The sequence below is a fragment of the Chitinimonas sp. JJ19 genome (assembly GCF_036961565.1).
Lineage (GTDB): Bacteria > Pseudomonadota > Gammaproteobacteria > Burkholderiales > Chitinimonadaceae > Chitinimonas.
Window position 1 is genome coordinate 286,712 of record NZ_JBAMDD010000003.1, and the last position, 56,732, is coordinate 343,443.

General features: G+C 60.9%; 54 protein-coding genes and 1 pseudogene (2 of these 55 running past the window's edge). 31 read left to right on the plus strand and 24 right to left on the minus strand.

Annotated elements, in window-relative coordinates; genetic code table 11:
- From V7714_RS05720 to V7714_RS05815, 20 genes are all read left to right on the plus strand, one after another.
- Positions 1-1,059, plus strand: partial view of a hypothetical protein gene (locus V7714_RS05720; RefSeq protein ID WP_335708852.1) — the 3' portion only. It extends 9 nt beyond the left edge of the window; only the last 1,059 of its 1,068 coding nucleotides appear in the window; its start codon lies beyond the left edge, outside the window; the stop codon is at positions 1,057-1,059.
- A 70-nt stretch (positions 1,060-1,129) separates the two neighbouring features.
- Positions 1,130-2,434 carry a DegT/DnrJ/EryC1/StrS family aminotransferase gene (locus V7714_RS05725; RefSeq protein WP_335708853.1) on the plus strand — a complete coding sequence of 435 codons (1,305 nt, stop codon included), beginning with the start codon at positions 1,130-1,132 and terminating at the stop codon, positions 2,432-2,434.
- Positions 2,434-2,976: a GNAT family N-acetyltransferase gene (locus tag V7714_RS05730; RefSeq protein ID WP_335708854.1), complete on the plus strand. Its 543-nt coding sequence runs from the start codon at positions 2,434-2,436 to the stop codon at positions 2,974-2,976. The genes V7714_RS05725 and V7714_RS05730 overlap by 1 nt, the downstream gene beginning before the upstream one ends.
- A gap of 13 nt (positions 2,977-2,989) precedes the next feature.
- The gene (locus V7714_RS05735) at positions 2,990-3,514 is read left to right on the plus strand and encodes a hypothetical protein (RefSeq protein ID WP_335708855.1); all 525 of its coding nucleotides are present in this window, start codon (positions 2,990-2,992) and stop codon (positions 3,512-3,514) included.
- Positions 3,507-8,261 carry a glycosyltransferase gene (locus V7714_RS05740; protein WP_335708856.1) on the plus strand — a complete coding sequence of 1,585 codons (4,755 nt, stop codon included), beginning with the start codon at positions 3,507-3,509 and terminating at the stop codon, positions 8,259-8,261. Before V7714_RS05735 ends, V7714_RS05740 begins: the two co-directional genes overlap by 8 nt.
- 109 nt (positions 8,262-8,370) lie before the next feature.
- On the plus strand, positions 8,371-10,023 hold the full coding sequence (locus V7714_RS05745; RefSeq protein ID WP_335708857.1) for a CTP synthase: 1,653 nt from the start codon (positions 8,371-8,373) through the stop codon (positions 10,021-10,023).
- Positions 10,024-10,105: 82 nt separating this feature from the next.
- The gene (gene kdsA, locus V7714_RS05750) at positions 10,106-10,957 is read left to right on the plus strand and encodes a 3-deoxy-8-phosphooctulonate synthase (RefSeq protein WP_335708858.1); all 852 of its coding nucleotides are present in this window, start codon (positions 10,106-10,108) and stop codon (positions 10,955-10,957) included.
- Between the two features lie 158 nt (positions 10,958-11,115).
- Positions 11,116-12,411, plus strand: coding sequence for a phosphopyruvate hydratase (gene eno / locus V7714_RS05755; protein WP_335708859.1), 1,296 nt, complete (start codon positions 11,116-11,118; stop codon positions 12,409-12,411).
- A 100-nt stretch (positions 12,412-12,511) separates the two neighbouring features.
- Positions 12,512-12,961, plus strand: coding sequence for a cell division protein FtsB (gene ftsB / locus V7714_RS05760; protein ID WP_335708860.1), 450 nt, complete (start codon positions 12,512-12,514; stop codon positions 12,959-12,961).
- Positions 12,962-12,987: 26 nt separating this feature from the next.
- Positions 12,988-14,796, plus strand: coding sequence for an excinuclease ABC subunit UvrC (gene uvrC / locus V7714_RS05765; RefSeq protein WP_335708861.1), 1,809 nt, complete (start codon positions 12,988-12,990; stop codon positions 14,794-14,796).
- A gap of 37 nt (positions 14,797-14,833) precedes the next feature.
- Positions 14,834-15,406: a CDP-diacylglycerol--glycerol-3-phosphate 3-phosphatidyltransferase gene (gene pgsA / locus V7714_RS05770; RefSeq protein ID WP_335708862.1), complete on the plus strand. Its 573-nt coding sequence runs from the start codon at positions 14,834-14,836 to the stop codon at positions 15,404-15,406.
- A gap of 171 nt (positions 15,407-15,577) precedes the next feature.
- Positions 15,578-16,984 (plus strand): 3-isopropylmalate dehydratase large subunit, encoded by a 1,407-nt coding sequence (leuC, locus tag V7714_RS05775; protein WP_335708863.1) that lies wholly within the window; start codon positions 15,578-15,580, stop codon positions 16,982-16,984.
- Positions 16,985-17,026: 42 nt separating this feature from the next.
- Positions 17,027-17,155, plus strand: a complete 129-nt coding sequence (locus V7714_RS05780) for an entericidin A/B family lipoprotein (RefSeq protein ID WP_284196035.1) — start codon at positions 17,027-17,029, stop codon at positions 17,153-17,155.
- Between the two features lie 44 nt (positions 17,156-17,199).
- Positions 17,200-17,838 carry a 3-isopropylmalate dehydratase small subunit gene (leuD, locus tag V7714_RS05785; protein WP_335708864.1) on the plus strand — a complete coding sequence of 213 codons (639 nt, stop codon included), beginning with the start codon at positions 17,200-17,202 and terminating at the stop codon, positions 17,836-17,838.
- Positions 17,839-17,846: 8 nt separating this feature from the next.
- The gene (locus V7714_RS05790; protein ID WP_335708865.1) at positions 17,847-18,161 is read left to right on the plus strand and encodes a hypothetical protein; all 315 of its coding nucleotides are present in this window, start codon (positions 17,847-17,849) and stop codon (positions 18,159-18,161) included.
- A 15-nt stretch (positions 18,162-18,176) separates the two neighbouring features.
- Positions 18,177-18,668 (plus strand): hypothetical protein, encoded by a 492-nt coding sequence (locus tag V7714_RS05795; protein ID WP_335708866.1) that lies wholly within the window; start codon positions 18,177-18,179, stop codon positions 18,666-18,668.
- 125 nt (positions 18,669-18,793) lie between these two features.
- Positions 18,794-19,861, plus strand: a complete 1,068-nt coding sequence (gene leuB, locus V7714_RS05800) for a 3-isopropylmalate dehydrogenase (protein ID WP_284196031.1) — start codon at positions 18,794-18,796, stop codon at positions 19,859-19,861.
- Between the two features lie 240 nt (positions 19,862-20,101).
- Positions 20,102-21,211, plus strand: coding sequence for an aspartate-semialdehyde dehydrogenase (asd, locus tag V7714_RS05805; RefSeq protein ID WP_335708867.1), 1,110 nt, complete (start codon positions 20,102-20,104; stop codon positions 21,209-21,211).
- Positions 21,212-21,288: 77 nt separating this feature from the next.
- Positions 21,289-23,592, plus strand: a complete 2,304-nt coding sequence (locus tag V7714_RS05810; RefSeq protein WP_335708868.1) for a Tex family protein — start codon at positions 21,289-21,291, stop codon at positions 23,590-23,592.
- Positions 23,593-23,901: 309 nt separating this feature from the next.
- Positions 23,902-25,620: a diguanylate cyclase gene (locus V7714_RS05815; protein ID WP_335708869.1), complete on the plus strand. Its 1,719-nt coding sequence runs from the start codon at positions 23,902-23,904 to the stop codon at positions 25,618-25,620.
- 335 nt (positions 25,621-25,955) lie between these two features.
- Here the strand turns inward: V7714_RS05815 and V7714_RS05820 are convergent, their stop codons facing one another.
- The 3 genes from V7714_RS05820 to V7714_RS05830 form a co-directional block, all read right to left on the minus strand.
- Positions 25,956-26,420: a hypothetical protein gene (locus V7714_RS05820; RefSeq protein WP_335708870.1), complete on the minus strand. Its 465-nt coding sequence runs from the start codon at positions 26,418-26,420 to the stop codon at positions 25,956-25,958.
- Positions 26,421-26,805: 385 nt separating this feature from the next.
- Positions 26,806-27,318, minus strand: coding sequence for a hypothetical protein (locus V7714_RS05825; RefSeq protein ID WP_335708871.1), 513 nt, complete (start codon positions 27,316-27,318; stop codon positions 26,806-26,808).
- 115 nt (positions 27,319-27,433) lie between these two features.
- On the minus strand, positions 27,434-27,856 hold the full coding sequence (locus V7714_RS05830) for a hypothetical protein (RefSeq protein WP_335708872.1): 423 nt from the start codon (positions 27,854-27,856) through the stop codon (positions 27,434-27,436).
- 168 nt (positions 27,857-28,024) lie between these two features.
- Here V7714_RS05830 and V7714_RS05835 point away from each other — a divergent pair, with 168 nt between their 5' ends.
- The 9 genes and pseudogenes from V7714_RS05835 to V7714_RS05875 all read left to right on the plus strand — a co-directional run bounded on the left by V7714_RS05835 (position 28,025) and on the right by V7714_RS05875 (position 38,448).
- Entirely contained in the window at positions 28,025-28,543 is a 519-nt protein-coding gene (locus V7714_RS05835) for a hemerythrin domain-containing protein (RefSeq protein ID WP_335708873.1), read from the plus strand.
- Positions 28,540-29,736, plus strand: a complete 1,197-nt coding sequence (locus tag V7714_RS05840; protein WP_335708874.1) for an NnrS family protein — start codon at positions 28,540-28,542, stop codon at positions 29,734-29,736. The genes V7714_RS05835 and V7714_RS05840 overlap by 4 nt, the downstream gene beginning before the upstream one ends.
- A gap of 382 nt (positions 29,737-30,118) precedes the next feature.
- Positions 30,119-32,284 (plus strand): annotated as a pseudogene (locus V7714_RS05845) (ribonucleoside triphosphate reductase).
- Positions 32,247-32,999, plus strand: coding sequence for an anaerobic ribonucleoside-triphosphate reductase activating protein (locus tag V7714_RS05850; protein ID WP_335708875.1), 753 nt, complete (start codon positions 32,247-32,249; stop codon positions 32,997-32,999). The pseudogene V7714_RS05845 and the gene V7714_RS05850 overlap by 38 nt, the downstream one beginning before the upstream one ends.
- A gap of 104 nt (positions 33,000-33,103) precedes the next feature.
- A complete protein-coding gene (locus tag V7714_RS05855; protein ID WP_284198015.1) occupies positions 33,104-33,781 on the plus strand; it encodes a Crp/Fnr family transcriptional regulator in 678 nt (225 codons plus the stop codon).
- Positions 33,782-33,942: 161 nt separating this feature from the next.
- A complete protein-coding gene (locus V7714_RS05860) occupies positions 33,943-35,109 on the plus strand; it encodes an NAD(P)H-dependent flavin oxidoreductase (RefSeq protein ID WP_335708911.1) in 1,167 nt (388 codons plus the stop codon).
- 86 nt (positions 35,110-35,195) lie between these two features.
- Positions 35,196-35,510 carry a DUF2249 domain-containing protein gene (locus V7714_RS05865; protein WP_335708876.1) on the plus strand — a complete coding sequence of 105 codons (315 nt, stop codon included), beginning with the start codon at positions 35,196-35,198 and terminating at the stop codon, positions 35,508-35,510.
- A 12-nt stretch (positions 35,511-35,522) separates the two neighbouring features.
- On the plus strand, positions 35,523-36,857 hold the full coding sequence (locus tag V7714_RS05870) for an aldehyde dehydrogenase family protein (protein WP_335708877.1): 1,335 nt from the start codon (positions 35,523-35,525) through the stop codon (positions 36,855-36,857).
- 205 nt (positions 36,858-37,062) lie between these two features.
- The gene (locus V7714_RS05875) at positions 37,063-38,448 is read left to right on the plus strand and encodes an FAD-binding oxidoreductase (RefSeq protein WP_335708878.1); all 1,386 of its coding nucleotides are present in this window, start codon (positions 37,063-37,065) and stop codon (positions 38,446-38,448) included.
- A 27-nt stretch (positions 38,449-38,475) separates the two neighbouring features.
- Here the strand turns inward: V7714_RS05875 and V7714_RS05880 are convergent, their stop codons facing one another.
- The 10 genes from V7714_RS05880 to V7714_RS05925 form a co-directional block, all read right to left on the minus strand.
- Positions 38,476-39,840, minus strand: coding sequence for a 4Fe-4S binding protein (locus V7714_RS05880; protein WP_335708879.1), 1,365 nt, complete (start codon positions 39,838-39,840; stop codon positions 38,476-38,478).
- The gene (locus tag V7714_RS05885) at positions 39,830-40,627 is read right to left on the minus strand and encodes an FTR1 family iron permease (RefSeq protein WP_335708880.1); all 798 of its coding nucleotides are present in this window, start codon (positions 40,625-40,627) and stop codon (positions 39,830-39,832) included. The genes V7714_RS05880 and V7714_RS05885 overlap by 11 nt, the downstream gene beginning before the upstream one ends.
- Positions 40,628-40,633: 6 nt before the next feature.
- Positions 40,634-40,975 carry a cupredoxin domain-containing protein gene (locus V7714_RS05890; RefSeq protein ID WP_335708881.1) on the minus strand — a complete coding sequence of 114 codons (342 nt, stop codon included), beginning with the start codon at positions 40,973-40,975 and terminating at the stop codon, positions 40,634-40,636.
- Between the two features lie 159 nt (positions 40,976-41,134).
- Entirely contained in the window at positions 41,135-41,677 is a 543-nt protein-coding gene (locus tag V7714_RS05895; RefSeq protein ID WP_335708882.1) for an iron transporter, read from the minus strand.
- A gap of 126 nt (positions 41,678-41,803) precedes the next feature.
- The gene (locus V7714_RS05900; RefSeq protein WP_335708883.1) at positions 41,804-42,238 is read right to left on the minus strand and encodes a putative zinc-binding protein; all 435 of its coding nucleotides are present in this window, start codon (positions 42,236-42,238) and stop codon (positions 41,804-41,806) included.
- Positions 42,239-42,249: 11 nt separating this feature from the next.
- Positions 42,250-42,678 carry a ubiquinone anaerobic biosynthesis accessory factor UbiT gene (ubiT, locus tag V7714_RS05905; RefSeq protein ID WP_335708884.1) on the minus strand — a complete coding sequence of 143 codons (429 nt, stop codon included), beginning with the start codon at positions 42,676-42,678 and terminating at the stop codon, positions 42,250-42,252.
- A complete protein-coding gene (locus V7714_RS05910) occupies positions 42,675-43,568 on the minus strand; it encodes a U32 family peptidase (RefSeq protein WP_335708885.1) in 894 nt (297 codons plus the stop codon). The genes ubiT and V7714_RS05910 overlap by 4 nt, the downstream gene beginning before the upstream one ends.
- Positions 43,559-44,575: a ubiquinone anaerobic biosynthesis protein UbiU gene (ubiU, locus tag V7714_RS05915; RefSeq protein ID WP_335708886.1), complete on the minus strand. Its 1,017-nt coding sequence runs from the start codon at positions 44,573-44,575 to the stop codon at positions 43,559-43,561. Before ubiU ends, V7714_RS05910 begins: the two co-directional genes overlap by 10 nt.
- A gap of 45 nt (positions 44,576-44,620) precedes the next feature.
- On the minus strand, positions 44,621-45,877 hold the full coding sequence (locus tag V7714_RS05920) for a hypothetical protein (RefSeq protein WP_335708887.1): 1,257 nt from the start codon (positions 45,875-45,877) through the stop codon (positions 44,621-44,623).
- Positions 45,874-46,314, minus strand: a complete 441-nt coding sequence (locus V7714_RS05925) for a hemerythrin domain-containing protein (RefSeq protein WP_335708888.1) — start codon at positions 46,312-46,314, stop codon at positions 45,874-45,876. The genes V7714_RS05920 and V7714_RS05925 overlap by 4 nt, the downstream gene beginning before the upstream one ends.
- A 223-nt stretch (positions 46,315-46,537) precedes the next feature.
- Between V7714_RS05925 and V7714_RS05930 the strand changes: the two genes are divergently transcribed.
- Complete coding sequence (locus V7714_RS05930; RefSeq protein ID WP_335708889.1) at positions 46,538-47,143, plus strand: YitT family protein; 606 nt, start codon at positions 46,538-46,540, stop codon at positions 47,141-47,143.
- Positions 47,144-47,209: 66 nt separating this feature from the next.
- Here V7714_RS05930 and V7714_RS05935 read toward each other — a convergent pair whose 3' ends face one another.
- Both V7714_RS05935 and V7714_RS05940 read right to left on the minus strand, forming a co-directional pair.
- On the minus strand, positions 47,210-47,875 hold the full coding sequence (locus tag V7714_RS05935) for a response regulator (protein ID WP_335708890.1): 666 nt from the start codon (positions 47,873-47,875) through the stop codon (positions 47,210-47,212).
- Positions 47,876-47,896: 21 nt separating this feature from the next.
- Positions 47,897-49,834 (minus strand): type IV pili methyl-accepting chemotaxis transducer N-terminal domain-containing protein, encoded by a 1,938-nt coding sequence (locus V7714_RS05940; RefSeq protein ID WP_335708891.1) that lies wholly within the window; start codon positions 49,832-49,834, stop codon positions 47,897-47,899.
- 103 nt (positions 49,835-49,937) lie between these two features.
- On the opposite strand from V7714_RS05940, the gene V7714_RS05945 reads away from it, so the two are divergent.
- Positions 49,938-50,321, plus strand: a complete 384-nt coding sequence (locus V7714_RS05945; protein WP_335708892.1) for a SirB2 family protein — start codon at positions 49,938-49,940, stop codon at positions 50,319-50,321.
- A 107-nt stretch (positions 50,322-50,428) separates the two neighbouring features.
- On the opposite strand, the gene moaD is transcribed toward V7714_RS05945, so the two are convergent.
- From moaD to narJ, 9 genes are all read right to left on the minus strand, one after another.
- A complete protein-coding gene (moaD, locus tag V7714_RS05950; RefSeq protein ID WP_335708893.1) occupies positions 50,429-50,686 on the minus strand; it encodes a molybdopterin converting factor subunit 1 in 258 nt (85 codons plus the stop codon).
- 10 nt (positions 50,687-50,696) lie between these two features.
- On the minus strand, positions 50,697-51,902 hold the full coding sequence (locus V7714_RS05955) for a molybdopterin molybdotransferase MoeA (protein ID WP_335708894.1): 1,206 nt from the start codon (positions 51,900-51,902) through the stop codon (positions 50,697-50,699).
- Positions 51,889-52,395 carry a molybdopterin-guanine dinucleotide biosynthesis protein B gene (gene mobB / locus V7714_RS05960; protein WP_335708895.1) on the minus strand — a complete coding sequence of 169 codons (507 nt, stop codon included), beginning with the start codon at positions 52,393-52,395 and terminating at the stop codon, positions 51,889-51,891. Before mobB ends, V7714_RS05955 begins: the two co-directional genes overlap by 14 nt.
- Complete coding sequence (locus V7714_RS05965) at positions 52,392-53,051, minus strand: carbonic anhydrase (protein WP_335708896.1); 660 nt, start codon at positions 53,049-53,051, stop codon at positions 52,392-52,394. The genes mobB and V7714_RS05965 overlap by 4 nt, the downstream gene beginning before the upstream one ends.
- 1 nt (position 53,052) lies before the next feature.
- On the minus strand, positions 53,053-54,051 hold the full coding sequence (gene moaA / locus V7714_RS05970; protein WP_335708897.1) for a GTP 3',8-cyclase MoaA: 999 nt from the start codon (positions 54,049-54,051) through the stop codon (positions 53,053-53,055).
- Positions 54,052-54,348: 297 nt separating this feature from the next.
- Positions 54,349-54,759: a ribonucleotide reductase subunit alpha gene (locus V7714_RS05975; protein WP_335708898.1), complete on the minus strand. Its 411-nt coding sequence runs from the start codon at positions 54,757-54,759 to the stop codon at positions 54,349-54,351.
- Positions 54,760-55,034: 275 nt separating this feature from the next.
- Positions 55,035-55,781: a peptidylprolyl isomerase gene (locus V7714_RS05980; RefSeq protein ID WP_335708899.1), complete on the minus strand. Its 747-nt coding sequence runs from the start codon at positions 55,779-55,781 to the stop codon at positions 55,035-55,037.
- A 160-nt stretch (positions 55,782-55,941) separates the two neighbouring features.
- Positions 55,942-56,625, minus strand: a complete 684-nt coding sequence (gene narI / locus V7714_RS05985; RefSeq protein ID WP_335708900.1) for a respiratory nitrate reductase subunit gamma — start codon at positions 56,623-56,625, stop codon at positions 55,942-55,944.
- Between the two features lie 19 nt (positions 56,626-56,644).
- Positions 56,645-56,732, minus strand: the end of a protein-coding gene (gene narJ / locus V7714_RS05990) for a nitrate reductase molybdenum cofactor assembly chaperone (RefSeq protein WP_335708901.1). It continues 557 nt past the right edge of the window; 88 of the gene's 645 nt are visible here — the last part of the coding sequence; its start codon lies off the right edge, out of view — the gene reads right to left on this strand; its stop codon occupies positions 56,645-56,647.

The window sequence follows — 56,732 nt, forward strand, 5'->3', positions numbered from 1 at the left end:
CCCCTGATTTTGGCGGTAGCCGGTGACCCGGGCGGTGCCAATGCCCTGGCGCCGGCATTGGCGTGGCTGAGACAGCAGGGGTGCCGCATTCATGCTGCGGGGTATAGGCAGGCACCCGCCTTGTGGGCAGCATTGGGCTGGCAGGTGGAGCCGCTGCCCGAGCACGGTTTCGATGCGGCAGCCTGGCTGGCCCGGCATAGGGCCGCTCTCTTGCTGACGGCAACCTCGGCCAATGGTGTGGATCTGGAGCGGTTGCTGTGGCAGCAAGCCCGAGTCGATGGGTTGACCAGCCTGGCCCTGCTGGATTTCTGGTCCAACTACCCGCTGCGCTTCCAATCTGGCCAGGACTGGAGCTGGCCAGACCACCTCGCCGTGATGGATGCGGGAAGTGCCACTGAGCTTCGCACCTTGGGGGCGCCCCAGATACACATCACCGGCCAACCCGCGCTGGATGCCTTGCCGGCGTTGCTGCAGGCGTTTACCCCTGCTAGGCGACAAGCCCTGCGTGATGATCAGCAGACAGGACAATCCCGGGCGCTTTTGTTTGTCTCACAGCCACTGGCGGCGCTCTACGGTAGCGAGGCTGCGGCACGCCGGGCCGTCGGTTACTGCGAAGCCGATGTCTGGGCGGACCTGGTGGCTGCGATACCGACACTGATAAGGCCCACACAGGTTTGGGTTAGACCCCACCCGCGTGAGTGCGTGCCTGACTGGCGCTCGCGCCTTGCGCCCCATGCCTGGGCCAAACTGGCCGAAGGTGACAATGGGCGGGATTGGGTGCTGGCCGCCGATGGCGTGCTGGGCATGAATTCCATGTTGCTGCAGGAGGCCTGCCTGCTGGGCAAGCCGGTATTGAGCTATCAACCTGGCCTGATGGGGACGGATGTGCTGCCCGCCAACCGGCAGGGCTGGAGTACGGCGGTAAGCAGCCGTGCTGGCTTTGCCACGCAGTTGGCTGGCTGGCTGGACACGCTGCCCCCCTCCTTGGCGCCGTTGCCGGATGGACAGGCTACCGAGCGTCTGGGTAAGCTGGTACTGGAATTGCTTGTGCGAGTGTAGGTAGCCATAAGGGTATGCCGGGGGCGTCGTCCGAGCCTACTCAACAAATAGCCAAAGACAGGGCAGGTACATGCAAAACAGACTCGCGTTGCTGGGTGGCGAGCCGGTGCGCCATGAGGCGCCCCCCACCTATCGCACCTTGGGCGATGAAGAGCGCAGCGCCGTCAACGCGGTGCTCGATAGCGGCGTGCTGTCGCAGTTCCTGGGAACTTGGTCGCCTGATTTCTTTGGCGGGCCAAGGGTGCAGGCGCTGGAGCGCGCCTGGGAGCAGTATTTCCAGGTCAAGTACGCCGTCAGTCTCAACTCTGCGACTTCAGGCCTGTTTGCCGCTGTTGGTGCCGCAGGTGTCGGGCCTGGTGACGAGGTTATCGTGTCGGCCTACACCATGAGCGCCTCCGCCGTGGCGGCCGTGGTGTATGGTGGCATACCGGTATTTGCCGATATCGATCCGCAGACCTTCTGCCTGACGCCCGAGACCATCCGGCCGCTCATCACACCCCGTACCCGCGCCATCATCGTGGTCGACCTGTTCGGCTACCCTGCCGATATCGCCGCCATCAAGGCGCTGGCAAAGCCGCTAGGCATTACCGTGATTGAGGACAATGCCCAAGGGCCAGGCGCCAGCCGTAATGGCAGGCTGGCAGGTGGTGAGGCAGACATGACTGTCTTCAGCCTCAACTATCACAAGACCATCCATAGCGGCGAAGGCGGTGTGGTGACCACCCAGGACGCCAGGCTGGCAGAGCGGCTGCAACTGATACGCAATCATGCCGAGGTGGTGGTACAGCAGAAGTCGCCTGATATCGCGCCCGAGGACCTGGTCAACCTGATCGGTTTCAATTACCGCATGACCGAGATCGAGGCCGCCATTGCGGCCGAGCAGCTCAAGAAGCTGCCGCAGTTGCTCAAGCGCAGACAGGACAATGCCGCCACCCTGATACGCGAACTGGCAGACCTGCCTGGGCTGACCATGCCGCGCGTGGAGACGGGCATCGCACACGGCTGGTATGTGTTCCCCATGCACTATGCGGCTGCCGCAACCGGCGTGCCGCGCGCCCGTGTTGCCGCGGCCATGCGGGCCGAAGGTTTTCCAATTGGCGAGGGTTACGTCAAACCTATCTACTGGCAGCCTATGTACCGCAAAGGCATCGCCATGGGGCCTGAGGGTTTTCCATTCTCGCTGGCCAGGGCAGAGGGACGCTTGCCTGACTATCACGAGGTGCTCTGCCCGGTAACGGAACGGATGCATATCAGTGAACTGCTGACCGGTGACCTGGTACATGCCGGATGGACGGATGGCGATCTGGCACAGCTGATAGCGGCCTTCCGCAAGGTGTTCGGACAACTAGACAGCCTCAAGGAAGAGGGGGCGTGATGGCATCGCTGTTACAAGGCAGTCGGCTGGATTTGCGCGCCTTGTGCGACGCCGATGCGGACGGCCCTTACCCTGGCTGGCTGAACGACCCCCTGGTCTGCGCCGGCAATAGCCATGGCGTCTGGCCCTACAGCCGTGAAATGGCGCGTGATTTCATCGCCCGTAGCCGGCAAACCCGCGATGCGCTGACCTTGGCCATGGTGGTACGTGACGATGGCCGTCATATCGGCAATATCAGCCTGCAAGCCCTGCATGCAGGCAACCGCAGTGCCGAGTTTGCCGTGTTGCTGGGTGATCGCACGGCCTGGGGCCAGGGTTATGGCCTGGAGGCTGCCAGACTGATCGTGGCCCATGGCTTTGACAACCTCAACCTGCATCGCATTCATTGCGGCACCTTTGCCGACAACCAAGCCATGCTGGCGCTTGCCCGCAAGCTGGGCATGCAGCAGGAAGGCCTACGGCGCCAGGCTGTCTACAAGCGTGGCGCCTGGCTGGATGTGGTGGAATTTGGCCTGCTGCGTGACGAGTTTGTGCGCACCTGATGGAGCAGTGAATATGGAATTCGCGATACGGCAGTGGCTGCCGCCTGGTACGCAGGGCTTTGCCCAATTGGCTGATACGCCCGGCCGCTGGCGTCCGCTCTGGTTGCGCTGGCTGTCATGGCGTAGCGAGGACGCCCATTTTGCTTCCTTTCTCGACGACCTGGAAAGCTGGCTGGTTCAGGAACCGCCGCGTGACTGGCAGAAGCGGTTGGACAACCACCTGGGCCATTTCCGTAACCGCTATTTTCTTTTTCTGTGCTGGGCTGATGGCTGCAGCGCCAACCCGCGCAGCGATGCGGAACTGCCCGATATCAGCTGGTTGGGCGACATCCCCCGGCATGATCTGTTGCGTTGGCGTAGGCAGCAGGTATTGGACCAACTGGCACTGAAGTCCACGCTGGACTGGCACCAGCAAGCTGGCTTGGGCCAGGCGTTGACCTATCGGGGGGTGAATCTGGCACCTGCCTATGATTACTACCTCTTGCCCGATCTGCTCAAGGAGCACTATCGCGCCTTCAAGGAAACCGCGCATGACTGAGCCCAAGCAAGCAGGCCGTGCTGCCCTGATCTGGCTGGTGTGGGACAAAAATGCCGCCGTGCTCGACCATTATCTGGCTGGGCGTGAACCCCATGTAATCGTCACGGTGGCGCAGTTCGCCACCTTGCAGTTGCGCGAGGTGCTCAACAAGCATGGTGCCGCCATTCATATCCTGGCCGAGGAGATTCCCCACGCAGGCATACTGGCCGGTCGGCGCATGCGCGATGAGGCCTTTGGGCCGGAGCAGGCTCGGCAATGGGCGGCTTTTGAGGCCGGGCACGCGGCTTATCTGCATCAACCTGGCATCGCAGCCGCGCTGGAAGCCCAGGCCAGCGATGCCATGCTGGCCTGGCTGCAGCAATTGGTGCGTGAGCTGGATGCAGTGGCGGCGCAGTACCCGGTTGGCTTGCTGGTGGTCAACGAGGACTACATGGCCATGACCAAGACGGCCGTGCTGTGGGCCAAGGCGCGGGGCGTGCCCAGTCTGCATCTGGAGCACAACCCGTCTACCTTCTTCCCTTTTGGCATGCACCAGCAGCAGAACGCCGACTGGATGGCCATCTCTGGTCCGATTGCCCGTGAAGATTACGAATGCGGTGGCTACGCTCCGGATCGCCTGATTGAAACCGGCTTGCCACAGTTTGACCGCCTGCATGCCGAGCGCGGACAGCGTGCCGAGCATCGGCGCCTACTCTGCGAATCCCTGGGTATTGCGGTCAGTGACAAGCCTATCGTCCTGTTTGCCACAACTTGGTCGGCCCCGCATTCGGCCAGCATGCGGCAAGACCTGTACGCCTGGAGCGTGTCGGCATTTTTCAGGGCAATCAAACAGATACGTGGACGTTATCACTGCGTTATCAAGGATAGGCCAGCTACCGGCAGCCACAGCGCTGATGCGCTGGCCGATATTGCGGCCCGCCACGGCGTGGATCACCAGCACTGGACCTATAGCAATGCCGAGCCGGTACAGGCATTGCTTGCGGCAGACCTGGTGGTGGCGGTGAACTCCGGCCTGCTGGTGGAAGCCATCATGGCAGGGGTGCCTGCCATCAACCTGCTGACCGACTCGGCTGCGCTCTATGGGCCGGGCCTGCCGGCAGAGGCAGGTGTGGTGGTCAGCCCGCCAGCGGAGCTGGCAGACAACATTAGCCGATTGCTGGATCAGCCGGGCTGGCGCAGCGGGAAGCTGGCCGCTATGGCGGCCTTTGCACCCCGCTTGAATGCGGCTGCCGATGGCCAGGCCACCCAGCGGGTGGCCGAGCTGATGGGACGGCTTTGGCGCGTTACGCAGGCGGAGCCGGTGACGGATGCCCGAGATTTGCTGCAACAGCCCTGGCAACGACAATTCGAGCAGCATAGCCCGGCCAGCCTACAGTCGCGTGACGCACTAAGACAGCAATGGGCGGCCGATGCCCAGGTGGTTGCAACAGCCATTGAGTTTGTTGGCGGCGACTGGCGCGGTAGGGATGTCTGCGCGGAAGCGCAGCGCGCAGGGCAGGTGCTGACCATACGGCTGGACAGCCTGGGGCGTGCCGCCTGGGCCTTGAATCACGAGCCTTTCGGCTCTTGGCATGAGGGTGTGCCTGGTGATCTGCCCTTGCAAGCGGGCACGGTTGATTTGCTGTTGTTTGGCGACCAATTTGCCCGCCTGCTCAACCCCTGGGGCTGGCTCAAGCAATTGCGTCCCTTGCTGACACCCAAGGCTCGATTGCATCTGAGCGTGCCCAATGCACGCAACGTGCTGCTGTTGGCAGAGCTGGCTGAAGGCCGATGGCCGGTGGATGAACCAGACCAACTGGCCGCACCACGGCCCTGGACCCGCAAGGAGCTGGCGAGACTGCTGCACAGCATGGATTTGTGTCTGGCAACGGTGGCCTATCAGGCTGATGCGCGCTTGCAGGATGAGGCCAGCAAGGCCGAGACCGATACCGAGGCACGTGATGTGGGGTTGGGGCGCTTCAGCCTCAGCAATGCCACACCGCAGGAGCGGCGTGAGCTGACGGCCAAGACCTTGATGGTGATTGCTGCGCCTAGCGCATCGGACCGCGATCTGGTCGACTACCGCCGCACGACGGCCAGCACGGAAGAAGATGGGTACGAGCTTTGGTTAAAGCGCCATGCGCTCAGCGATATCGAGGCCAAGCTGTTCGAGTCGCATATGGCCAGTTGGCCATCTCATCCCTGCGTGGAGATTTTCCTCTATGCCCTGGGCGACTGCGAAAAGCGCTTGGTACGCAGCATACAGTCGCTGTCTGCCCAGCTGTATTACAACGTGATCATCACCGTACTGTCGGACCGCGACGCGCCAGGGGGCCTGCCGTTGGGCGAGCGCTTCCGCTGGGGGCGTATCAGCGGCGAGCCGGTGGCAGCCTGCAATATGGCGGCATCTGCTTCTACGGCTGATTGGATATGTACGCTGGACGCAGGCGACGAGCTGGCAGCCCACGCCTTGCTGTTTGCCATGGAGGCCAGCCATCGCCATGCTGCCTGGCAGGTGCTCTACACAGACGAGGACCGCCTGGGCGTGGAAGGTCACTACAGCCATCCGCAGTTCAAGCCGGATATCAATCTGGACTTGCTGCGAGCCCAGCCCTATATCGGGGGGCTGTTGCTGGTGCGGGCCCAGGCATACAAGGAACTGGGCGGTTTCAATGCCTCGCTGGCGGGTGTGGAGGAATCTGACCTGGTGTTGCGAGCATTCGAGCGTTTGGGCGCGCCGGCCATAGGCCACCTGGCTGACGTGCTATATCACCGGGCAGAGGACGGCGGCCATGTCCGGGCGGACTCCGAGGTCTTGATAGCGCGTGCGCGGGAAGCCCTGCAGCAGCATATAGACCGTTGCCAGTTGCCCGCCAGCATACGCCCTGGCTACTTCCCCGGTAGTTTCAGGCTGGACTACGCCGCCCCGGCGGACGTACTGGTGTCTTTGCTATTGCCGGTACGCGACCAATTTGACAAGGTGCAGCGAGCGGTGGAGTCACTGGTCAGCCAGACCAGCCATGCCAACTATGAGCTGCTGATACTGGATAATGGATCGCAAGATCCGGCCATGGTGGCTTGGCTGAATGAACTGGATGCGCTGGACGATCCGCGGCTCAAGGTCTTTACCTCGCCGGACCTGCAGTCGTTGCCGGTGCTGTATCACGCTTTGGCGGATGCCAGCCAGGGCGAGATCCTAGTCATGCTGCAGCCAGATATCGCCGTGCTGGATGCCGATTGGTTGAGCCAGCTGACTGGCCTTGCGTTGCGGCAGGAGATAGGTGCGGTGGCGCCGCGTCTGTTTGACAGCCAGGGCAAGGTCAGGGAAACAGCCAGGGTGCTGGGCTATAACGGCCCGGCCGAGCCGGCCTATACCCAGGTTGCGCTGGATTTTGCCGGCTACATGGGCCGTGCCCACCTGCCGCAGAATGTTTCCGCATTGCGGGGCGGCTGCATTGCGATACGGCGCAGTGTGTTTTATGCGGTGGGGGGCTTCAACACCGCACAATACAGCCAGGACGCCGAGTTGGAGCTGTGTCTGCGCCTGGCGCAGCAGGGCCTGCAGTCTTTGTGGACACCGTTTGTCAATCTGATTTGCGACGGCAATGCGGCAGCCGTGTTCGCGGCGGGCGCGGAACAAAAAAACGCCGAGCAGGAGGCCCTGTACCGGGACTGGTTACCGCAGCTGGCACGCGACCCGAATTACAACTCCAACCTGCTGCTGGAGGTGGAGCCGTTCCATATGCACCCCAGCGTCAATTTGGTGTGGGATACCTTGCCCTGGCGGCCACTCAAGCGAGTGGTGGTGTTGCCGGCAGATCGCATGGGTTGCGGCAACTATCGGCTGATCATGCCGGCCCGTACGGCTACCCGCCACGGCAAGCTATGGGGTCGCATACATCAGCAGCATTTCAGCGTGACTGACCTGGAGCGCATCGAGCTGGATGGCCTGGTGTTCCAGCGCCAGACATCCGATGAGCAGCTCTCCATCCTGGAGACCTACAGCAAGTTTGCGCGGCCATTGTTGATTTATGAGATCGACGATCTGATTACCCATGTGCCGACCAAGAGCGTGCACAAGGCGCAAATCCCCAAGGACATTGCCGCCCGGTTCGGGCGAGGGGTGCGCCTGGCAGACCGCTTTGTGGTATCAACCGAGCCGCTGCAGGAGGCGTATCGCGATATGTGCGACGACATCCGGGTGGTGAAGAATCGGCTGGAGGCGCCCGTGTGGGGCAATCTGACCTCATTGCGTCGACAGGGTCGCAAGCCCAGGGTGGGGTGGGCTGGCGGGGTAGGGCATACGGGGGATCTGGAGTTGATAGTCTCGGTGGTAAAGGAGCTGGCCAGCGAGGTGGACTGGATATTCTTTGGCCTGTGCCCTGATGCCGTCCGTCCCTTTGTGGCCGAGGTGCATGGGGGGGTGCCGTTTGAGCACTATCCGGCCAAGCTGGCCAGCCTGAACCTAGATCTGGCGCTGGCGCCGCTGGAGATGAATCCCTTCAATGAGGCCAAGTCCAATCTACGTTTGCTGGAATACGGCATTCTCGGTTGGCCGGTCATTTGCACCGATATCGTGCCCTACCAGGGCGGGTTCCCGGTAACCCGGCTGAAGAACCGCCATGCGGACTGGATCAAGGCCATACGCGAGCATTTGTCTGATATGGACGAGTTGGCACGACGCGGCGATGCCCTGCGCCAGCACATACTGGATGAATGGATGCTGGAGGATCATCTGGATGAATGGGTGGCCGCCTGGACGCGCTGAGCCTTGGCGCAATTAATTATCGGTAAAACCAAGGAATTACGTTCATCCGGATTGAGGGGGAGGGGGCGATCGGAGTAGAATACGGAATTACCACTGTGCGTTTTCAGCCATGACCAAGTTCATCTTCGTTACCGGCGGCGTTGTCTCCTCTCTGGGGAAAGGCATCGCCGCCGCGTCGCTTGCGGCTATCCTCGAATCACGTGGCCTGAAGGTCACGATGATGAAGCTCGATCCCTATATCAACGTGGATCCGGGCACCATGTCCCCCATGCAGCACGGTGAAGTCTTCGTTACCGAAGACGGTGCCGAGACCGACCTTGATCTCGGCCACTACGAGCGCTTCATCCACGCCAAGATGAAGAAGTCCAACAACTTCACCACCGGCCAGATTTATGAGTCGGTGATCAAGCGTGAGCGCCGTGGCGACTATCTGGGCAAAACTGTTCAGGTCATCCCACACATCACCGATGAAATCCGCCTGTTCATTGATCAAGGTGCAGGCGATGCTGAGCTGGCCGTGATCGAAGTTGGTGGTACGGTGGGCGATATCGAATCCCTGCCGTTCCTGGAAGCCATCCGTCAGATGGGCGTTATCCTGGGGCGTGAGAACACCTGTTTCGTCCATCTCTCCTACGTGCCCTATATAGCGGCTGCTGGCGAGATCAAGACCAAGCCAACCCAGCATAGCGTCAAGGAGCTGCGTGAGATCGGCATACAGCCGGATGTGCTGATCTGCCGTGCAGACCGCATGGTGCCGGAAGAAGAAAAACGCAAGATCGCCTTGTTCACCAATGTGTCCGAGAAGGCCGTGGTGTCCTGCCCGGACATGGACAGCATCTACAAGATTCCGCGCGTACTGAGCGAGCAGGGCATAGACGACATCATCGCCAAGCAGTTGCAGCTGGATCTGCCCAAAGCCGACCTGGCCTTGTGGGATCGTATCGTCAATGCGATCGATAATCCCAAGCAGACCGTCAACATCGCCATGGTCGGCAAGTATGTGGACCTGACCGAGAGCTATAAGTCGCTGATCGAGGCACTTAAGCACGCCGGCATCCATACCGAGAGCGAAGTGAAGATCCACTATGTGGACTCGGAAGAGCTTGAGGGCGGCAATCTGGATCAGATCAAGAACATGGATGCGATCCTGGTGCCTGGCGGCTTTGGCAAGCGTGGCGTGGAGGGCAAGATACGTGCAGTGCAGTATGCCCGTGAGAACAACGTGCCTTATCTGGGCATCTGCCTGGGCATGCAGCTGGCGCTGATCGAGTATGCCCGCCACAAGGCGGACATGCCTGATGCCAACTCCACCGAATTCACGCTGGAAACGCCGTTCCCGGTGGTGGCGCTGATAGACGAGTGGGTCAACCACGATGGCAAGGTGGAAGTTCGTGACGAGAATTCCAATATGGGCGGCACCATGCGCCTGGGCAGCCAGGAATGCGATCTGGAAGCCGGCTCGCTTGCCGCAACCGTCTATGGCGCAGTCCGCATCGTCGAGCGCCATCGCCATCGCTATGAAGTGAACAACCACTACCTGCCGCGCCTCGAGGCCGCAGGGTTGAAGGTCAGTGGTCGTTCCACTGACCCCAACCACCTGTGCGAGACCATAGAGCTACCCGGTCATCGTTGGTTCTTTGGTTGCCAGTTCCACCCGGAATTCACCTCGACGCCACGAGATGGTCATCCCATGTTCAAGGCTTATGTGGAGGCAGCAATCGCTTACGCCCGTGAGCATGGCCGTGAAGGCCTGAGCTGCTGATCAACCCCGTGAGGGGTGGGGTGTGGTGGGTGGGACACTATCCCGCGCCGCGCCTCACGCCTCACCCCTACCGGAGTAGTCCATGCAACTTTGCGGCTTCGAAATCGGACTGGACAAGCCTTTCTTTCTGATAGCGGGCCCCTGCGTGATCGAGGGGGAGCAGTTCTCCCTGGATACGGCAGGCACGCTCAAGGAAATCACCAGCGAACTGGGCATCCCCTTTATCTATAAGTCCAGCTTCGACAAGGCCAATCGCTCCAGCGGCAAGTCCTTCCGTGGCACCGGCATGGATGAAGGCCTGCGTATTCTGGCCAAGGTGCGCGAGCAGATAGGCGTGCCTGTGCTGACCGACATCCATGAGATCGACCAGATCCAGCCTGTCGCGGATGTAGTGGATGTCTTGCAGACGCCTGCGTTTCTCTGCCGCCAGACTGATTTTATCCGTGCCTGCGCGCAGAGCGGCAAACCGGTGAACATCAAGAAGGGCCAGTTTCTGGCACCGGGCGACATGAAGAATGTCATGGACAAGGCCCGTGAAGCTGCACGTGACGCCGGCCTGCCCGAGGACAATTTCATGGCATGCGAGCGTGGTGTCAGCTTTGGCTACAACAACTTGGTCTCGGACATGCGCAGCTTGGCCATCATGCGTGATACCGGGTGCCCGGTGGTGTTCGATGCCACCCACTCGGTACAGTTGCCTGGCGGGCAGGGCGACAAATCAGGTGGCCAGCGTGAGTTCGTGCCGGTACTGGCGCGTGCGGCGGTGGCTGTCGGTATTTCGGGCCTGTTCATGGAAACCCACCCCAACCCGGCTTGCGCCATGTCTGACGGCCCCAATGCCTGGCCGCTGCCACGCATGAAGGAGTTGCTGGCGGTGCTCAAGGAACTGGATGGTCTGGTCAAGCGCCAGCCGCTGCACGAGAACACCTTGTAGGTCGGGTAGCTTCCCACCACACAGGTGGTCGGGGTGCATGCTGTGTTGCCAACTGTGCCGGCTTACAGAATCGTAAGCCGGTATGGCTTGATTACAGACGGCTTGTTCGGCCAAGATCACCTGAATCGAATTCCCCAAATCGCATCAAGGAAACACCGATGAGTGCAATCGTAGAAGTCATCGCCCGCGAAATCCTCGACTCGCGCGGTAATCCGACTGTTGAAGCTGATGTGCTGCTGGAAAGCGGCGTCATGGGCCGTGCTGCCGTGCCGAGCGGCGCCTCTACCGGCGAGCGTGAAGCGCTTGAGCTGCGTGACGGCGACAAGAGCCGCTATCTGGGCAAGGGCGTACTGAAGGCTGTTGAGCATATCAACACCGAGATCTGCGAAGCCATCATCGGCCTGGATGCGTCAGAGCAGGCCTTTATCGACCGCACCATGCTGGAGCTGGATGGCACCGAGGACAAGGGGCGCCTGGGCGCCAACGCCATCCTGGCCGTTTCGATGGCAGTGGCCAAGGCGGCAGCCGAAGAAGCCGGCCTGCCCTTGTACCGCTATGTTGGCGGTTCTGGCCCCATGGCACTGCCTGTGCCCATGATGAACGTCATCAACGGCGGCGAGCACGCCAACAACAGCCTGGATTTCCAGGAGTTGATGATAGTCCCGGTGGGCGCACCGACATTCCGTGAAGCCATGCGTTATGGCGCCGAGGTGTTCCATACCCTCAAGAAGATACTGCACGACAAGCATCTGCCTACGCAGGTAGGTGATGAGGGCGGTTTTGCCCCCGATGTGGCCAATGCCGAGGAGGCGCTGGACATGATACGTGCCGCCGTTGAAAAGGCTGGCTATGTATTCGGCAAGGATATCTGTATTGCACTGGACTGCGCCGCATCGGAATTTTACGACAAGGCCACGGGCAAGTATGTCTTCAAGAAGAGCGACAAGCGCGAGTTGAGCTCGTCCCAGATGGTTGATTACCTGGAAAGCCTGGTCAACAACTACCCCATCCTGTCGATTGAAGACGGCATGGGCGAGCGCGACTGGGACGGCTGGAAGCTGCTGACAGACCGCCTGGGTGACCGGGTACAACTAGTGGGCGATGATCTGTTCGTGACCAATGCCAAGATACTGGCCCAGGGCATAGAGCGTGGCATCTGCAATTCCATCCTGATCAAGGTCAACCAGATCGGCTCGCTGACAGAAACCCTGCAGGCTGTAGACCTGGCCAAGCGCCATCGCTATACCTCGGTGATGTCGCATCGCTCGGGTGAAACCGAAGACAGCACCATTGCGGACCTGGCGGTTGCCACCAACTGCATGCAGATCAAGACCGGCTCGCTCAGCCGCTCGGATCGCATGGCCAAGTACAACCAGTTGCTGCGCATCGAAGAGGAACTCGGTGATGCTGCCTACTACCCAGGCCGTGCAGCGTTTTACCAGATCAAGAAGTAAGCATTCCGCTTGGCTTTGACGCGGTAATACTGAACAGGGATGCAGATGCATCCCTGTTTTGTTTTGCTGCATCGGCCCATCCCACCTTACAATCGCGCCCATGCGTATTCTTGCCGTGATCCTTGCTACCTGTATTGTCCTGCTCCAGTGGCCACTCTGGATAGGCAAGGGCTCATGGTTGAAGGTTTGGCAGATAGAAACCCAGTTGGCCGAGCAGAAGCAGCAGAACACCAAGCTGCAGTCGCGCAACGATGCCATGAATGCGGAAGTGCGTGACCTGAAGACAGGCACGGACGCCATAGAGGAGCGTGCGCGCAATGAGCTGGGCATGGTGCGTCAGGATGAGGTGTTCTTCCAGATACTGGACAGCAAGCCGCTGCCCATAGCAACCACGCCAGTGCAGCCACCGGTTACCCCGCCTGCCGAACCGGCGGCAGCGCCACCCGAGGATGACCCGGAGGCAGCCCCCCAGGCCAGCACGCCCGCACCTGCGCCGGCCCCTACGGCAGTGGCGCCGGCTTCGGCGCCTGTTCCCGCCAGCCCGCAATAACCGCATTCTGCGCTAATACGGCGGCCATGTCGGCATTCGACCCCAAGCCCATTCTTTCCTCGCTGCCAGGCTTGCCGGGCGTGTATCGCTTTCTGTCGGCCAAGGGCGATGTGCTTTATGTCGGCAAGGCCATAGACCTCAAGCGGCGGGTATCGAGCTATTTCCAGAAAAACGATCAATCCCCCCGCATCAAGCTGATGCTGACCCAGGTGGCTGATATACAGACCACGGTGGTTCGCTCGGAAGGGGAGGCGCTGATACTGGAAAACAATCTGATCAAGGCGCTGGCGCCGCGCTACAACATTCTGTTCCGCGACGACAAGAGCTACCCCTATCTGGTATTGACCGGGCACGCCTATCCGCGCCTGGCCTACTACCGTGGTGCGCTGGATAAGCAGAATCAGTATTTCGGGCCCTTTCCCAGCGGTTACGCGGTGCGCGAAAGCATCCAGTTGCTGCAGAAGGTATTCAAGCTGCGCACCTGCGAAGACAGCGTGTTCGAGCACCGTGCCCGACCCTGCCTGTTGTTTCAGATCAAGCGCTGCAGCGGTCCCTGTACTGGCGAGATATCCGCCGAGGACTACAAGCGCGATCTCAGCCACGCGGCGCAGTTTCTGCAGGGTAAGACGCACGATCTGCTCAACGCCCTGGACGAGAAGATGCGCGATGCCGCAGCGGCTTGGCAGTTTGAGTCTGCTGCTGCCTACCGCGACCAGATACAGAGCTTGGCCAAGGTGCAGGAAAAGCAGTTCGTCTCCAGCAATGCCAGCGAGACGGATGTGGATATTGTGGCGTGCGCGGCCGAGGAGGGCATGGTCTGTGTAAACCTGGTTATGGTGCGCGGCGGCCGCCATGTCGGTGACAAGTCACTGTTCCCCAGCCATGGCGAGGACTATGAGGTGCAAGGCGCGCTGGAAGCGTTTCTGGCACAGCATTATCTGGACCGTAGCATCCCACCCGTCATCGTCTGTAACGGCACGGATGAGTTCGGCACACTGGCCGAGCTGCTTGCCGCCCAGGCCGGCCGCAAGATCGCGCTGGTGACCAATCCCATCGCGGAGCGCCGGGTGTGGCTGGAGATGGCACTCAAGAATGCCAGGTTGGCCATCAGCCAGCGCTTGTCGCTTGAATCCACCCAACTGGGCCGTATACAGGCCCTGCAGGAGGCGCTGAACCTGCCGGACAGCGCACAGCGTATTGAGTGCTTTGACATCAGCCACACCATGGGTGAGGCAACGGTGGCATCCTGCGTGGTGTATGACAAGCTGGGTATGCAGCCCAAGGAGTACCGTCACTACAACATCAACGGCATCACGCCCGGTGATGATTACGCCGCCATGCGCCAGGTACTGACCCGCCGGTATGAGAAGATTGCTGCTGGCGAAGGGGTGGCCCCCGATGTGATATTGATAGACGGTGGCAAGGGGCAGATATCGGTCGCGGTGGAGGTGATCGAGGAGGTGGGGCTGCAGGATGCCTTGCTGGTGGGTGTGGCCAAAGGCGAAACGCGCAAGCCTGGCCTGGAGCAGCTGGTCATTCCGTCGACTGGCCAGGTGCTGCATCTACCCCGTGATTCCGCCGCCTTACACCTGATACAGACCATACGCGACGAGGCACACCGCTTCGCCATTACAGGTCATCGTGCCCGCAGAGGCAAGGCAAGGGTATCATCCAGTCTGGAGGAGATAGACGGCATAGGCGCCAAGCGCCGCCAGAAGCTGCTGACGCGCTTTGGCGGGCTGCAGGGCGTCAAAGCTGCCAGTGTGGACGAGCTGTGCCAGGTTGAAGGCATCAATCGCGCACTCGCTGAAAAAATCTACCAAGCACTACACTGACATTACAACCACTACTTCCATCGGCTTAGCTGGCTTCATGCCCCTCAATCTTCCCAATCTGCTCACCTGGGCGCGGATACTGATGATCCCGCTCATACTCGGCGTGTATTACCTACCCGACGCCTGGCTTTCCCCTCTAGGTAAGAACCTTTGCGGGGCCGCCTTGTTCATGCTGGCCGGTATTACCGACTGGTTTGATGGCTATCTGGCGCGCAAATGGAACCAGCTGTCCGCTTTTGGCGCCTTTCTGGACCCGGTGGCCGACAAGCTGATGGTGGCGGCTGCGCTGATATTGCTGGTGCAGCTGGATCGCGCCGAGGCCTGGCTGGCGGCCATCATCATCGGCCGGGAAATCACCATCTCGGCATTACGGGAGTGGATGGCCCAGCTGGGCTCCAGCAAGAGCGTGGCAGTTTCCTTGGTCGGCAAGTTCAAAACAGCGGCACAGATGGTGGCCATCACCGTGTTGCTGCTGCACGAGAACTTCATACCCGGCATTCCGACCCAACAGCTGGGCACTGTCTGCCTGGTGATTGCCGCCTTGCTGACACTGTGGTCCATGGGTTACTACCTGCGCATGGCCTGGCCTCAGCTCAGCGGTAAATCCTGACCCCTGGCATCGCTCAAACCGCGTCAAATGGAGCTTTTGCTCCACCTGCCGGGTTTGATGCCTGGATGACCGGCTTGCTTCGTCATTTGCATATTCCCCGCCCCCGGTTGCCGGTGCGCGCTGCTGCGTGATAAGTTCGACATCCCCCGACGCAACCCGGTTGTAAAGACTATGGCGCAAACCCTATACGACAAGCTGTGGCATAGCCATGTAGTGCACGAGGAAGCCGATGGCACCGTGCTGCTCTACATTGATCGCCACCTGGTTCACGAAGTCACCAGCCCCCAGGCATTCGAAGGCCTTAAGTTGGCTGGCCGTAAACCGTGGCGTATCTCTTCCATCGTCGCCACAGCGGATCACAATACGCCGACAGATCACTGGGACGAGGGCATCAAGGATCCCATCTCGCGCCAGCAGGTTGAGACGCTGGACGCCAATATCCGGGAGGTCGGCGCGCTCGCATATTTTCCGTTCAAGGATCAACGCCAGGGCATAGTCCATGTGGTGGGACCGGAAAATGGTGCCACGCTACCGGGCATGACTGTGGTTTGCGGCGACTCGCACACTTCCACCCATGGCGCATTCGGCTGTCTGGCGCACGGCATCGGCACGTCCGAGGTCGAGCATGTCATGGCAACCCAGACGCTGACCGCCAAGAAATCCAAGGCCATGCTGGTGCGCGTGGACGGCCAGTTGGGCCGTGGCGTCACCGCCAAGGATATTGCCCTGGCAGTGATAGGCCGTATCGGCACAGCCGGCGGCACAGGCTATGCCATCGAATTTGGCGGTGCTGCTATCCGCGCCCTGAGCATGGAAGGTCGCATGACGCTCTGCAATATGGCCATTGAGGCCGGTGCCAGGGCTGGCATGGTGGCCGTGGACCAGATCACCATCGACTATTTGCAGGGTCGTCCGTTCTCGCCCAAGGGTGAGGTGTGGGATCAGGCTGTGGCGCACTGGCGTACGCTGGTGTCGGACGAGGGGGCCAGCTTTGACGCGGTGGTCGAACTCGATGCGGGCAGCATTGCACCGCAGGTTACTTGGGGTACGTCGCCTGAGATGGTGGTGACGGTGGCAGACCGTGTACCTGACCCCGCCAACGAGACTGATCCTACCCGCAAGAGCGGCATGGAGCGGGCGCTGGCTTATATGGGCTTGCAGGCCAATACACCGATCAGCGAGATTCCGGTCGACAAGGTGTTTATCGGCTCCTGCACCAATAGCCGGATCGAGGATTTGCGAGCCGCTGCGGCGGTTGCGCGCGGCCACAAGAAGGCGGCCAATGTGAAAGCCGTGCTGGTCGTGCCGGGCTCGGGCCTGGTCAAGGCGCAGGCAGAGGCCGAGGGCCTGGATAAAGTCTTTGTCGAGGCAGGTTTTGAATGGCGCGAGCCCGGTTGCTCGATGTGCTTGGCCATGAATGCCGACAGGCTGGAGCCGGGTGAGCGCTGCGCCTCGACCTCCAACCGTAATTTCGAGGGTAGGCAGGGGCAGGGTGGGCGCACGCATCTGGTCAGCCCCGAAATGGCGGCAGCCGCGGCAATTGCGGGTCATTTTGTCGACGTCAGAACTTTTGCCTGACCGTAGCGGACGAAACACCATAGCAAACCTGGAGAACAGACCATGAAACGATTTGCTTTCCTTGCCCTGGCCCTGATCGCTGCAATGCAACTGACAGCCTGCAATACCATGCAGGGGTTGGGTAAAGATATCAAGAAGGGTGGCGAAGCCATCGAGAGGGCTGCCAACTAAGGCCGCTGCCTGGCCCGCAAGGGCCTTCGTCACCGAGAGAGAACATGCAAGCTTTTACCACACTGCAAGGCCTGGTCTGCCCGCTGGACAGGGCCAACGTCGATACCGACGCCATCATTCCCAAGCAGTTCCTCAAATCCATCAAGCGCTCGGGCTTTGGCCCCAACCTGTTTGATGAATGGCGGTATCTGGACCATGGCGAACCGGGCATGGACAACAGCAAGCGGGCGGTGAACCCCGAATTCGTGCTTAACTTCCCGCGCTATCTGGGTGCGCAGGTGCTGCTGGCCCGTGAGAACTTCGGTTGCGGCAGCTCGCGCGAACATGCCCCCTGGGCGCTGGACGACCATGGCTTCCGGGTTGTGATCGCACCTTCGTTTGCCGATATCTTCTTCAACAACTGCTACAAGAATGGCCTGCTACCCATCGTACTGCCGGCCGAGGTGGTGGATCAGTTGTTCCAGGAGACCGCGGCCAGCGAAGGCTACCGCCTGACGGTCGATCTGGCTGCGCAAACTGTGACCACGCCAGCCGGCCAATCTTTCGGTTTCGATGTCACCGCGCACCGCAAGCATTGCCTGCTGAATGGCCTGGATGAAATCGGCCTGACCCTGAATCACGCCGACAAGATCAAGGCATTTGAAGCCCAGCGCCGCGTAGAGCAGCCCTGGCTGTTCTCCTGAGACCGGGTATGTCCCAGGGTTCTGCCACTAGTCGCTTGCGAGCCGTTCTGCTGGGCCGGCTGCAGCGACATGGCGGGCTGACCTTTGTGCTGATGGGGCTGTGTTTCCTGGGCTTCGGCGCCAGTTCGTTCAATCTGGTCGTCCTGCTGCGCGCCAATCTGGAGTTGTTCTGGGAGCACGGTTGGCAAGTGGTGGGCGATGGCGCCTTGCAGCAGTTGCTGGAACTGATAGCGCTGTCCTATCTGGCGCTGGCTTGCTGGATAGGATTCAAGTGTTGCGAAAAATTGCTGGTAGATCGCCTGACCAGCGAGCCCAAGCCGTAGTACAGGAGGATAACGATGCTGCCGGCCAATCAGACACAGCTGGACCAGATACGGGCGGATTGCCATGCACTGGTTCGCCGCCGGGCGCGACTCTCTGCCGGTGCGGCCGTCATTCCCGTGCCGGGCATGGACATGGTGGCCGACGTCATGGTGTTCTCCGAGCTACTGGAAAACATCAGCGCGCGCTTTGGCTTGTCGCACACCCAGATAGGGCAGCTGGACCCCGCTACCCGCAAGTATGTGATGTTGGCCGCCGGCCGCCTGGGCAGTGAGCTGATAGGCAGGCTGGTGACCAAGCAGTTGGCCAAGCTGCTGCTGGCCAAAGTGGGCACCAAGTTGCTGGGCAAGACACTGGTGCGCTTTGTACCCCTGGCAGGCCAGGCGGTGGCAGCCACCATCAGCTACCGCGTGGTCGCCCGCCTGGGGGATAACCATATTGAAGATTGCTACCGCGTTGCGCAAGGTTACCTGGCGCAAGAGGGTGCGCTGGTAGCACAACAGCCATGAACGATTGCGAGCGCTTGGCGAACCGATGCCTGCAATCGGCCGCCGTTGCCCCTTAACTGAAAACTGAGCTTTGCCAGCGCTTGCATTACGGCCTGGCCCATCCATCTGCTACGAAAGTTGAACCCATGAAAATCGCCATACTCCCCGGTGACGGCATCGGCCCTGAAATCGTTGCGCAGGCAGTACGTGTACTGGAAAAACTCAAGGCCGACGGCCTGGCTGTGGAGACGGTGACCGTGCCACTGGGGGGCGCTGCCTACGACCAGTATGGCGAGCCCTACCCAGAAGCGACACGCGATGTCGTCCGCACTGCCGATGCCATCCTCTTGGGCGCCGTGGGTGGCCCACAGTACGACACCTTGCCGCGCGATAAGCGCCCGGAGCGTGGTTTGCTGGCTATCCGCAAGGATCTGGGCCTGTTTGGCAACCTGCGCCCCGCCATGCTGTACCCGGAACTGGCCGGTGCCTCTACCCTCAAGCCAGAAGTGGTGGCAGGGCTGGATATCATGATCGTGCGCGAGCTGACGGGGGATATCTATTTTGGCCAACCGCGCGGCATTCATGTCAACGACGCGGGCGAGCGCGAGGGCTTCAATACCATGCGCTACAGCGAGTCGGAAATACGCCGTATCGCCAAGGTGGCGTTCGAGATTGCCCAAAAGCGCAACAAGAAGCTCTGCTCGGTGGACAAGGCCAATGTGCTGGAATGCACCGAATTCTGGAAGGAAATCGTCATCGACGTGGCCAAGCAATATCCAGATGTTGAACTCAGCCATATGTATGTCGACAACGCGGCCATGCAACTGGTGCGCAACCCCAAGCAGTTTGATGTGATCGTCACCGGCAATATCTTTGGCGACATACTCAGTGACGAAGCCTCCATGCTGACTGGGTCCATCGGCATGTTGCCAAGTGCCTCGCTGGATGCCAACAACAAGGGCCTGTACGAGCCTTGCCATGGTTCGGCGCCTGATATTGCCGGCAAGAATGTCGCCAACCCGCTCGCCACCATACTGAGCCTGGCCATGATGATGCGTTATACCTTTGCGCGTGAAGATATCGCCAAGCGTATCGAGACCGCTGTGCAGACCGTGCTGCGCCAGGGCTATCGTACGGCGGACATCTATGAAGCCGGCACGCAGAAGGTGAGCTGCTCGGGCATGGGCGACGCGGTGGTGGCTGCGCTGGCATAAGCAGAAACCATAAGAACTATAAGCGGATAGTGGATTCCGCTATGGCAACAAGGTCAGGAGAATCCACCCCACTGCACCAGCCCACAAAATGGCTGCGCTTGCGGTAAACTCCTGATTCCTCAGCTCTGAGGCTTTGGCGGTGCAATGCAGATCAACCCGTAGGGTTGTGTCGCTGCTGCCAAGTATTGCCGATCCAGGCGATGAGGCATCACAAACAATCTGGATCATAGGAATACCATCATGTTGAAAGTCGGTTTGGTTGGTTGGCGCGGTATGGTTGGTTCCGTGCTTATGCAACGCATGCGCGAGGAGGGCGACTTCGCCCTGATCGATCCCGTGTTCTTCACCACCTCCAATGTAGGTGGGGCAGGGCCGGACGTAGGACGTGGCGCAGCGCCCTTGAAGGACGCCAAGTCTGTGGCCGAGTTGAAAGCCATGGACGTCATCATTACTTGCCAGGGTGGGGATTACACCACCGAGTTGCATCCCCAGTTGCGCGCTGCAGGCTGGAATGGTTTCTGGATAGACGCTGCCAGCACGCTGCGGATGGAAGATGACGCTGTGATCGTGCTTGATCCGGTCAATCTGGACCAGATCAAGGCATCCATCTCCCGTGGCGGCCGCGATTTCATCGGCGGCAACTGCACGAATTCCATCCTGCTGATGGGCTTGGGCGGTCTGTTCAAGGCAGGCCTGGTGGACTGGGTGTCGTCCATGACCTACCAGGCCGCATCGGGTGCAGGTGCGCAGAACATGCGCGAACTGCTCAATCAGATGGGCAAGGTCAATGCCTCTGTCGCCCACCTGCTGGATGACCCCTCGTCTGCCATTCTGGAGATAGATCAGCGCGTGGCCGAAACCATGCGCAGCGACGCTTTCCCGACCGAACACTTTGGTGCACCGCTGGCCGGCAGCCTGATTCCCTGGATAGACAAGCAGCTGGACAACGGTCAATCCAAGGAGGAATGGAAGGGCCTGGCTGAGGTCAACAAGATACTGGGCACCAGTTCGCCCATACCTGTGGATGGCCTGTGTGTACGCATAGGTGCCATGCGCTGCCATAGCCTGGCATTGACGCTGAAGCTGAATCGCGACCTGCCACTGGCCGAGATCGAAAGCCTGATCAAGGGCAGCAACCAGTGGGTCCGGTTTGTGCCGAATGACCGTGCCACCACGGTGCGGGAACTCACACCGACTGCCGTGACCGGTAAGCTGGATATCGCAGTTGGCCGGGTGCGCAAGCTCAATATGGGCCCGGACTATGTCAGCGCCTTTGTCTGTGGTGACCAACTGCTGTGGGGCGCTGCCGAGCCGCTGCGCCGTACCTTGCGTATCCTGCTGGACAAGTAATCCATTACGCATCAAAACCTTGCGGCCCGGTTGGAAACAGCCGGGCTGTGTCTTTCCTGTATCCCTGCCTAGACGCCATGCTGCCTTCCATCGAACACCGTATTGCCCAGGAACTCAACTGCCGCCCGGCCCAGGTTGCCGCCACCATGGCGCTGCTGGACGAAGGCGCCACCGTGCCGTTTATTGCCCGCTATCGCAAGGAAGCCACCGGCGGGCTGGACGATACCCAGTTGCGCCATCTGGATGAGCGGTTGCGCTATTTGCGCGAACTGGAAGATCGGCGCACCGCCGTGATCGCCTCGGTGCAGGAGCAGGGCAAGCTGACGGACGAGCTGCAAACTGCCTTGCTGACGGCAGACAACAAGCAGCGGCTGGAAGACCTGTACCTGCCTTACAAACCCAAGCGCCGCACCCGTGCGCAGATCGCCCGTGAGGCCGGGTTGGCGCCGTTGGCCGAGCTGCTGCTGGCTGAGCCTGGCCGCCAGCCGGAAGCCGAGGCCGCAAGCTTTGTCAGCGCGGAAAAGGGCGTGGCCGACAGCAAGGCGGCCCTGGATGGTGCTCGCCATATCCTGATCGAGCAATTTGCCGAGGATGCCGCACTGCTGCACGAGCTACGCGAGCTGCTGTGGCAACGCGCCGAGCTGGTCGCCAGCCTGGCAGATGAGAGCAAGCGCGAAGCGGGCGCCAAGTACGCCGATTACTTTGATCACCGTGAGCCCCTGCACCGCGCACCTTCACACCGGGTGCTGGCCGTATTGCGGGGCCGCAACGAAGGCATGCTGAACTTCACGCTGGCGCTGCCCGAAGATGCCGAGCTGCCTGCAGGCAAGCCGGGGGCTGGCGAAACCCGCATTGCCGCACGCTTCAATATCCGTGATGCCGGCCGCCCCGCCGACCGCTGGTTGATGGATACCGTGCGCCTGGCCTGGCGTGCCAAGATATTCCTGACGCTCGAAGTGGAGCTGACCAATCGGATACGTGAAAGCGCCGAGACCGAGGCCATCAAGATATTCGCCAGCAATCTCAAAGACCTGCTGCTGGCCGCGCCCGCAGGGCCGCGCGCCACGCTGGGTCTGGACCCTGGCTTGCGTACCGGGGTAAAGGTGGCCGTGACCGACAAGACCGGCAAGGTGGTCGCCACCGATACCATCTACCCCCATGTGCCGCGTAACGACTGGGATGGCAGCCTGCATCGCCTGAATCGCCTGGTGACACAGCATGGCGTGGAATTGATAGCCATCGGCAACGGTACCGCCAGCCGCGAAACCGACAAGCTGGCCGCCGACCTAATCAAGCAACTGCCAGAGCGCAAACTGCAGAAGATAGTGGTTTCCGAAGCCGGCGCCTCGGTCTATTCCGCCTCGGAATTGGCTGCGCGCGAGTTCCCCGACCTGGATGTCAGCCTGCGTGGCGCGGTCTCCATTGCCCGTCGCCTGCAGGACCCGCTGGCTGAGCTGGTCAAGATCGACCCCAAGGCCATTGGGGTAGGGCAGTACCAGCATGACGTCAACCAGGGCGAACTGGCGCGTACGCTGGATGCGGTGGTGGAAGACTGCGTAAATGCAGTGGGCGTAGACGTCAATACCGCCTCCAGCGCCTTGCTGGCGCGGGTCTCCGGTCTTAGCGCCACCCTGGCCAGCAATATCGTGGCTCACCGCGATGCCCATGGCGCATTCAGCGACCGAATGGCACTGAAGGCCGTACCTCGGCTGGGCGAAAAGACTTTCGAACTGGCTGCTGGCTTCTTGCGCATCATGAATGGCAGCAACCCACTGGATGCCAGTGCGGTGCACCCAGAAGCCTACCCGGTGGTGGAAAAAATCATCGTCAAAACCCGTCGTGAAGTGAAATCGCTACTGGGTGACAGCGGCCTGCTCAAGCAATTGAACGCAGCCGAGTTCACCGACGAGCGCTTCGGCTTGCCCACCGTGCGCGACATCCTTAACGAACTGGACAAGCCGGGCCGCGATCCCCGCCCCGAGTTCAAGACCGCAACCTTTCAGGACGGCGTGGAAGACATCAAGGACCTGCTGCCTGGCATGGTGCTCGAAGGCGTAGTCAGCAATGTGGCGGCCTTTGGTGCCTTTGTCGATATCGGCGTGCACCAGGACGGCCTGGTACATGTGTCGGCACTGGCCAGCAAGTTTGTCAAAGACCCGCGCGATGTGGTTAAAGCCGGCGACGTGGTCAAAGTCAAAGTGGTAGAGGTGGACGTCAAACGCCAGCGCATTGCCCTTACCATGCGCCTGGACGACCCGATCGAAGGCGGCAGCCCCACGCGCAGCGCCAACCCAACACCCCCAAGGCATGATCGCCAAGCCAAGCCCCAGCAGAGCGGTAACACCGCCATGGCAGCAGCTTTTGCCGCCCTAAAGAAATAGACGGCGAAATAAACGGTGAAATAGACGACGAAGCAAGCTGCACCGGCAGCTGCGCAAATTTTGCGCAACCCGATTCGGGTACTGATGCGACGGGGTTTTTCGTGATTTAGACCGGGCTTATCCACAGCAGATGTGGATAAGCCCGATGCTGCTATTCTGTATGGGGAAGGGCAGGTGAGGGCGCCAGGATTGAAGCATGGCTGCTCCTGCTTATCGCTGAGTAGGCATTGCCGTCCGTGACAGACCGCCGGAACCAGGCCAGCAAGCTCTACGCAAAGTCTTTGGCGCAATCTAGGGATATTGATCGTTATGGAATCAAGCACCCGTTACCGACTGCTCCAGGCGGGCTTCGTGCTGGCTTTGCTGTTGCTCGCGCTTACCGCGCTGGTGCCTATGCTATCCGCCAACTGGGTCAACGCCGCAGCAAGCGAGCGTGAAGAGATCGTCAGCCAGCTAGAAGACATGCAGGTCATGCTGTCAGGCCTCAAGGACGCAGAGACCGGCACACGCGGTTATCTGCTGACCGGCCGCGAGGAGTACCTGCAGCCCTACTACCAGGGGACCGAACGCTCCAGTGAACTGCAAGTCCAGCTTGATCGACAGTTTGCTGACGACGCGATACTGGCACCTCGGATGCGCGATCTGCGCAACCTGGTCAAGGCCTTGCGTGAATATCAGTCACGCATGATCACCAGCCGACAGCGCAGCAGTGCCGCCGACAGCCCGGCGTTTCACGATATCTCCCAGGGCAAGCTCAATATGGACCGTATCCGCGTCACGGTCGCTGAGGCGAGTGCCATACTCAGCGTTCGCCAGGCAAGTATTGCAGCAGAGCAGCACAGCCGCGAGCGATTGGTCAGCTTGGCCGTCCTCCTGATTACCAGCCTGGATGGTGCATTGTTCGCCACTTTGCTGTGGCAGTTGTTCCGGGCCATGCGCGAGCGCTTGGCAGTCACGCAAGAGCTGCAGGCACTGAGCGACCGCGCTCAATCGACAGCGGACAATCTGGAAGAGCACAACTACCAGATGGCGATTCTGTCGCGCATGTCGAGTGCGCTACAGGTCTGCGTCGACAGCGGAGAGTTCTTCGGCGTGGTTGGCAAGTATGCGCACCAGTTGTTTCCAGAACATGCCGGCGCCATCTACGTGTACCACCCCTCACGTGACCTGTTGGAACGCATGGTCAGCTGGCTGTCACCGGCAAGCGATACCCAGCTGTTCGAGCCCCTGCAATGCTGGGCCATACGCCGCGGACAAATCCACGAAGTGTCCGACTGCAGTAAGGCGCCGGTCTGCCAGCATCTGCAACAGGATGTTACCGGTGCCTATCTGTGTCTGCCGCTGATGGCGGGTGGCGAGCCTGTAGGCATTCTCTACCTTGAAGCGCCGGCCGAAGGAGGGGAGCCGTTCTCCACAGGGTTACGCCAGCTGGCAAACGCCCTGGCCGAGCAGGTTGCGCTAGCGGTGACGAATATGAACCTGCGGGAAAACCTGCGGCGGCAATCCATAGTCGATGCCCTCACAGGGCTCTACAATCGACGCTTCCTCGACGAGACGCTGCAGCGCGAGCTGATACGGGCCAATCGCCTTGGCACGCCACTGAGCGTGGTGATGCTGGATGTGGACCACTTCAAACGCTTCAATGACACCCACGGGCATGAGGCTGGTGATCTGGTATTGCGCCATATTGCCCAGTTTATGCAGAAGTCACTACGTGGCAGCGACCTTGCTTGCCGATTCGGCGGCGAGGAATTCACCCTGATCATGCCGGAAACCACGCCTGAGAACGCCCAAGCCAAGTGCGAGGAGCTACGTGAGCAAGTCTCCCTGCTAACCATCCGACTCGGCGGCAAACCACTACCAGCTGTCACCATCTCCATGGGCATCGCCAGCACACCCCAGCATGGCGAACGAGCCGAGGAACTTATCCAGGCCGCAGACGCTGCTTTGTATCAAGCCAAGCACCACGGTCGCAATCGGGTTGAGGTCGCTGGGGGTGAGGGTGCAATAGCGCGCACCAGTGCGTAGCATGCTAATACTTACTCAGGCGGAAGTGGATGTGCGGCCAGGATGGCCAATAGTTCGTCTGCAGCATCTGATGTTCGCCATACATAACGAGCGCCAATATTACTTCGCATAATGTTTATTATGTAAAGTTACGGCGAGTAGTAAGTTGGCCTCTTGAGATCGTTGGGCTACTCGCGGCACCGACGCCTTCCTATGCTTCCCCCCCCCTTCATGTCACCTGAAGCGCTTCAATCGGATAGGTGTCCAGCAGGTTCTGCAGTGGGCCAGCCCCCCCCCTGCGCTGGAGGGGCGTAGCTGGCACTGTGATGGCATGACGCCATCAGGCGACTTGGAAGTTAGAAGCCGACTGCTTGCTTGAATGGAATCACAGGGTCGGGATGCAGGCGTGTTACTACCGCGCCATTGACGTCGAACCAGACCATGATATAGGCAAAGCTACCTACGGCTTTCCAGACGTACACCACATGGTTGCTTCCGCGCTGCGTGGAGGCTGGATCATTCTTGCAGCCCATGATCTGGCTGATCTGGGCGGCCGTCATGCCTACAGCAATGGTGTCGAATTTGGTCTTGGTGAAATTGCTTGCGGTGCAGGTTTCGGTAACGGGCGAATTGGCCGGGTACGAGCCGCCTATGCTGTGTATCGTGCCGACCGTGATCACAACGTTGGTGTAGACAGTATCACCCACTTGCACCGAATCCACCGTCAGGCGGTTGGTGGCCGGGTCGTAGGTATCCGCCAAGGCCAAGCTGCTTGTCATCAGTGCGGCCAGCGCCAATATGCTGCGTTTGATTAGCTTCATTACTTACCCCTCTCAGGTATTGGTTGTTTTAATTGATTGGTTTGCAATCAGCATCGGCCTGCTTTCATATCGGCAACGTATCCGGAGTCACATAACCATATGATTATTCGGCGATAAATAAGCCAATCAACCAGATCGCCATGATAGCAACACCCTTGATGCATTCCGATGTCATTCCTCGACTGCAGGAGCCGTAATAATCACATTGCCCGGCACGCCTGATCGCGTTAGCGGGTGCTCTGCCTGACTGGGCGCCGTCAGTCAGACATGTACGCCAGCACGCACCGCTGCCGCAGTCGCGGCGCAATGAAATGGCCGGACAACGCTAGCATTTATCATGCGTTGTCGGCCGGCATATGATGAATGGAGAGAATGGGAACGCTATTTAAAAATCAAAGCGGTTCGTAATATAGCCGCTGTAATGCCAGCGTTCGGCGGCGCAGTTCTCGTCGCCGATATACACTTTAAAGTAGTTACCCACGGGGGCGCTAAGAATATAGGCCTTACCTATACAGCCGTTGCATACCAGTACACCATTACGGAAGATATCCCAGACACCGGAGATGTAGTCGGCGTGGCTGCTGCTGATGCTGACCAGATTGAAGTCGTAAGTGAGATTCGGGTTGGCTTGGGCTGTGATATGCATATGGCCATAGCGGGTTTTGCTGTTCCAGGTGGTGGCCATATTGCCCCTGATCGGCGAAAAGCTGCCCAGGGTTGGGTCTGTCAGCGCCAGGGGTTTTTCTGACCACACGCTGTGCGTTGCCGCTTGAGCGCCCGCACACAAGATAAAGCCAGCGGCAACTGCCAGGCTGGCCCTGATGATTGCATACATTTTGCTTCCTTTCTGTGAGAAGAGTAACGTCAAGGCTGCGAAAAAATTGTACCGCTGCGTCATCTGGAGGGAATCCTCCGTTTGAAGGATGTCCGCCTCATGGCGCATCGCGGTTCTGTCGGCAACCGCGTTGCGGCGCCCTTCTCATGCCCATTGCTGCATCACATGGTATTTGTACCTAGGGTGTCGCCTGACTGTAGCCCGCCATACGCACGCCAAGCCAGGCCATAGGCAAATAGGCAAGCAATAGGTCGAGCGCAATAAACCGGGCTGGCGCGGGGATCATGAAGCTGGCCGCCACGCCGCCGCAGAGGAACACCGCACCGATGGCCAGGCCGATGGGCACTTTATGGCTGGCTGCGACCAGGCAGGCGACGAGTGCACCGGCGAACGTGCCGACTGCATGAGCCAGGAAAGGCATGATGAAGTGCTGTGGCCCGAAAAGATGTATCGCCCTGCTCAGGCTTTCGGCATTGTTTACATCCACACCGGCAGGCGGTGGAATAAGCGACGGGCTGAGCATGATGAGCGCAGAGTTGACCGCGCCGCCTATCAATATCCCGGCGATGACGGCAAAGGTGTTACGCAGCAGCTTGTGCATGAGGTGATTCCTCCGTTTGCCCACTTGTGGAAGTGCCCTGGTAGCTTAGCGCCTGTGCCCTACCCTGGCGGGCTTTTGCGTGACCTGCCGTTTCCTTGATCGCTATCAGTTCGCTTCTATGTGATGGCTGCCACAATGCAGGCATTCCATCTCATCAGCAGGCTTGCCATGCTAAATCTCGGAAACAGCGCTGCGCCTGGATTTGACGAACCCATTGCTTTGCTGATTGCCTGCCACGACAAGGTGCGGCGGTTTGCAGCGCTCAGCCTGCGGCTGGATCAGCATTTGCAGCAGAAGGGGCTGGATAGCGAGGCGGCCGGTGCCGCCAGCAATATCCTGCGCTACTTCGACGTCGCCGCACCGTTGCACCATGCCGATGAAGAAGAGGACTTGTTCCCTGCCCTGCGGCAACTGGACGATGCCGGGCTGAATACGGCCATGGCGAAGCTGGAGGCCGAACACGAGGAACTGGCTGCACTGTGGCGTGCGGTACGACCCTGGCTGGAGACCGTTGCCCAGCAAGGCCTGCCGGTTAGGCCGGTAGAGTTGGATGCGTTTGCCCAGCGCTACCCTGCGCATGCACAGCGGGAGGAAGACGAGATTTACCCTGCAGCCACCCGACTAGGCGCCCAGATACTGGCACAGATGGGTGAACGGATGCGTGCCCGGCGGGAGTATGCGGTATGAGCATGACTGTATTTACTGTCACGGCACAGCCGTCGTCCTGGCGTCGTCTGTTGCAAGTGCCGCATCGGCTCTATTTCAGCGCTGGCGTGCTGGCCATGCTGGGCTTGGCTGCCTGGTGGATGCTGCGCCTGCTGGTGCCAGGCAATGAGGGCTACCCTGCCATGCTGGTGCATGCACTGCTGATGCCCTTGGGTATTTTTCCGTTATTCATGCTGGGTTTTATCTTTACTGCCGGGCCGCGCTGGTTGAATGTCGAGCCGGTGGGTGGCCATGCGCCTGTTGCCATGGCTTACTTGTTTGGCCTGCTACTGGCGCTGCTGGGTTTTGCCCGGGGCGGGAGTTGGCCTGCCGCCGGCTTGCTGTTGATGCAGTTGAGCTGGAGCATTGCCACCTTGCGCTGGCTGCAATGCATCAACAAGAGCGCCGCACAGGACAAGCGCCATGCGGTACGTTTGTTCTGGGCCATGGCAGCTGGGGCAATGGCCTTGATGCTGGCATTGCTGTGGGTGCGCTCAGGCGAGGGGGTATTGTGGTGGTGGTGTCGGCAACTTAGCCTGTGGGGCTTTCTGCTGCCTGTGTTCTTGACTGTTTCGCACCGGATGATTCCCTTCTTCACCCAGTCGGTGCTGCCTGAACGTGCGCCATGGCGGCCCAGTTACCTGTTGGATGGGTGGCTGCTGCTGTGCCTGGCGCTGGTGCCTGCCGGCCTGTTGGGCTGGCCACTGCTTGAGGCGGCGCTGGCACTGGGCCTGTCGGCCAGCCTGGCCTATACCAGTTGGCGCTGGGGTTTGTGGGCCAGCCTGGACAATCGCCTACTGGCCATGCTGCATCTTTCGTTTGCCTGGCTGGCGCCGGCCTTGCTGTTACAGGGCCTGGCCGCCTTGGGCGTGCCTGTGGGGGCGGCGCCCGCCCATGCGCTCGGTATGGGTTTCTGCTGCACCATGCTGGTGGGGTTTGTCACGCGTGTCAGCCTGGGTCATAGCGGCCAGCAGTTGCAGGCAGACAATCTCTATTGGGCCATCTACCTGGGCCTGCATGCGGTGGCGTTGCTGCGGGTGCTGGTGGCGGTGCTAGCCTGGCCTGCTGCCTGGTTACACCTGGCCTCGGCTAGCTGGCTCTTGCTGATGTTGGCATGGGCTTGTCGGGTCTTGCCTATCTACTGGCGCGCCAGGGCTGACGGCAAGCCAGGCTAAGCGCCTGTGATGCGTCGACGCATGGATGGGCGGCGATGGCGGCAATCGGTTGGGTAGGTGCCAGGGCAATCCTGGCGCTAGGCCCCAACGCAGCCCGACTACCAGGATTCTTTCCTGACGGAGTCTGCACGCTGCCCTTGCGGGGCGCCGTCATTGCACCTCATCGAGCTCCATAAACATAGATTGTTCCGTAGTTGCGCTACGTCCACAGCGCTACTTCTTGCCGGCCCTGCGGGGCCGGTTTTTTTGGCTGAAGGGCCGGAGGCTTGATCCTGGTCAAGTGTTTCAAATAAGCAGGGCAATACCCTGCAAAAACACAATATCTAGTGCCAAACTGGCCGCATGACTACTAGATGGAGTGTTTATGTCGATCCTGCAGGTAATGAAGCGTGATGGCCGGCTTGTTGAGTTCGATGAGCGCAAGATTGCCGCTGCCATTGCAGCAGCGGGGCAGGCAACCGGCGAGTTCGACAAGGCAGTGGCAGATCTGCTTTGCCGGCATGTCTGTCAGAACCTGGCTGGGCAGCCCTGCCCTTCTATCGAGGCCATACAGAATACGGTAGAGGAGGCGCTGGTGGCTTCTGGCTGCTGGCGCACTGCCCGTGCCTATATAGTCTACCGCGAACAGCATGCACGCCTGCGTTCCTTGCAACATACGCTGGTGGATGTTGAAAGTGCCATGGAAGAGTATCTGGATCAGCGCGACTGGCGGGTCAATGCCAATGCCAACCAGGGCTATAGCCTGGGTGGGCTGATACTCAATGTTGCCGGCAAGGTGACAGCCAACTACTGGCTTAACCATGTCTATAGCCCCGAGGCGGGCCGCGCCCACCGTGAAGGGGATTTGCACATACACGATCTCGATATGCTGAGCGGCTACTGCGCCGGCTGGTCTTTGCGGCAGTTGCTGACCGAGGGTTTCAACGGCGTACCCGGCAAGGTAGAGGCCACGCCACCCAAGCATATGTCGGCAGCCATAGGCCAGATTGTCAATTTCCTGGGTACGCTGCAAAACGAATGGGCTGGGGCACAAGCATTCTCCAGCTTCGATACCTATATGGCGCCCTTTATCCGGCGCGACAATATGCACTACGGCGAGGTGAAGCAGGCCATGCAGGAGCTGGTCTACAACCTCAATGTACCGAGTCGCTGGGGCACCCAGACGCCGTTTACCAACCTGACTTTCGACTGGACCTGCCCGGCCGACCTGCGTGAGCAGATACCCTATGTAGGCGGCGAGGAAATGCCGTTCAGCTATGGCGATCTGCAGGCTGAGATGGACATGATCAATCGGGCCTATATCGAGGTGATGATGGCCGGTGATGCAAAGGGGCGAGCCTTTACCTTCCCCATACCTACCTACAACATCACCCCGGATTTCGATTGGGATCACCCCAATACCGCCTTGTTGTTCGAGATGACAGCCAAGTACGGCCTGCCCTACTTCCAGAACTTCCTGAACTCGGATCTGGAACCGCACATGGTGCGCTCCATGTGCTGCCGGCTGCAGTTGGATTTGCGGGAGCTGCTGAAGCGGGGCAACGGGCTGTTCGGCTCGGCCGAGCAGACGGGATCAGTCGGCGTTGTCACCGTCAACTGCGCTCGACTGGGCTACCTGCACGCCGGCGATGAGCGCAGCCTGCTGCTGGCGCTGGATAGGCTGCTGGAACTGGGCCGCGACGTGCTGGAGGTAAAGCGCAAGGTGGTGCAGCGCTATATAGATCAGGGCCTGTATCCCTACACCAAGCGCTATCTGGGCACGCTGCGCAATCACTTCAGCACGCTGGGGGTGAATGGCATCAATGAGATGATCCGCAACTTCAGCCATGATGCCTATGACATCACGTCGCCACAGGGCCACGGCATGGCGCTGCAATTGCTGGACCATGTACGCAGCCGCATGACCGAGTTTCAGGAAGAAACGGGCCATCTGTACAACCTGGAGGCCACGCCGGCCGAGGGCACCACCTACCGCTTTGCGCGAGAGGACAAGAAGCGCTGGCCGCAGATACGGCAGGCGGGCACGGCAGAGCAGCCGTACTACACCAACTCTAGCCAACTCCCGGTCGGTTATACCGATGACCCATTTACCGCGCTGGCCATGCAGGAGGCACTGCAAAGCCGCTACACCGGCGGTACGGTCTTGCATCTCTACATGAATGAGGCGGTATCGAGCGCAGAGGCTTGCAAGCGCCTGGTGCAGCGGTCCCTGGCGCAGTTCCGCCTACCGTATGTGACGGTCACCCCTACCTTTTCCATTTGCCCCAAGCATGGCTACCTCAGCGGCCATCATGAATTTTGTCCCAAGTGCGATGCAGCCTTGCTGGCACGCACAGAAGCCTGCTGTACCTGATCCATCACCCAAGGAGAACACATGAACAACGCAGTCGCAGAACGCAACCAAACCGCCCTGGACGAGCAGCAGCGTACTCGTTGCGAAGTCTGGACCCGTGTAATGGGCTATCACCGTCCGGTCAGCTCGTTCAATACCGGCAAGCAAGGGGAGTTCAATGAACGCCGCTTCTTCACCGAACAAAAACCTGGATAAGGCCATCAGCCTGTTCCATCAGGTGGCTCCCGGGCCGGCGCTGGTCGGCCCGGAGGAGCCCGCCGTGGCAGGACTGGTGCCCTTCTCCAGCGTAGATTGGCCGGGGCATCTCAGTGCCGTGGTATTTATCGGCGGTTGCCCCTGGCGATGCGGCTATTGCCATAACCCGCACCTGCAGAGCCGGCGTGCCCAATATCACTGGCCGGCACTCTGCAGTTGGCTGGAAACCCGCCGCGGCTTGCTGGATGCCGTGGTGTTTTCAGGGGGCGAACCCCTATCGGAACGTATGCTGCCGCAGATGATCGCGGCAGTCAGGGCCATGGGGTTCAAGGTAGCCTTGCATACGGCAGGTATTTACCCGAGCCGGCTGGCGGAGATACTGCCCGATCTGAACTGGGTGGGGTTGGATATTAAGACCCACGCCAAGGGCCATGATGCGCTGACCGGTCGTGAGCGCAGCCATGCGCCGACGGCGGCCAGCCTTGAGTTGATGCTGGAGTCGGGCGTCCCCTTCGAGTGCCGCACCACCTGGAGCCCCGCTTGGTTGAGTGAGGCAGAACTGCTGGCCCTGGCGCAGGATCTGGCAGCGCGTGGCGTGGTGCAATATGCAGTGCAGAACTACCGCGTCAAACCCGATATTGCGCCGACAGCCTGGCTGAGTACGGCTGCCAGACAGCAATTGCAGAGTTGGTTTCGCTGCTTCGAGTACCGCTGACATGTGACTAGCCTGTCCAATCAGACTAGCTCTTCTGGCGGATTCCGACGGATACCCTGCGGGCTTAGCATGGGGGCATTCTCACCGGCTTGAACAGGTACATCATGGCCATCAAACTCGACATCGAAGCCCTGCTGGCGCATCTGCCCCTGTTCCGTAGCCTGGACAAGACGCAGTTGGTGCTGATGGCCCAAGCCAGCCAGGAAGTACGGGTCGCCAAGCATGGCTTTGTGTTTCATCGCGGGGATGCGGCCAGTGGGCTGTATGTGGTTGCCGTGGGCGGCATCAAGCTGGCTATACCGTCAGCCAATGGGCAGGAGAAAGTCATTGAATTCTTCAGCCCCGGTCAGGCCTTTGGCGAGGCGGTCATGTTTCTGGACAAGCCCTATATGGTGCAGGCCCAGGCGCTGGAGGACACACTGCTGCTGTGGATAGACAAGCAGGACATCTATGCTGCCATCGACAGAGACCCATCCTTTGCCCGGCGCATGCTGGCCGGTCTGTCGCTACGCCTGCATGCGCTGGTGCAGGATATCGAGACCGTCAACCTGCAGAACGCCTCGCAGCGGGTTATCAGTTACTTGCTCAAGCAGCCCCGTGAAGGGGAGCATGTGCAGTTCCCATTCAACAAGAATGTGATTGCCTCCAAGCTGGGGCTCACACCCGAGACACTGTCACGCCTGCTGCATCAGCTCAACAGCAAGGGCTATATTGCGGTCGATGGGCGGGATGTGCATATCCTGGATGTGCCGGGGATGGAGGCGCAGCTCTACGGACGTTAATGGCCCGCCCATGCGGGCCTCTGTTTTGCCAAAAATAAAAGCAAGCGATTGATTGGTAACGATTTATTCGATGATGCCACCACGTCCACTTGATCAAGCTCAAGGCAGTAGGTGTGCGCACAGCATAGGCTGGCGCCACTACTCAACCGGGGCAATCAATGATGTGGTTCAACTCATTCAAGCTGGCAGACCGCGAACTGCTACCCATTGTGCAAGGCGGCATGGGGGTGGGCATCTCAGCTCATCGCCTGGCCGGTGCCGTGGCGGCGCAGAATGCGCTGGGCACCATAGCCAGCGTGGATCTACGCCATCACCATCCCGATCTGCTGGCGGCGACACATCGTTGTCGTGATCATGCGCTTATTGATCAGGCCAACCTGACTGCGCTGGACAGGGAGATACAGGCGGCACGCAGGCTGGCACAAGGCAAGGGCGCCATTGCAGTCAATGTCATGAAGGCAGTACGAGAGCACCCAGCTTTGGTCAGGCAGGCTTGCGAAAGCGGCGCTGATGCCATCGTGATGGGCGCTGGCTTGCCGCTGGACCTGCCCGAAATGACCGCCGACTATCCCAAGGTAGCCTTGATCCCCATCCTGTCTGACGCCCGTGGCGTGGGCATCGTGCTGAAAAAATGGCTGAAGAAAGGCCGGCGGGCCGATGCAGTGGTCATAGAGCACCCGGGATACGCCGGCGGCCACCTGGGTGCGGCAAAGCTGGCCGAACTGCGCGACCAGCGCTTTGATTTCGAGCGGGTGCTGGCTGAATGCCATGCGCTGTTTCAATCCCTGGCTCTGGGCAAGGAGACCCCCAGGCTGATTGTGGCAGGTGGCGTGGATAGCCACGAGAAGGTACGGCGCTGGCTGTCGAGTGGTGCCGATGCGGTACAGCTGGGCACGGCCTTTGCCGTAAGCGAGGAAGGCGATGCCCATCTGAACTTCAAGCAGACATTGGCTGATGCTGATCCGGCTGAGCTGGTGGAATTTGTCAGTGTTGCCGGCCTGCCCGCACGGGCCGTGGCCACGCCCTGGCTCAAGCAGTATCTGCGCCGAGAAGCCAGCCTGCAGGCAAGCGCCCGCGCCGATGCACGGCGCTGTACCCAGCGCATGGACTGCCTGAGTCAATGCGGTTTGCGTGATGGCATCAGTCGCATAGGCCAGTTCTGCATCGACCTCAAGCTAGCCGCTGCGGTGCGTGGCGAGGTCGACAAAGGTCTGTTTTTCAGGGGGGCCAGCAAGCTGCCCTTTGGGCGGGCCATCCGACCGGTCAGCGAGTTGATCGACTACCTGCTGCATGGGCGTTATCCGGCTGCCATCGGCCAGCCGGCCTGAATACGGTTTGCTTGTCCTTGCTCAAGGCGGCGGCCAGTGTCGCTCATTACCATCAGCGCATCCCTAACCACTCAATGGAGACCATCATGTCCGGCATCGTCTGCGAGCAGACTTTTCTATTCGACGCACGTGGCGTCGCCAAGCGCTTCCGCCACGCCGCCATCTTTGGTGCGCTGGAAGCCTTGCGCGAAGGCGAAACCATGCGCTTCGTCAATGACCACGACCCCCTGCCCTTGCTACAGCAAATAGGCCAACGCTACCGGGATCAGGTACGTGTCCATTATGTCGATCATGATGCAGGTCATGTCGTCATCGACTTTTCGGTTCATCCGGCCGAGCAGCAACGCTCGGAAGGTGGCTGTGGCAGTAGTGGTGGCGGTTGCGGCTGCAGCGGGGCGTAGCGGGCAGTGCCCATGACAGAACACCACTTTGTTTCGTGCGACCCGCGTACTGGCGAGATTTTTGGCGAGCGCCCGCATTGGTCCATGGGCCGGCTGCAGGATGCGCTTGCGCTCGCCACCGCAGCCAGCCAGCGTTGGATGCATACCGACGCCACACAGCGCAGTGAACGACTGCTGGCGTTGGCCGAGGCATTGGAACGCGCCTTGCCCTCGCTGGCGCCCAGCATCAGCCGGGAAATGGGCAAAGGCTTGCTGGCGGCCGAGGATGAAGTCGTCCGCGCTGCCAAGTGGTGCCGCTTTATGGCACAACAGGCACCAGGGTGGCTGGCAGACGAGCACAACGACACTGGCCAGATACTGCGCAGACCACTCGGGGTAGTATTGGCAGTGACCCCCTGGAACTACCCTGTGTGGCAGATGCTGCGCCCTTTGGCCGCAGCCCTGGCTGCCGGCAATGCGGTGCTGATCAAGCCGGCCTGCAATGTTGCGCAGACCAGCGCGCTGGTAGAGGCGCTATGCCGTGACGTGCTGCCGGTCGGCCTGATGCAATGCCTGTGGGTGGATGAACTGGGCACCCATGCGGCACTGGCCAGCCTAGACGTGGCGATGCTGGTGTGCACCGGAAGCGAAAACACCGGGCGGCAGTTGGGTGCCCTGGCGGGCCACCATCTCAAGCCCGCCGTGTTGGAGCTGGGCGGTAACAATGCTTTTATCGTGCTGGATGATGCCGATATCGACACTGCAGCCGGCGCCGCTGCCGAAAGCCGCTGCGTGAATGCCGGGCAAGCCTGCACAGCCGCCAAGCGTTTCATCGTCCACCAAGCCGTGGCGGCTGCCTTTACCTCAGCCTTGGTCGAGGCGATGGCGTCGTATCGCTGCGGTGTTGCACTACCCCCCTTGGCCCGCGCTGATTTGCGCCACAAGCTCGGCCTGCAGGTCGATGCCAGCCTGGCGGCTGGTGCCCGCTGTCTGTCAGGCGGGCAAGCGGTGAATGGGCGCGGCTACTATTATCCCGCCACCGTGCTTGCCGATGCCAGGCCCGGCATGCCGGCGTTTGACGAAGAGCTGTTTGGCCCAGTTGCCGCGATCACTGTGGCGGAATCGGACGCCGCAGCAGTGCAGTTGGCTAATGCTGCGCGGCAGCAGCTGGCTGCCAGCATCTGGAGTGCCGATAGGCACCGTGCACAATATCTGGCACGCCAGCTCAAGGCCGGCACCGTGTGCTTCAACCGCCGCCCCAGCAGCCGGTTTGAGCTACCATTTACCGGTAGTGATGCATCGGGCTACGGCAGCACGCTGGGGCGTGATGGTTTGCTGACATTTACCCGTCCGGTAGGCTGGATGTAAGCCTGCTATGGACTTGCGTCATGGATGGGTGACGACAGACGAGGCCGGCGCCAGGAAAACCCAGGTGCTGGGCGCTTGTACAGCCTGGAACAGCAGACCCGCCCCTGACGTATTCCACCCCGCCCTCACTGCCACGATGGAAGTCCACCTTGCCGGTGCGTGGAGGGGGCCTCGCTGACGTGATCATTCTATTGAGATACTGCCAATGAACCATCCCTTGCTGGTCGAGCTGGCAAGCCTGCTGCCACCGGCCAACCTGATACTGAATGCAGACAGGTTGGCACCACGCCTGCTGGATGCGCGCAAGCGCCTGCGCGGGCAGACCCTGGGCATGGCCTTGCCCAGCAGTGTCGAAGAAGCTGCCATGATCATCACCCGATGTCGGGCGCATGGGGTATCCATCGTTCCACAGGGTGGGAATACCAGCCTGGTCGGTGGCGCCACACCCATGAGCGAAACCAGCCTGCTGTTGGGTTGCGATCGTCTGAAACGGATACGCCAGATAGACCCAGTCGGTTACACCCTGACTGCAGAGGCTGGCTGTGTGCTGGACGACATTCGTGATGCCGCCCAGACCGAAGACCGGCTCTTCCCGCTCTGGCTGGGCTCATCGGGCAGCGCCTGCCTGGGCGGGCTGATCGGCACCAATGCTGGCGGCTTGCAGGTACAACGCTATGGCAATACCCGTGAGCTGGTGCTCGGCATAGAGGCCGTGCTGCCAGATGGGCAGATTTTCCGTGGTCTGCATCCGTTGCGTAAGCGGAATGCCGGTTACGATCTGAAACAGCTCTTTATCGGCGCCGAGGGCACGCTGGGGTTTGTGACGGCGGCAACGCTCAGGCTTTTTCCGCAGGAGCGTGGTCAGGCAGTCGCCATGGTGGCGCTGGACCATGCCGAGCAGGTCCTGGCACTGTTCGATCGGACCAAAGCTGCTGTTGGTGAGGTACTGACGGCCTTTGAGATGATGGACAGCGAGGCCATGACACTGATGGCCAGGCATTTCCCAGTCCTGCAACAGCCGTTTGCCGCTCCACCCCCCTACTCCGTACTGATTGCGCTGAGTGGCAGCCAGAGCGATAGTGTGTTGGCCGAGCGCATGATGGACCTGCTGCTAGCCAGCGGCGGCGAGAATGCCGTACTGGCCCAAGATGGCAGCCAGGCCAAGGCCCTGTGGGCGCTGCGTGAGCATATACCAGCGGCGCAGACCCGCCAGGGGCCGTCAATCAAGCACGACCTGGCATTGCCCATCAGCGCGATACCCGCCTTCATTGCCGAGGCCGCCAGCCTGCTGAAGCAGTGGCTGCCACAGGTGCGCCCGGTGGTGTTTGGCCATGTGGGTGATGGCAACCTGCACTACAACCTGGGCCTGCTGCCAGGGGCAGAGACAGACCAGATAGAGGCAGAAGCCAATGGCCTGCTATTTGACCTGGTTGCGCACTATGGTGGCGATATCAGCGCTGAACACGGCATAGGCCGGCTGCGTATTGCTGCCGCTGATGCGCGCCACGACCCGGTGGAAAGGGCTCTGATGCGTCAGGTCAAGGCCATGCTGGACCCGGCCAGCCTGTTCAATCCCGGCGTATTGTTCTAACACCTGGCGGCAGGTTCTGCTTCCCTATCAGGGTTGCAGGAACTGCCACCAGCACAGCACGATGGCCGCCCATGCAGGCACGGCCAGCAGCATGGCCTGTCCACGGGGTAATGCCTCCGCGCCAGCGGTTTGCAGCCAGAATAGTCGCAGGCTCCATAGCAGGCCCAGCCCCAGCAATGCCAGCTGTGCCACGCCCTTCCATGGCAGCATCAGCCCCATGCCGCGCAGTAATGAGAAGCTGGTGGCTGACAGCCCCAGAATCAAACCCACACCTGCCAGCGGCGTGAGGCAATAGGCCAGTTGCAGGCGTCTGCTGCGCCAATCAGCTTGCAGCGCGCGGGCCGACAAGCCCAGCCAGAACCAGAGCCAGCTCCCCAGCAGGCTGCCGACCAGCGCGATATAGCCCACAATCATGGCGCCATCCAGCCAGCAAAAACTGTCGTTCAGGCTGGGGTAATGCGTCAGCAGCCACCAGGGCACATTATCATCCAGCAGGAACAGACCGGTTTCATGGTCGATCAGCCAGCCCGCCGCAGCCTGCTTGGCCATGACAAAGGTGCTGGTGGCACTCCACTGAAAGGCGCCGATGGCTACTCCTATCATGCCGTACAGCAGCAATAGCACCTCCCAGGGCTGCGCCTGATCGGGCCGCAACTGGGCTATCTCCCGGTTAACGGGCCGGCAGGCCAGTTGCACTGCGTCACGCTGGCCGGCGCAGCGGCCGCACTGATGGCATAAGCTGGCCCCCTCCATGCGGCGTATATCGATTAGGGGGGCACAATTGATGGGAATGGTCTTGCGTGTTGGGCTGGACTCCCAAGCCTGCCGATCTACTGCGTAATGCAAGGGGGCCAAGCGCGCCAGCAGGCCGAACACGCCGCTGACAGGGCACAGGTAACGACACCATACCCGCTTGTTGCGGCCATAAAGATAGCCGACCAGCATGGCGGCCAGGGTGGATCCGCCCAATATCAGCAGCGCAGGCTGCGGGTATTGATACACGCTGATCAATTGGCCATAGACGGTGGTGGCGACAAAGGCGACCAGCGGCCAACCCGGCCATTTCAGCCAGGTGGGAATGCGCCGGCCTCGACCATGGCCACTGGTCCACTCGGTCAGCATGCCTTCAGGGCAGAACAAGCCACACCAGCTCCGGCCCAGCAGCAGGACGGAAACAATGACCCCAGGCCACCAGACACCCCAGAAAACGAACTGCGCAATCCCTGCCATACTGCTGAACAAATGCGACTCGGCTGCTGGTAGCGGCAGCATGGCCGGCACGATCAGCAGCACCGCGTAGACAAGCACGATGCCCCACTGGACTGCCTGGATGAAACGACGATGGGCACGCAGCCAGAGACCCAGGCGTGACAGGGCAGTATCAGCGGGCATGCCTGCCCCACCCCAGCCAGAGCCATACCAGACCCCAATAGCCCAGCAAGGCCAGCAAGGGACTCAATGCCGGGTGCGCCCGGTAGCCGGTGAAACTGGCCAGCAGGTTGCCGGTACGGCTGGCATCATCCAGTAGCCAGCTGCTATCCCAGAGCTCGTCCACCAGGGTGGGCAACCAGCCCAGCATGGTCATTTTCTCGGCAGCCGCCAGCAAGAGCGCACCGCCCAGCAGTAGCAACAGAGCTTCGCTCAATCGGAAGAAATCCCGCCAATGCAGCCAGCGGCCGCCCTGTTGCAGCAGCCAGTAGGTCAGCATGGCCAACATCACAGCCAGCAAGGCGGTCAGGCCTAGCTGCCCCGCGCTTTGCTGGCCCAAGCCCAGGCCGTACAGGAACACCACGGTCTCGGCACCCTCCCGGGCTATGGCCAACGCCGCCAGTAAGGCAATGCCAGGGCCGGCACGCTGTGCCACACCCTGTTGCAAGGCGTGCTTCATTTGCCCGCCCTGCTGCCGCATCCACCCCACCATATGCACGATCAAGCCACTGGCCAGCAGCATCATGGCCAATTGCATCTGCTCTATGGCGCCGTCAGGCAGTGCGCTGAACAAACCCAGCAATGCCGCCGCAAAGGCCAGCGCCATGAACGTGCCGGCAGCAACGCCGGCCCAGAGCCAGCGCAGTTTGTGCGTGGCATCCACCCCCTGGCGCAGCCAGGCGTGCAGTATGCCGATGACCAGCAGGGCTTCGGCGGATTCTCGCCAGAGTATGAACAGAGCTTGAGTCATGAGGCATCAACGGGCTGTGAGGACAAGGCGTCCGGTGTCTGGATGGAATTCATCGATGAACTGATACTGGCCGGGCTTGAGCGGGTTGAGCACCACAAAGGAGCTAGCACCTGGCGCGAGCACCTTCTCCACCCGCAGTCGCAGGTTCTCGAACTCGATTGGGCTTTGCCCGGCATTGCGCAGTACCAGCTTGATGCGCTGGCCTGCCGGCACACTGAGCACCGCCGGACTAAGCCGGCCATGTTCAGCTGTAATGGTGTGGGTGATCAGTTCACCTGCGATACTGGTGCTGGCGGTCAATAGCAGTGCCAGCGCCGTGGCGAGATGGATTGCAGCGTTGCCTGTCATGATGCTTGGTACCTGCCGTGAACTTGAACCTTTGTGAACCTGAACCGCATTCATAGACGGTGACGAGCGCCAGCGAGAGCGGGTGTGTGGATACAAGCCAGCCAGCGCCAGGATTGCCCCTGGTGCCTGCCCATCCCGCCCTCACCCCCCTACTGGAACTCAATAACCGCCCTTCTTGCCTATGCCCGCATAGACAAATGGGTACTTCAGTGTGATGGGGGCAAACCAGGCAGCCACACCGGTTTCCTTATCCACATGGCGCCCAAAATGAGCGTGGCCGCTACCACCCGGTGGCAATATGCGCAGGGTGAGCATGTACTTACCCGGCCCCGCCAGTTTGACATTGTCGCCATAATGCGGCCCGTCGCTGGCCACCATGGGGTGCATGTCGCCCTGTGCAACCGGCTTGCCGTCCGCCCTGCTCAATTGGTACTGCACCTGCAGTCCAGGCACCCAGCTCCCCTCAGGAAAGCCATTGGCGTTATTGGCCAAGGCGCGTATGTCGGCCTCCAGGTGTATATCGGACGCCGCTGCCGCCCGCATCATGCCGGCTGGCTCCATCTGTACGGGTTGCAGGTACACTGCGGCCACTTCGAGACCGCTATGCATCTGCGGTTTACCTATGGGGTATTCCAGCGCCATGGCGCTACCTTGCGCCAACAGCAGGGAGAGTGCGAGCAAGGAGGGGGTGCATCGAAGCATTGCGTTTCCTTTAATGGTATTAATAATCGTTATCAACATTGTGCGTGAACAAAACAATGCCCGCCTTGTCCTGCATCAAGGAAACGTCAGGCGGCGCTAGGGTGGGCCGCCTGCCTGGTAGAAGACTCAGCCTGCCCGACCCACCTGCATGACAGTCTCGCTGGGCGCATCCAGCCCCATGGTCTCAGCCGCCTGCTCCCGCAGCGAGCGCGCAGCGCCGCTCACTGCCAGCCACACCACCTGCCGTTCTTCCTCCTGGCAGTCGGTATGCAGACGCTTCTTCGCCCCCATCTGATTAAGTACCAGATGGGTATCAGGCGTGACACCAACATTGTTCAGGCAGGCACTCACACAGGCGAGCGCGCAACCGTCCAGCGCCAGAATGGGGCGGCCGCTGCGCGCCAGCCTGACCAGTACCGGCACCCCTCCTCCAACCCCGCTGATGCAGGACATCTCAGCCTCACCCTGCCTGTCCAGCGCGACGGCCAGATCATTGGCAAGCTGGGCCACGCTGGAACAACCCGAGCAGGCATAGACCAAGGGGCGGGTACGTGGATTCATGACAGACTCCTTCAATCAGAGAGGTAACGGCGGCGTAGCCAGGCCGGTCGCTCAGTCGCGTCCAACCAGTTTTTGACGATCAAGCCCAACTCGGTGTCGCCGCTGATCTTCAGGCGGCGCTGAAAGAACAAGGTGTCTGCATCCATCTCACCCTGCAGCATGCTGAAAAAGTCGGCCGCGCTCGCGCTGAGCTCCAGATCCACCTGGGTATCCCAACTCGGCCTGAAACTGCCGTGGCGGCAGCAGAACAGGCAGCGCAGGCCCAGATCCGCCACCTCGATGGCGAAGCGTTTGCCTTCCAGCTCAACAGGAGGAAGCAGCCAATTGAGATGGCGTGCCACCAGCAGGCCTGCGGTAAAGTGCAGTGACAAGAATGCGGGGGGTAATCGCCTACCTAGCGAGACCAACAGCGCCGGTGGCTTGGGCAGTTTGAGCATCATGCCTCCTGCCCCAGCCAATCGATGCCGGCCTTGCCATGCCAATAGCCATTGCAGCGGCGCATGCCCGCGGGTAGCGGGATGGGCAATGCTGCCCTGCCCTGCCGCCACTGATGCAGGGCAGCGATAGCATCCAAAGTGCCCCTGGATTGCGGGCTGATACGCAAGACCTCGACCCCCATGTCGCGCAGGTCATCGGCTTGTTCCAGCAGATCCAGGCACTGTGCCGACTGGGTCTGGATACCGTTGATTGCCAGAAAGTCACCTGCTTCCTGGGTGCGGAGTGCCAGGCCGTCGGGATAGTCGATGCAGCGAAAACCGCAATCATCCTTGCGCAGATGAAAATGCCGGGCCGTAAAGCAACGCGCGGAAAAAGCCAGCGGCATCCTGCCCCATACCATGACCTCGGCCTGTAATCCTGCTGGGCGTTCAGTCAGCAGGGTTCGCAGGTCGGCCTGGCTCATTTCCAGCGGAGCGACAAAGCGCTTGGCCCCTTGCCCAGCCAGCCAAGCCAGGGTTGCGCCATGGTAGGCATTGAGATGCGGGCCCGCCACAAAGGGGCGGCCGGCAAGGCTGCGTATGGCGCCGACCTCGCCGACCTCGATCATGAATTCCTCCTGGGCGGCCAGGCGCTTGATCTGGGCGACCTCGGTACTGGTTTCCACCAAGGGGGGAGAGGAGAGGATGACCACCTTGCCGGCAGCACGGAGCTCACCCGCCAGGGCCAACCAGTCGGCTGCGCGCAATTCGTGCCGCCTGCTGCAGACAGTTTCACCAAGGTAGACGATATCTACCGGGCTACGCCCAACCTGTTCATAAAAGTCGAGCGTGGTCTGCCTGGGCCAGTAATAGAGCAAGGGGCCCAACGAAATCTGGCTGGATATCATTTCCATGGTCGGTCGAATGCCCCTTGGGTAGTTTGCGAACCTTCTGCATGCCGAGACAGGCTGGCCTGCCAATCAGGCCTGACCACATAGCGGGCAGGTGCCAGGTTGGCGGCATTGATGGCTGCCCGCAGCGTGGCAATAACCTGCGCCACATAAGCCGGGCTACGTTGGCGCCCCTCCACCTTGATGGCCTCCACCCCCATGGCCGCCAGGCGCGGCAATAGCCCCAGCGCATTCAAACTGGTGGGTTCTTCCAGCGCATGGTCAAACCGGCCCTCTACCTCAAATCGGCCTTTGCACAAGGTTGGATAGGCAGCCGGTTCGCCAGGGGCATAGCGATCAATCAGGATGCCGTTCAGGCGGGCATCGAGCTGGCCGCCGATTTCGCTCCAGCGCACCGCGTGGGCCGGCGAGCACACACCCTTGTTATTGGGCGAGTCGCCGGTGGCAAAACTCGATAGCAGGCAACGACCCTCGGCCATCACACATAGGCTACCAAAGCCGAACACCTCGATTTCCACCTGGGTCTGGCGTGTCACCCGCTCGATTTCCTGCAGCGTGAGTACCCGGGGCAGTACCACCCGCTGAATATTGAACTGCTCGCGCATCAGCTCAATCGCATCCGCATGGGTAGCCGAGCCCTGCACCGATAGATGCAGGCGCATGCCCGGGTAGCGCTCGTGGGCATATACCATCAGCCCCGGGTCGGCCAATATCACGGCATCAGCACCCAGATCGTGCGCTGCGTCCACGGCATTGCGCCATTCCTGAGTCCGGCCAGGCTGGGGGAAGGTGTTGATGGCAAACAGCACCTTGCGCCCTAGCGCATGGGCATGTTCGACACCGGTGCAGATATCCGTTTCGCTGAAGTTCAGGCCGGCGAAGTTGCGGGCATTGGTGGCATTCTTGAGGCCAAGGTAGACCGCGTCTGCCCCTGCCTCCAGCGCTGCTTTCAGCGCAGCCAGGCTACCGGCCGGCGCCACCAGTTCCATGGGGGGAGGTAGATTGTTCATGCGGCCAAGTCTAGGCAGCGCGGACATGCCGCGCCTTAACGCATATCAAGTCTTTGCCAGTTGCACATAGCGGGACAATACATAGAGCAATAGTGCCCCAAGGCTGGCCTGCGACACGGCGAACAACAGGCCGGCAGGCAGGGCAAGCTTGGCCGGGGCGATGGGCAGCATCAAGAGGCATAGCCAGGCAAACAGAACCAGCATCACCTGTATCCACTGCAAGGCCGGTGGCAGTAGCGTTTGCATGGCGGGCACCCGTACCTGGGCAGGCAGTTGCCGCCGCAGATGCAGCCACACAAGAAAGGGAATGATCTTGCCCAGCATGGCATTGATGGGCAGCACAGCCCCACCCACCAGTATCAACACCCCTAGCCACCAAGCTATAGGCCAATCCGCAGGCAGCACCCCTTCCAGCAGGCCCAACACGGCGGCCAGCCACCAGGACAAAGCGGCGACACACCATAGTGGCCAGGCCACATCGTGCTTACGCTTGGCTTTGAGGGTCGCATAAAGCAGCAGGCAGCCCAGCAGGCACAAGCCCAGCCAGCACAGCGAGCGCCAGGTAGACCGCAGGCCTGCCAGCTCCAGCAAGCCCAGCGCCAGCGGTAGCCAGATCAGCCCCGGCAGCAAGCCTGACAGGCGCGCGTCCAGCTTGGGGGTCTGCCAGAACATGGGCAGGACGGTAGCCGCGACACCCGCCAGCAAAACTGCCAGCCACCCGCCTGCCCCCCAAGCCACATGCAGATCCAGCACCGATTTCAGGGGCAAGCCCCAGCCATAGGCCAGCGCGCTGGCCAGTGCTGTACCCAGCAGCACGGTTGCCAGCAAGGCCCAGGCTATCCAACGCAGCACGCGAGTGCTGGCATTGGTGGGAATGACTTGCCAGCCAGCCACCACAAGTGCGATCACCACACTGCCCACACCGATGGTCGCCATGGCACCGCCAAGGATAAAACCCATAGGGCTGCCACCCAGGAACCCCCAGACCAGGCCGCCTGCCGTGCCCACGCAGCAAGGCGCCACCAGGGGTGCCAGCCAGCGGGTGGCCGGCACCGGTACGCCAGCCAGCACAGGAAAGAGTTGGAACAAAGCCCCCAGCATCACCGGCAATAGCATGCCCAGGGCCAGCACATGCACCAAGCTCAAGCTGAGCGGCGCAAAACGGTGCGGCAAACCTTCGACTGGCCCCAGCGCCAGCAGCAGACCCGCCACCATGCCGAGCCATGGCGCTGGCAGCAGGCAGCCGAAAATCACGCCGGGCGATGGCGCCAGATGGAAGGCAAGGTTCCTGGGGGTGTTCATGTCGTACAGCTGGCGTGGGTATGCGCCAGCAGCGCGCCCAGATCCCCTATATGTGCGCGACACATGGGGTAGAGCACCCCTTCTTCCTTGGCATTGTGTTGCTGGATAAAGATGAACAGGGTATCGAGTTCAGCCTGCAGGGCGGCATAGTCTTCTGCCAGCAGCAGGCTGCGGCAGTTCTCCAGCAGATCCCGCATGGCGTAGTGTTCGTCGCGCATGACCTCGGTGGGCCCATGCAGCAGGCCGGTTGCAGATTCAAAGGCCGGAAACAGTACGGTTTCCTCCAGCTCAAAATGCGCCAGCATGGCCTGCTCGGCCTCGTGAAAATAGCGCTGCCCGGTATATAGGTCGCGCTGCTGCACGGCAGCCTCCAGCCTGGCAAGCAGGTCGTCACATTCGTGATGTTGGAAGATCAGGCGGGTAATGGCATCAGACATGGCGGCAGCACCGATAGGAGAGTACTGCCCATGCTAGGCCGCTACGACACCCGCTGCCTTGACCTTGGGCAAGCAAGTGGGCGTCGGCGGGACCAGCTTGATCTCCATCAAGGGTCTGCGTACTACCCGCAAACGCGCCGGGCTAGAGGGCCATAATGCAGTTCTCAACAGCCCCAAACCCACTGAAAGCCCACGCAACGCACAAGCCAGGCATCACTGAAACATGACCGACCCAGTAGAACGACACTCCCTGCTTGAGGATGTACAAGCCCTGCTGATAGGCACCTTGTTGGTGGCCTTGTCGGTATTGCTGCTGCGTCAATCCAGCCTGTTGACGGGCGGCACGGCGGGGCTGGCTTTCCTGGGCCACTACTTGAGCGGCCAGCCCTTCGGCCTGGTGTTCTTTGCGCTCAACCTGCCCTTTTACCTGTTTGCCTGGCGAGCCCTGGGGTGGGTATTTACCCTCAAGACCTTTGCCGCAGTCAGCCTGCTTTCGTTCTACAGCGAATGGCTGCCCAGCCTGATACATCTTGATCACTTGAACACAGCCTTCTCGGCGGTGCTGGCTGGCTTGTTGGCAGGTACGGGACTGTTGATGCTGATACGGCACCGGGCCAGCCTGGGTGGGCTGGGCGTGCTGGCGCTTTACCTGCAGGAGCGTCATGGCTGGCGGGCCGGCAAGCTTCAGATGGCTGCCGACTGCCTGATATTGCTGGGTGCCCTGCTGGCATTGCCGGCAGCCGGTGTGCTGCTGTCTATCCTGGGCGCCATGGCCATGAATATGGTGATTGCGATCAATCACCGACCTGGGCGCTACATCGGCATGTAGGCGTTGGTGGAAGACCTGCCGGCCGGACGCGCAAGGGGGCGGATAATCGAGACGATTGCCAGCCCCTCAAGGCGCCGCCATGTCGCTGATCCCGTGCTCCACGGCATAGACCGCCACCTGCACCCTGCTGGTCAGATTGAGTTTCTTCAATATGTTCTGCACATGGATCTTGACCGTACTCTCGGCCACATCAAGGTGGCGGGCGATCTGCTTGTTACTTTCGCCACGCGCCAGGCACTGGACTATCTCACGCTCCCGAGTTGTCAGCTTATCCCGTTCGGCAGGCAGAGGCGCCGCAACCGGCACCGACTGTGCCCTGAATTGCGCCACCAGCTTGGCGGTCATGCTGTCGGCGATGACCGGCTCGCCACGATGAGCCTTGCGTATGGCGGTTGTCAGCGCCTCCGCCTCGATATTCTTGATCAGATACCCTCGCGCACCATCGCGCAATGCCTGACCCAGCTCATCAGCCTCTTCCGACACCGTCAGGATGATGATGGCAGCCGTCGGTACATCCTGCACCAGCAACTGTAGTGTCTCCAGCCCGGACAAGCCCGGCATGTTCAGGTCAAGCAGAATCACATCAGGATGGAACTCCTTGGCGCGCTTGATGCCTTCTATGCCGTCTGCGGCTTCAGCCACCACCTCCAGATCAGCTTCGCGTTGCAAGAGCTGGCGTACGCCAGAACGAAACAAGCTGTGGTCATCTACCAGCAAAATACGAATGGTCATGGTCTATCCAAGTGTATGAAATCAGGCTGCCTGGCGGGCAGTCTGCGGCAAAACCAGCTTGACACTGACCCCTGCCCCAGGGCGGGCATCCAATACCAAGGAGGCATTCAGGCGCTTGGCGCGCTCTTGCATGATATGCAGACCTACGTGGCGCTCGCCACGCTCTGCCACTTCAGCGGGCTCATAGCCGCGCCCATTGTCGCGTATCACCATCTCGAAATCCCGCCGGTTGTTGATTTCGACCGTCGCCTGGCTGGCCTGCGCGTGCTTGCGTATGTTCGACAGCGCCTCCTGCAAGATGAACAGCACCTGCAACTGCTGTTCCGGCGGCAACGGCGCGCCCTCCAACTCGTCTACCTGCAACAGTACTGCCATGCCGGTCTGCCTGCGAAAGCGGGCAATGGTATCTTCCACGGCAGCCAACAAGGCGCCCTGACCCAGCTTGCTGCGGAAGTTGAGCAGCAGCTCGCGCACGTCCTGATAGCTCTCATCGACGCCCGTCCTTAGCAAAGGCACAATTTCTCGCACCTCCTTGAGGTCTTCCCGGCCCAACGCTGAGTCCAGCATCTGCAGCTGCAGATTCAGGAAGTTCAGGCCCTGCGCAATACTATCGTGCAGGCCCTGCGCAACCAGGTTGCGCTCCTCCGCCACCGCCAACTGGCGGGCCTTGGCGCTGAGACGGCGATTATCGAGCGCCACCCCCAGGTGCTGCCCCAAGGTCTCAAGCAACTGCGCCTCGGCTGCCGGCACCTCGTGGGTATTGCGAAAATGCAGTGAGAAGGAGCCCAGCACTTCGTCACGCGTCACCACCCGGAACACAGCCAGCCCCTTAAAGCCATCCTTGGCGCAATGGAACGCCTCCGGCTGGGGTAGCTTGCGGAAGTCGCGTATCACAACCACGCCCTGCTTGGTGGCCTCGCCACAGAAACAGGCATCCACCTTCATGCAGTGTTCTGTCTCCTCCAGTGCCTCGGACAGGCCTTCGGAGACCACCATGTGCAGCTTCTCGCCCATGGGGTCGATAACGCGAATGCTGCCGCCATCGGCATTGAACTGTTGCATTACCCGCTGCAAAAAGCCATGGCAAAGGGTATCAATGTCTGTAGGCTGGTTCAGAAAGGCGGCCATGTCATAGAGCGCGCCAAGCTCGCGATTCTGGTTGGCCAGCTGTGCCGTTTTTTGCTGCACCCGGTCTTCCAGCTCGCGGTACAAGCCTTCCAATTCATCTGCCATGCGGTTGAAGCCATAGGCCAGCACGCCAAACTCGTCTCGACTTTCCACTGGCAGCCTCACCCCGAACTCCCGCGCCGTCATGCGGCGCAGACCCTCCTGCAGATGCAGCACCGGCGAGATAATCCATAGATACAGCAGGTAGATCAGTGTCAGCGTGCCAACGCAGGCGATACCCAGCAAGACGGCCTGGGACATGCGCAGCAATGTGGTCTTGCCGGCATTGTCCGTTTCTATCATCTGTACCAGGTGGTCGGCCTCTTGCACGAAGACAGGCAAGGCGCGCAAATAGGCCGTGTGGTCACGACCTTGCAGGGTAGACTCGGCAGCCGGCTGCAACTGAGTCATCCAGGTACGTTCCACCAGTTGCATCTGCGCCCGAATTGCCGCGTCATTCGGCAGAAACAGCGGGCGGGACGGCACCCCACGCTGCAGGCGGGAGAGCGTATCTCGCTGGGCCTGCAACTCGGCATGCCATTGTGCCGGCCTGGCATCGCTGGCCTGCAACAGCTCGATACCTACCCGGTTGGCGCGCATGCGCAAACTGCCGGCATCATTGATTGCAGCCCCCGCCCCTTCAAGCTGCCAGGAAAGCCATAAGGTCCAGCCTATCATGCTCAATACCACCAGCAGCGCCAGCAGGGCGCTGGCCACAATACGCGTCGACAGCCTGTCCCGCAGGGCGGGCTGATCTACCGAGTCGGCTATCTGTGCATCCGGTCTGTTCATCGACTTGATCCCGTTCAAGGCATGCTGAACTGCCCTGCGCTATTCTGTTTCCCAGTCTGCTCGGGCAGACTAACTATTCCAACACACGGTATATCAAGACACCATGAGTTATCTCACCCTGCGCCATCTCCATACTACGGCGGCCTTCCTTAGCGTGGGTCTGTTCATGCTGCGCGGCGGCCTGGCCCTGGCTGGTCGCAATTGGCGCCAGGTACCTACATTGCGCTGGCTGCCCCATGTCAATGATACCGTGTTGCTGTCGGCCGCCATCAGTCTGGCCTGGTTGAGCGGCCAATATCCGTTTCAGCAGCATTGGCTGACGGCCAAGGTGATCGCCCTGCTGGCCTACATCGCCACCGGCAAGATGGCACTGCGGCCTGAGCAGGATAGGACACGCAGGGTGTGCTGGTTGCTGGCAGCGCTGGCCTGTGTCGCGTATATCCTGGCCGTTGCCCGTATCCGCAGCCCGTGGCTGGGGTTAGCCTGAGAACCCTTTATGGGATCAAGCCGTGGATGGGGTATTCCAAGAGCCCATGCAAAGTCTTTCGCCTCGTCGCGGCTCGCTGGGCTTGGCGGCATGAATATACCGACCGCTCACCCACCCGTTACCGGCGGAAAAATCGCCACTTCGGCGCCAGGTGGTATGGGGGCTCCCTGGCTGGCAAGCTCCTGATTGACTGCCACCCTGAACACCTTGCCTACCGCCAGCTCATCCGCCCAGACACCACCACGGCTGCGCAGGTGTGCCAGCAGGCCAGCTACATCCCATGGCGTAGCTGGTGCGGCCAGCTGTTCGCTCTCGCAGCCCAAGACCTCGCGCAAACGGGCAAAGTACAGTAGTTGTATGGTCATGATGGGGCCGTCAGGCATACGCCAGCTCGAACAGGTGGTGACAACGTACGCGCATGCCTGCATCCAGCCGGGTACGTTCAGGAATTTCCAGTAACACATCCGCCTCTGCCAGCGAAACCAGCGCCGCCGAACCTTGTTGCTCATAGGCCTGGACACAGCGTTGCCCTTCCTGCTCCAGCAACCTGGCACGCAAGAATTGCCGGCGTGATGCCATGTTTTCCACCGACTCCGCCAGGGGCAGGTAGCAGGGCAAACGGCTACGCATGTTCTCGCCACAGGCCCGCTGGATGAAGGGGCGAGCCAGCAGCAGAAAGGTGATGGCCGCCGCCACCGGATTGCCTGGCAGTCCCAGAAAAGGCTTACCCTGGACATGCCCAAAGGCAAACGGCTTGCCGGGCTTGATGGCAACCTGCCAATGGCTGATGGCGCCCAACGCCTCTACCGCCGTGCGCACATGATCTGCCTCACCGACAGACGCGCCGCCCGAGCTGACTATGATGTCGCACTGTCCGGCCGCAGCCTGCAGCCGCTCTCTGGTCACGTTCAGGTCATCAGGCACCCAGCCGAGATCGAGTACCTCGGCACCGGCTCTGGCGGCAAGCGCCAACAGCTGTGGCCGGTTGGCGTCGTATATCTGGCCCGCCGCCAAAGGCTGCCCCAATGCCTGCAACTCGCTGCCGGTAGACAGTACGCCGACTACCGGTCGGCGATACACCTCAAGCACCGCATGCCCCTGCGTGGCCAGCAGCCCCACCTGCAAGGGACGCAGTCGTTCACCGCGATACAGCAGTACGCTACCGGCGCTCAGCTCGCTGCCCCGCAGGCGCATATGTGCGCCATAACACAGCGGCGAGGCCAGGTGCACTTGGTCTCCTTCCACTTTCACCTGCTCCTGGGGCACCACCCCCTGGCAACCCAAGGGCAATGGCGCCCCCGTCAGAACCCGTACCGACTCACCGGCGGCAATCTGCAGCCGCTCGCCAGCACCCGCCGCCGCATACCCCACCAGGCGAAATGGCCCCAGAGCTTGCTCGGGGCGCATGGCAATGGCGTAGCCGTCCATGGCGCTAGTGTCAAAGTCCGGCAATTCATGCATCGCCTTAATGGTCTGGGTGCTGACGCGACCAGCCGCCAGATGCAGGGGCACCTGCTCGCTATCTGGGATAGCCACCGGATGGCTGGCCAGGAAGTGTTGTATGTCCTCAAGGCTGTGCATGAGATTGCAGACTTTCCAGAATAAACGCCGCGATGCGGGTGGGCTGGTTGAGATCGAGTACGGGCAAGGCCGTGTCTAGTGCTTGGTCGCTGGCAATCGCCAATAACTCAGGCACCTCCGGATAGAGGGGTGCCAGGCCCAGTGCCGGCCTGTAGACCTCCAGCCGCGGTATGGCAAACCGCTTGTATCCCTCGACCAAGGTCAGATCAGCGGGAGCCAGCCGCGCCAGCTGGGCGTCCAGATCGGGCTCCGGCGCATCATGCAACTCGTGGAAAATAGCGAAGCGATAGGGCGTGGCCAGCAGCACCTCGGCAGCACCCGCTGAGCGAAAGCGGGCGCTGTCCTTGCTGGGCGGCTCCAGTTGCACATCATGATGACTGTGCTTGATGACATTGACGCGCAAGCCCTGTGCCGCGAAGCACGGTAGCATGGCTTCGATCAGGCTGGTCTTGCCGCTGCCGGAGCGGCCTATCAGGCCAAATACCCGACTCATGCATCCTCCGGAACCAGTGGGCATACCAGCGGCAAAAAGGCATCAGCACGCGGTGAGTAGGCCAGCAACGCGCCCGCATCCAGATCGAAATACCAGCCATGCAGGGTGATATCACCCTGAGCCAGCCGCTGCTGCACCCAAGGGAAGGATTCAAGATTCCGCAGCGAAATCAGGATGGCCGCCAGCTCGCACGCCCGTTGCCGTTCGGCTGCGGTCGCCATGGGTAGCTGCTGCGCCACCCTGGCTCGGGCCGGCTCGGCAATACGCACCCAGCGGCCGATAAAGTCGGTCTCGCCATCGACCGGGAAGCGTTGCTCCACCAGGGCGCGGATGCCGCCACACTGGGCATGGCCCAGGACGATGATGCGTGCCACCCGCAGTTGATCTACGGCGAACTGGATGGCGGCCGCCACTCCTTGGTGGCTCAGGCCATGGTTACAGGGCGGCACCAGGTTGGCGACATTGCGCACGGTAAAGATATCGCCGGGGTCGCACCCCAGCAGCAAGGCTGGATCAACCCGGGAATCACAGCAGCCTATCAGCAGGGTATTGGGGTGCTGACCCTCGCGCAGGTCGCGGTACAGGGCTGGCGTATGCTCGAAGTAATGCAGCTGGAAACGCTGAAAACCATCAATGAAGCGTTCAAGGTCATGCATCTCAGCCCCCAGTCTGGGACATGAAACGAACAATTTTGGTGGGCTGAGTGGTGAACTCATGCCGCTCTGGCTTGACGGCGATGGCCGACACGATGGCAGCCCTCAACTCCGCATCGCTGGCACCCGCACGCAACTGCTGTCCCAGTGCCACCTTGTCTTCCTGGCCCAGGCAAAGATACAGCGTGCCATCCACCCCAAGGCGGACGCGGTTACATGCGGCACAAAAATGCTGCGACATGGGTGTAATGACACCCAGGCTCATCTCGCCATCGGCGGTTGTCCAATAACGCGCAGGTCCCGCCCCCTGGCCTTTAACCTCGGGTATCAGGCCAAAGCGATCTGCCAGCCGCAGCCCCAACGAAGTCAGGTCCACCACACCAGTTTGTCTGCCGGTGTCGCCTATGGGCATGGCTTCGATCAGGCGCAGGATAAAACCGTGCGCAATGGAGAAATCCACCATGCGCTCCACCTCAGCTTCATTCACCCCGGCCTGCACCACCATATTGAGCTTGATCGGCGCAAAGCCGGCCGCCTTGGCCACAGACAGGCCCTGCAGCACATCCGCCAGGCAGTCGCGCCCGGTTATTCTGGCAAAACAGCTTTCGTCCAGGGTATCGAGGCTGATGTTCAAACGCCGTACACCCGCCGCACGCAAGGCGGTTGCATGCTGGGCCAGTTGCGTGCCATTGCTGGACAGTGACAGATCCTGCAGGCCGGGCAGGCCGGCGATCTGCCCGGCCAAGGTGGCAATCCCGCGACGCAACAAGGGCTCACCACCAGTCAGCCTCACCTTGCGCACCCCCAACTGCACGAACAGGCCCACCAACCGGCTCATCTCTTGGTGAGTCAGCCAGTTGGCAGGCTCCTCAAAGCCCTTGAAGCCCTTGGGCAGACAGTAGGTACAGCGCAGATCACACCGATCTGTCACCGATACGCGCAGGTAGTCGATGCGGCGATGGTAGGGGTCGATCAATACGGGTGCGGCAGTGGGAGTATTCATGGCAACAGCCCGAGGGAGTCTAGTCACCATTGTGCGCAGCCTCGCGCGGTGCCGCTATTCGCTGTTGGGACTAGTCATTCTGGCGAAGCACTTACCTGGCAGATACCCGGCCACCCGGCTGAGAGGAACTGGCAGCAGACGAGGCCGACCTAGCCGGCTGGTAGTGCGCACCGGCAATCAGGTATCGATAGGCCAGTGGCGACGCAAGCCAATGCAGCCGCACGAGCCGCCTATTCAAACAGCAGGGCCAAGGCTGGCCGGCGGCAGACCAGCACCGGACGGCTGCCTGGGCAGCGGTCAGAACAGGCGTTGCGGATCGCCTTCTCGGTCAAACGCCAGCAGATGCTGCACCCTGCCCTGTTTGATTGCCTCTATCATGCGATTCAGATGGGGCTCGGCCTCGGCGCTGCCTGGCGCCTTACCACCACGCCCTGCCAGGCTGGCGGCAAATAATAGCTGCCACGACTGCCCCATGTGTTCAGACTCAGTACGCAACTGGACAAAGTCGCCGATTTCCTCGGGCAGCTTGTCGACACACATCAATGGTGCCAGCGCACCACCCTGCCCCGCCTCAAAGCGGGCGCGCTCTTCCTGGCTGGCCTGCTCCGGCAACTCAGCTCGAGCAAAGACGAACAGCAGGCGCTGCGGTTGATCCTGCTGCCTGGCAGCAAGGAGAAAGTCCGAGAACGAGTTGATGGGCAGGGACATATCAAATTTCCTGGATGGTGTGATCTTCGTGGCACCCGTTGCCGCCAACAAGACCTCGCGTAGCGGCGCTGCGCAGGTGACCGCAACAGGCAGCAACTGGGCATGGCGAGCCGGCACAACTATATCGAAAGGGTTTTGTAAGCGGCGCTAAGCGCCGCCAACAAAACCCAGCGTAGCGGTTCTGGCCAGGCGTGCGAGCGATGGCACGCGCAGCAGACAGTAGCTTGGTACGGCAAGCGCCCACAACCAGGCCAGAAGCGTTTTGTCAGTGGTGCTTATTGCACCAGCGGGCTGTCTGCGCCTTCCAGCGTAATGCCTTCTATCCGGGCGCGGCCGACCAGCAGTTGCAGGTATTGGCGCCAGGCGGCGTCCTGGCTGGCAGTATGCAGGGCGGCGGCAATCTGGTCGGCAACCTGCTCATAGGGCAGCAAACGCCCCTCCACCCGTCGCGCCACACGCACGATATGCAAGCCAAAGCGGGTTTCCAGCAGGCGGGGCAGGATGGTGCCCGGCGACATGGCAAAAACCACACGCTCGAATTCAGGCACCGTGTCGCCACGGCTCAGCTGCCCGAGGTTGCCACCCACCTCACCCGAGGGGCAATTGGACAAGGTACGGGCACGCTCCGCAAACAAAGTCGGATCGGCCAGCAATTCGGCCAGCGTCTGCTCCCCCAGGCCACGCAATGCCTCCAGCGGCACTCTGGGCGTGACTTGAAAGAGGATATGATCGACCTCGACCAGTTCACCCACGGTAAAGCGCTGGGGGTATTGCTGGTAGTGCCGACGGCAACTGTCCTCATCCGGAGTAGGCACTTGCACCTCGGCTGCCAGTAGTGCATTGATGGCAGCCTCCTCATCGGCAGACGGCAAGCCCAATCGCCCGGCCTCATCCAGCAACACACGCCGCAACACCAGTGCCGTCATGGCACGCTGCATGGGATTGGGGGCATCGGCGTGCAGCGGCAGTTCCTGTTCCATATCGGCGTCACTCAGTTCTACGCCATTCACCACAACAGCCATATTAACCTCCTGGTACGGTAAGGCGCCCAGCCAGGCCGAGCGCAAGCTAGGCGCCACTAACAAACCCTGTAGGCGTTGTTGTGCAAACTTGCCGCACCCACGCTTACATGCCTAGCCGGAATCACTCCGCTGGGTATTGTCGGCAGCGCCAAACAGGCGATCAGCGTGGGCGAACCAGCTGCCAGGCACGGCCCAGGTAGGTAACCGAGGCAAAGCCGCTCCAGACATGCACCAGCCGGGTGAAGGGGAAGATCACGAACAAGGTCATGCCCATGAACAAATGCAGCTTGAACAAGAGATGGGCACCGACAATAAAGGCCGCAGCGTCGCCCTTGAAGGTCACAATGTGCTGCGCCCAGGTCATCAGCAAGACCATCTCATGGCCATCCATATGCTGGGCCGACACGAAGATGGTGGACAAACCCAGCAGCAGGGTGATCAGTATCCAGAGCAGCAGCACCTTGTCACCCGGCTTGGTGACGGCACGGATGCGTGGATCGCTCAGGCGGCGGTGCAACAGTATGAGCAGGCCCAACAGGCACAGGCCACCCATGACACCCCCAGCCGCCATGGCGAATGCCTGCTTGAAGCTATGCGTCACGCCCAGGGCGTCCCACACTGCCACCGGCGTCAGCAGACCGACCAGATGACCAAAGAACAGACCGATGATGCCCAGATGAAACAGGATATTGCCCAGCCGCAGGTTGCCGCGATGCAGCACCTGTGAGCTGTCGCTCTTCCAGGTGTATTGCTCTCGCTCGAAGCGGGCCAGACTACCCAAGATAAAGATGGCGAAAGCAATGTAAGGGTAGATGCCAAATACGAATTGGTGCAGGTAGCTCATGATGGTGCTCCCGGTGGATTCAATGTGCGCTTGCCGCGCGCGGGTAGAACTGCACGGTGTGGGTGCCGCTCAATGTGGGCTTGAGTAGTGGCTCGACACCGTCTACG

What these genes read in the sequence shown, in the direction of transcription:
- V7714_RS05725 (WP_335708853.1), top strand. Translation starts at nt 1,130, where the DNA reads ATGCAAAACAGACTCGCGTTGCTGGGTGGCGAGCCGGTGCGCCATGAG.
- V7714_RS05730 (WP_335708854.1), top strand. Translation starts at nt 2,434, where the DNA reads ATGGCATCGCTGTTACAAGGCAGTCGGCTGGATTTGCGCGCCTTGTGC.
- V7714_RS05735 (WP_335708855.1), top strand. Translation starts at nt 2,990, where the DNA reads ATGGAATTCGCGATACGGCAGTGGCTGCCGCCTGGTACGCAGGGCTTT.
- V7714_RS05740 (WP_335708856.1), top strand. Translation starts at nt 3,507, where the DNA reads ATGACTGAGCCCAAGCAAGCAGGCCGTGCTGCCCTGATCTGGCTGGTG.
- V7714_RS05745 (WP_335708857.1), top strand. Translation starts at nt 8,371, where the DNA reads ATGACCAAGTTCATCTTCGTTACCGGCGGCGTTGTCTCCTCTCTGGGG.
- kdsA (WP_335708858.1), top strand. Translation starts at nt 10,106, where the DNA reads ATGCAACTTTGCGGCTTCGAAATCGGACTGGACAAGCCTTTCTTTCTG.
- eno (WP_335708859.1), top strand. Translation starts at nt 11,116, where the DNA reads ATGAGTGCAATCGTAGAAGTCATCGCCCGCGAAATCCTCGACTCGCGC.
- ftsB (WP_335708860.1), top strand. Translation starts at nt 12,512, where the DNA reads ATGCGTATTCTTGCCGTGATCCTTGCTACCTGTATTGTCCTGCTCCAG.
- uvrC (WP_335708861.1), top strand. Translation starts at nt 12,988, where the DNA reads ATGTCGGCATTCGACCCCAAGCCCATTCTTTCCTCGCTGCCAGGCTTG.
- pgsA (WP_335708862.1), top strand. Translation starts at nt 14,834, where the DNA reads ATGCCCCTCAATCTTCCCAATCTGCTCACCTGGGCGCGGATACTGATG.
- leuC (WP_335708863.1), top strand. Translation starts at nt 15,578, where the DNA reads ATGGCGCAAACCCTATACGACAAGCTGTGGCATAGCCATGTAGTGCAC.
- V7714_RS05780 (WP_284196035.1), top strand. Translation starts at nt 17,027, where the DNA reads ATGAAACGATTTGCTTTCCTTGCCCTGGCCCTGATCGCTGCAATGCAA.
- leuD (WP_335708864.1), top strand. Translation starts at nt 17,200, where the DNA reads ATGCAAGCTTTTACCACACTGCAAGGCCTGGTCTGCCCGCTGGACAGG.
- V7714_RS05790 (WP_335708865.1), top strand. Translation starts at nt 17,847, where the DNA reads ATGTCCCAGGGTTCTGCCACTAGTCGCTTGCGAGCCGTTCTGCTGGGC.
- V7714_RS05795 (WP_335708866.1), top strand. Translation starts at nt 18,177, where the DNA reads ATGCTGCCGGCCAATCAGACACAGCTGGACCAGATACGGGCGGATTGC.
- leuB (WP_284196031.1), top strand. Translation starts at nt 18,794, where the DNA reads ATGAAAATCGCCATACTCCCCGGTGACGGCATCGGCCCTGAAATCGTT.
- asd (WP_335708867.1), top strand. Translation starts at nt 20,102, where the DNA reads ATGTTGAAAGTCGGTTTGGTTGGTTGGCGCGGTATGGTTGGTTCCGTG.
- V7714_RS05810 (WP_335708868.1), top strand. Translation starts at nt 21,289, where the DNA reads ATGCTGCCTTCCATCGAACACCGTATTGCCCAGGAACTCAACTGCCGC.
- V7714_RS05815 (WP_335708869.1), top strand. Translation starts at nt 23,902, where the DNA reads ATGGAATCAAGCACCCGTTACCGACTGCTCCAGGCGGGCTTCGTGCTG.
- V7714_RS05820 (WP_335708870.1), bottom strand. Translation starts at nt 26,420, where the DNA reads ATGAAGCTAATCAAACGCAGCATATTGGCGCTGGCCGCACTGATGACA.
- V7714_RS05825 (WP_335708871.1), bottom strand. Translation starts at nt 27,318, where the DNA reads ATGACGCAGCGGTACAATTTTTTCGCAGCCTTGACGTTACTCTTCTCA.
- V7714_RS05830 (WP_335708872.1), bottom strand. Translation starts at nt 27,856, where the DNA reads ATGCACAAGCTGCTGCGTAACACCTTTGCCGTCATCGCCGGGATATTG.
- V7714_RS05835 (WP_335708873.1), top strand. Translation starts at nt 28,025, where the DNA reads ATGCTAAATCTCGGAAACAGCGCTGCGCCTGGATTTGACGAACCCATT.
- V7714_RS05840 (WP_335708874.1), top strand. Translation starts at nt 28,540, where the DNA reads ATGAGCATGACTGTATTTACTGTCACGGCACAGCCGTCGTCCTGGCGT.
- V7714_RS05850 (WP_335708875.1), top strand. Translation starts at nt 32,247, where the DNA reads ATGAACGCCGCTTCTTCACCGAACAAAAACCTGGATAAGGCCATCAGC.
- V7714_RS05855 (WP_284198015.1), top strand. Translation starts at nt 33,104, where the DNA reads ATGGCCATCAAACTCGACATCGAAGCCCTGCTGGCGCATCTGCCCCTG.
- V7714_RS05860 (WP_335708911.1), top strand. Translation starts at nt 33,943, where the DNA reads ATGTGGTTCAACTCATTCAAGCTGGCAGACCGCGAACTGCTACCCATT.
- V7714_RS05865 (WP_335708876.1), top strand. Translation starts at nt 35,196, where the DNA reads ATGTCCGGCATCGTCTGCGAGCAGACTTTTCTATTCGACGCACGTGGC.
- V7714_RS05870 (WP_335708877.1), top strand. Translation starts at nt 35,523, where the DNA reads ATGACAGAACACCACTTTGTTTCGTGCGACCCGCGTACTGGCGAGATT.
- V7714_RS05875 (WP_335708878.1), top strand. Translation starts at nt 37,063, where the DNA reads ATGAACCATCCCTTGCTGGTCGAGCTGGCAAGCCTGCTGCCACCGGCC.
- V7714_RS05880 (WP_335708879.1), bottom strand. Translation starts at nt 39,840, where the DNA reads ATGCCCGCTGATACTGCCCTGTCACGCCTGGGTCTCTGGCTGCGTGCC.
- V7714_RS05885 (WP_335708880.1), bottom strand. Translation starts at nt 40,627, where the DNA reads ATGACTCAAGCTCTGTTCATACTCTGGCGAGAATCCGCCGAAGCCCTG.
- V7714_RS05890 (WP_335708881.1), bottom strand. Translation starts at nt 40,975, where the DNA reads ATGACAGGCAACGCTGCAATCCATCTCGCCACGGCGCTGGCACTGCTA.
- V7714_RS05895 (WP_335708882.1), bottom strand. Translation starts at nt 41,677, where the DNA reads ATGCTTCGATGCACCCCCTCCTTGCTCGCACTCTCCCTGCTGTTGGCG.
- V7714_RS05900 (WP_335708883.1), bottom strand. Translation starts at nt 42,238, where the DNA reads ATGAATCCACGTACCCGCCCCTTGGTCTATGCCTGCTCGGGTTGTTCC.
- ubiT (WP_335708884.1), bottom strand. Translation starts at nt 42,678, where the DNA reads ATGATGCTCAAACTGCCCAAGCCACCGGCGCTGTTGGTCTCGCTAGGT.
- V7714_RS05910 (WP_335708885.1), bottom strand. Translation starts at nt 43,568, where the DNA reads ATGGAAATGATATCCAGCCAGATTTCGTTGGGCCCCTTGCTCTATTAC.
- ubiU (WP_335708886.1), bottom strand. Translation starts at nt 44,575, where the DNA reads ATGAACAATCTACCTCCCCCCATGGAACTGGTGGCGCCGGCCGGTAGC.
- V7714_RS05920 (WP_335708887.1), bottom strand. Translation starts at nt 45,877, where the DNA reads ATGAACACCCCCAGGAACCTTGCCTTCCATCTGGCGCCATCGCCCGGC.
- V7714_RS05925 (WP_335708888.1), bottom strand. Translation starts at nt 46,314, where the DNA reads ATGTCTGATGCCATTACCCGCCTGATCTTCCAACATCACGAATGTGAC.
- V7714_RS05930 (WP_335708889.1), top strand. Translation starts at nt 46,538, where the DNA reads ATGACCGACCCAGTAGAACGACACTCCCTGCTTGAGGATGTACAAGCC.
- V7714_RS05935 (WP_335708890.1), bottom strand. Translation starts at nt 47,875, where the DNA reads ATGACCATTCGTATTTTGCTGGTAGATGACCACAGCTTGTTTCGTTCT.
- V7714_RS05940 (WP_335708891.1), bottom strand. Translation starts at nt 49,834, where the DNA reads ATGAACAGACCGGATGCACAGATAGCCGACTCGGTAGATCAGCCCGCC.
- V7714_RS05945 (WP_335708892.1), top strand. Translation starts at nt 49,938, where the DNA reads ATGAGTTATCTCACCCTGCGCCATCTCCATACTACGGCGGCCTTCCTT.
- moaD (WP_335708893.1), bottom strand. Translation starts at nt 50,686, where the DNA reads ATGACCATACAACTACTGTACTTTGCCCGTTTGCGCGAGGTCTTGGGC.
- V7714_RS05955 (WP_335708894.1), bottom strand. Translation starts at nt 51,902, where the DNA reads ATGCACAGCCTTGAGGACATACAACACTTCCTGGCCAGCCATCCGGTG.
- mobB (WP_335708895.1), bottom strand. Translation starts at nt 52,395, where the DNA reads ATGAGTCGGGTATTTGGCCTGATAGGCCGCTCCGGCAGCGGCAAGACC.
- V7714_RS05965 (WP_335708896.1), bottom strand. Translation starts at nt 53,051, where the DNA reads ATGCATGACCTTGAACGCTTCATTGATGGTTTTCAGCGTTTCCAGCTG.
- moaA (WP_335708897.1), bottom strand. Translation starts at nt 54,051, where the DNA reads ATGAATACTCCCACTGCCGCACCCGTATTGATCGACCCCTACCATCGC.
- V7714_RS05975 (WP_335708898.1), bottom strand. Translation starts at nt 54,759, where the DNA reads ATGTCCCTGCCCATCAACTCGTTCTCGGACTTTCTCCTTGCTGCCAGG.
- V7714_RS05980 (WP_335708899.1), bottom strand. Translation starts at nt 55,781, where the DNA reads ATGGCTGTTGTGGTGAATGGCGTAGAACTGAGTGACGCCGATATGGAA.
- narI (WP_335708900.1), bottom strand. Translation starts at nt 56,625, where the DNA reads ATGAGCTACCTGCACCAATTCGTATTTGGCATCTACCCTTACATTGCT.